The organism is Mucilaginibacter sp. 22184 (assembly GCF_052045695.1).
Classification (GTDB): domain Bacteria; phylum Bacteroidota; class Bacteroidia; order Sphingobacteriales; family Sphingobacteriaceae; genus Mucilaginibacter.
The window spans coordinates 115,343-173,013 of sequence record NZ_JBQEPI010000010.1 but is presented as its reverse complement, the minus strand read 5'-3'; the positions used below and the strand labels follow the sequence as shown (position 1 = coordinate 173,013).

The window sequence follows — 57,671 nt, the reverse complement described above, 5'->3', positions numbered from 1 at the left end:
ATTCACAAAAACAATGGCACTATACAGGTTCAGGGTAACTTTCGAAGATTATGATGATGTAATGAGAGAGATTGATGTAAAATCAAATCAAACCTTCGAGGATCTCCACCGCGCAATACACCAGTCAACCGGTTACAATCCCGAGTTTTCATCTTCCTTTTATATCAGTAATGACCAATGGACAAAAGGTGAAGAAATTACTTATTTACCTAATCAAAAAAGGATAGACCGTGGCGTATCATTAATGAGCAATGTAAAACTGCTGAGTTTTATTGATGATCCGCATCAAAAATTTTACTATACTTTTAATTTCGACCGTCCTTTTGATTTTCACGTCGAACTGATGAAGATCATTCTGGACGAAACACCCGGCACCACTTATCCTGCCGTTATAAAATCTGTTGGCGAAGCACCAAAACAATTCGGTAATGTATTTAACCCAACCATTATACCACCTACTAACGAAGATTTCGACTTCCTGAATGAGATGACCTTTAACCCCGAAGATGCAGAAGACTTTTCGGAAGTAACAGATACCGAGGTTGATGACCTGCCGGAAGAAAAACACGAAGCCGAGGAGGAGGAAGAAGATGAATTTGGGAACGAGTTTGCCGATGATGAAGGCTTTGATGAAGAAGACCGTCCGCATCGTGGTGGTGGTGATGATTATTAATAGCGATTTAATAAAATAATACTATACAGATACGTCATTGCGAGGAACGAGGCAATGTATGTTATTTTACAAATTTGTCATCCTGAGGAACGAAGGATCTGTTACCGAATAGATTCTTCGCTCCGCTCAGAATGACAATTTTTTTTATTGACAATTTATCTCATGCCATACCATCCTACCAAAACTCTTATTGTAGTTGCAGGCCCAACAGCCGTAGGTAAAACCGCCGCTGCTATTGAATTGGCCAGGCATTACAATACGGTGGTGGTATCTGCCGATTCCAGGCAGTTTTTCAGGGAAATGAGTATTGGCACAGCCAAACCCAACGAGCAGGAATTAACAGCTGTAAAGCATTATTTCATCGATTCGCATTCCATAACCGAGCCATTTTCTGTTGGCGATTTTGAAAAGCAAGGACTGGCTTTGTTGGATGAGCTGTTTAAAACGCATGACCGCGTGATCTTGGCCGGAGGTTCGGGTTTATATATTAAAGCGATATGTGAGGGCTTTGACGATCTGCCAACGGCCGATCCGGCTATCCGCGAAAGGCTCAATCAGGAATTGGAAGAACAAGGCATCACTCACCTACAACAGAAATTATTAGCGGCCGACCCCGATTACTACAATGAAGTTGACCTGGGCAACCCTCAACGTATTATCAGGGCGTTGGAAGTTTTTGAAAGTTCGGGCAAACCTTTTTCATCGTACAGGCAAGCTACCGTAAACAAACGACCATTCGATATCATCAAACTGGCGCTCAACCTGCCCCGCGAAATATTGTACGATCGTATTAATCAACGGGTTGATCTGATGATCCAACAGGGCTTGTTAGCAGAAGCAGAGGCATTACTCCCCTCCCGCCGGTTCAACGCCCTCAACACCGTAGGCTATACCGAACTGTTTGATTATTTTGATGGTAAAACCAGCCTGGAAAAAGCCGTTGAAATGATCAAACAAAATACCAGGCGATTCGCCAAAAGACAACTCACCTGGTTCCGTAAAGACAGCTCCATCCATTGGTTTCAGGCCAGTGATCCCGATTTGATCAGTCAAATGATCAATGTTGTAAATACGATATAAGCTTGAGAGAAACTACGATAGTAAACTTTGCAAATAAGCTCCGTAACCGCTCTTAATATACTTAGCTACCAATACCTTTAACTGAGCATCGTCAATAAACCCACGACGGTAAGCTACCTCTTCAATACAACCAATTTTGGTCGACTGGCGTTTTTCAATCACACGTACATACTCTGTAGCATCGCTTAAAGAATCGAAAGTGCCGGTATCCAGCCAGGCTGTACCTTTATCCATCACCCCTACGTGCAAATTACCCTGCTCCAGATAATATTTATTTACATCAGTAATTTCATATTCTCCACGTGGCGAAGGCTTAAGATCCTTAGCTATCTGGATAACACTGTTATCATAAAAATACAATCCCGGTACGGCGAACTTTGATTTGGGTTGAGTTGGTTTTTCTTCGATAGATAATGCTTTAAAATCCGCATCAAACTCAACTACACCATATCTTTCCGGGTCGGCCACATGATAGGCAAAAATGGCAGCACCATCCACATTGTTAAAGCTGCGTATCAATTCACTAAAACCTGTTCCATAAAATATGTTATCACCCAGAATCAGTGCTACTTTATCATTTCCAATGAATTTTTCGCCTATGACAAAGGCTTGTGCCAGGCCATTAGGCTTTTCCTGTATGGCGTATTCAAATTTACAGCCCAATTCAGCGCCATCACCCAGCAGGCGTTTAAAGCCTTCATTATCTTCGGGAGTAGTAATGATGAGTATTTCCTTGATATCGGCCTGCATTAAAACCGACAAAGGGTAATAGATCATGGGTTTATCATAAATAGGCATCAACTGTTTACTTATCGCCCTGGTAATTGGATAAAGCCTGGTACCTGACCCACCCGCTAAAATAATTCCTTTCATTAGACTGATTGTGTTATAGATTTTTAAAAGTAATTATTTTTTACGCATAACCTACACGTAGGTTGCCATATATAACATATTTTAACGGTAGAATATTATTATTCCCGTTTAATCACATTTAGTTTTAATACACTAATAACATATTGATCATATTTCTAGTACTTGTAAGAATTTCTTTAGATTTTATCTCTCTTTTCCGGTTTCATAAAATGGTGTTAAATTTCAGGTTTAAAATACATTAGATAGCGATAAAATGAGCATAATTTGCTAATATTGCAGTTTGATTGCCAAATACTACTATTTAGGTGGATTTAGCGGGTTTTCGTTTTAAAATGCATAAATATTATCTTACTCATCTGCAGGAATTAGAATCAGAGGCTATATACGTTATTCGTGAAGTTGTAGCCCAGTTTGATCGCCCTGCCATATTGTTCTCCGGCGGAAAAGATTCCATTGTGGTAACTCATCTGGCCCGTAAAGCTTTTTGGCCTGCCAAAATACCTATGCCCCTTATCCATATTGATACCGGGCATAACTTTCCAGAAACTATGGCATTCCGGGATAGCCTGGTGGCCGACCTGGGTGTACAGCTCATCGTTGGATCGGTACAGGAAGCTATTGATAAAGGGAGGGCCGTTGAAGAGAGCGGCATAAACGCGAGCAGAAATGAACTACAGATAGTTTCCTTACTGGATACCATCGAGAGCCACAAGATCGATGCGGCTATCGGCGGTGCAAGACGTGACGAGGAAAAAGCACGTTCAAAAGAGCGTTTCTTTTCGCACCGCGATGAGTTTGGCCAGTGGGATCCCAAAAACCAACGCCCCGAGCTTTGGAATATTTTCAATGGCCGCAAGCGCATGGGCGAGCATTTCAGGGTATTTCCGATCAGTAACTGGACAGAAATGGACATCTGGAATTACATCCTGCAGGAAAATATCGCTATCCCTTCCCTTTACTTTGCACATAACCGTGAAGCCGTTTACCGTGATGGTACCTGGCTGCCGGCATCCGAGTTTTTAGTATTGCGCGATGGCGAAAAAGTAGAGAACAAGTTGATGCGTTTCCGAACGTTAGGCGATATCACCATAACCGGTGGCATTGAATCGGATGCGGATACCCTGGAGAAAATTGTAGCAGAGGTTTCGGCCACCCGCAGCACCGAACGTGGTAACAGAAGCGATGATAAACGCTCTGATACATCAATGGAAGACAGAAAAAAACAAGGTTATTTTTAATTTTAGTATCAAGTAGCTAGTATCAAAATTTTTAAAAAGGCTTATTTCACTTTGTGAAACTGTCTTGATGCTTGATACTAACTACTCGATACTAACCACCACATAAAAAATGGAACTATTACGTTTTACAACAGCAGGCAGTGTAGATGATGGGAAAAGCACATTGATTGGCAGGTTATTATACGATTCAAAATCGATCTTTGAAGATCAGATGGCGGCCGTAAAACAATCGAGCGAACGGAAAGGCTTGCAGCATATCGATCTCTCTTTACTTACCGATGGTTTACGGTCTGAAAGAGAACAAGGCATTACTATCGACGTTGCCTACCGTTATTTTGCCACCCCAAAACGTAAATTTATTATTGCCGATACCCCGGGGCATATCCAATATACCCGCAATATGGTTACCGGCGCATCTACAGCTAATTTAGCCTTAGTGCTGATAGATGCCCGCAAAGGCGTTGTGGAGCAAACATGCAGGCACTCGTTCATCGCGTCGTTATTAAAGATCCCCCATATTATTGTATGTATCAATAAAATGGATCTGGTTGATTATTCTGAAGAAGCATTCAATAAAGTAGTTGAACAATACGAGGATTTTGCGGCCAAAATAGATGTTACCGACATCCGTTATGTACCTATCAGCGCACTGGAAGGAGACAACGTGGTGAACGATTCGGTAAACATGCCCTGGTATAAAGGCGAGAGCCTGCTGCATACGCTGGAAACTATCCACATAGGCAGCGATGAGAACCACTCCGATGCGCGTTTCCCTGTACAAACAGTAATACGCCCGCACGCGGCTGAATATCACGACTACCGTGGTTATGCCGGTCGTATTGCCGGCGGTATTTTCAAACCGGGCGACAAGATTACTGTTCTGCCATCGGGTTTAACATCAGCTATCAGATCTATCGATACTTACTCGGGCCCGGTTGAAGAGGCTTTTGCACCGATGTCCGTATCTATTACCCTGGAAGATGATATTGATATCAGTCGCGGGGATATGATTGTTAAGGACGACAGTGAACCCGAAGTAAGCCAGGATCTGGAGGTGATGCTTTGCTGGATGGCCGCTAAAGGCCCGCGTCCCGGTGCCAAATACCACTTAAAAACCACTACCCGTGAGGTAATGGCTATTATTAAAGAGGTAAGCTATAAACTGGACATCAATACAATGGAAAAGCTGGAAAATGCAGGTGATATCAAAATGAACGAGATGGCACGCGTACGCTTGCGTACCACCCAACCTGTTGTATTTGACGAGTATCGCAAAAATCGCATCACAGGCTCACTGATATTGGTTGACGAGGCCACTAACGAAACGGTAGCCGCGGGAACAATATTAGTTTAGCCCGCTATTTTATTGGGCGTTTTTTCCAAAAAGTGGGTTTACACTTTTTGGACACAAAAATATATAATTACTTTATTATCAATTATATAAACCCATGTTAACCCTAAAAAGTGTAAACCATGTAAACCCACTTTTTAACAAAATGGAGTAGTCATTCAAAAACAAAGTCCTGCTTTCTTTTGAGAAACCAGGACTTTGTTTTTATGCTGCCAATAAAAAGCTCCCCCTTCAGGGGGCTGGGGGGCACAGTCTTTCTAAACAAGTTATCAGACTGTCTCTCCAATAAGGTATCTGGATATTAAAAGTAGCTTTGATCTTCGCCTTATCCATTACCGAAAATGCTGGACGGGTGGCCCGTGTAGGATACTCGCTGGTGCGTATGGGATATGTTTTTACCTGGGTTCCGGACAGGTCAAATATTCCTTTGGCAAAATCATACCATGAGGTTACCCCTTCATTACTATAATGATAAATGCCAAAGCTTTCACTGCCCGATGTAATGATATCCAATATAACGACTGCCAGATCAATAGCATAAGTAGGCGTACCTATCTGGTCGGCAATGATCTTCAATTCGTCGCGCTCCGCCCCTAATTTGAGCATTGTTTTCACAAAATTATTACCATATTCCGAATACAACCAACTGGTGCGCAAGATAAAGTGCTGTGGTAATATACGGACAACATCCTGCTCGCCTTCTAATTTGGTAAGACCATATATGCTTATCGGGTCAGCTATATCTGTTTCAACAAGCGGATAGGGTTTATCACCCTTAAAAACAAAATCTGTTGAGGTATGAACCAATATGGCACCGTATTGCTTACAAGCCTGAGCCAGATTGGCTGCCCCGGTCCTGTTTATTTTGCGGGCCATATCCACATCATCCTCTGCTTTATCAACGGCTGTGTAAGCAGCACAGTTAATGACATAGGCCGGTCTGTATTGTTCAAATACTTTTGATATAGCATCTGTATCCAGGATATTAGCTTCTGTTTCAGGAGGAAAAATAATGGTACTTATACCTTTTTCGGCCGAAACCTTTTTGAGGCATTGTCCCAGTTGTCCGGACGCTCCGAAAACCACAATGTTTTGCATAGTTGTGTTTGTTTATTATTAAAATCCCAGATCAGTAAGCTCCTTTAAAAAGGGTAATTGGTTGTCTTTATCCGCAACTATCAATTCATCATTACCCAACTGCCAATTGATATTTAAAGCAGGATCGGCGTAGTTCAGGCCACCTTCGGCTTGTGTATTATAAAAGTTATCACATTTGTATTGAAAAATGGCGGTATCGCTTAATACAACAAAACCGTGAGCAAAGCCCTTCGGTATGAAAAACTGTTTATGATTATCTGCTGTTAATAATACGCTATGGTGCTGGCCATATGTTGACGAATTTTTACGCAGATCAACCGCTACATCTAATACCTCCCCTTGCGTTACCCTCACCAGCTTTGACTGCGCATGTTCTCCTTTTTGCAGATGCAGCCCACGCAGTACCCCTTTTATTGAGAATGATTCATTATCCTGAACAAATTGAATTTTCGATCCAATCGCATCAATAAATACTTTTTCATTAAAGGATTCGAAAAAATAGCCCCTATCATCATTAAAAATACGGGGGGTTAAAACAATAAGCCCTTCAATCGGGGTTGGGGTGATAGTCATATATTTATTAAATATTTTGTACCGATAACGACCGGATATACAAAGCTATTACATATTTTAAAGTTGTAATCTATTATTCAAAAATGAACAAGACTGCACGTTAAATAAACTTAGTACCGAATTTGGCTTTCACATCGGCCACTACCTGTTTTACATTCTGTTCCTGATCGCGCGGACAGATCAACAGCGTGTTGTTGGATTCTACCACGATAAAATCATGCAAGCCCTGTAATATCACCAGTTTCTCGCCCGGTACATTTACCATGCAGTTGGATGAATCATACATGATCACTTTTTCTGACGGGATCACCACGTTGCCTACATAATCTTTCTCGGCCAGGTCATAGATCGAGGCCCAGGTGCCCAGATCACTCCAGCCAAAGGCCGATGGCAGTACATACACATTATCCGCCTTTTCCATGATCCCGTAATCGATCGAGATATTGATGCATTGCTGATAAGCTTTGTGCACATAGCTCTTCTCGTCCCCGGTATTGTACACCGGACGTGCTTCCGCGAAGATCTCATGCATCTCTGGCAAATGACGACCAAAAGCATTCACTATGGCTTTGGCCGACCATACAAAGATACCCGCGTTCCATAGGAAGTCGCCGCTCTGGATAAACGTTTTGGCTATTTCCAGCGTGGGTTTTTCGGTAAACGTTTTTACTTTATGAAAATCCTGGTTAATGGCCTGGTCGGTATACTGGATATATCCGTAACCTGTATCCGGGCGCGATGGCTTAATCCCAAGGGTGATCAAACTATCGGTTGAGGCTGCGGTCTCCAGTGATTTTTCAATCGCTGTCACAAAAGCCTCCTCATCCAGGATCTGCTGATCTGAGGGGGCTACCACGATAACCGCCTCGGGGTTCAGGCTTTCAATCTTGAAACAGCCATAAGCCACGCAGGGGGCCGTGTTGCGCATCACCGGTTCGGTCAGGATTTGCCCATCGGCCATTTCCGGTAATTGTTGTTTCACCAGTTTGGTATAATTCTCGTTGGTCACCACGTAGATGTTTTCTTTGGGGCATACTTTCAGAAAACGTTCGTATGTATTTTGGATCAGGGTTTTGCCCGTGCCCAGGATATCTATAAATTGTTTGGGATGCGATGACCGGCTTATGGGCCAAAAACGGCTCCCGATGCCGCCTGCCATGATGATCGCATAATTGTTTTTATTCATATGGTAAAAAGGGGGATTAATAACATGTAATATATGTTGAGTACAAATATCAGGGTCAAAAGTACAGAATAAAAAAGCAGTTACGAATTTCGCAACTGCCTCTAAACTTAAACTTCTTCAGGTACAATAGATCACTTTTCCAAAACATTAGTACCTATTGACCTTACCTGGAATCCAATGGCCCTTAATTTATCGGCGTCAAGTAAATTCCTTCCGTCAAATATTTTAGCTGGTTTTAACATATTGTCATAGATCCTTTGCCAGTCGTAACCTTTAAATTCATCCCACTCTGTTAAAACAGCAATAGCATGCGAACCTTTGCAGGCTTCATAAGGATCTTTGAAAACGTTAACTCCTTTTTTATTCTCCTCCTGCTCCCGGCTACGCAAGTAATCCAGATCGGCATATACCTGGCTTTCGGGAACTTTTGGATCATAAACAGCAATATCTGCTTGTTCGTGTAATAAGTGATCGGCCACATAAATAGCCGCCGATTCGCGGGTATCGTTGGTGTCTTTTTTAAACGCCCAGCCCAAAAATGTTATTTTTTTGCCGTTAACCGTGTTGTACAGGTTTTTAATGATCTGGTTTGCAAATCGCCTTTTTTGGTGATCATTCATAATAATTACCTGCTCCCAATAATCAGCTACTTCCTGTAAGCCATAGCTACGAGCTATATAAACAAGATTTAGAATGTCTTTTTGGAAACAAGACCCACCAAACCCTACTGAGGCTTTTAAAAACTTGGAACCAATTCTGCTATCCGTTCCAATTGCACGCGCAACCTCATTAATATCTGCCTCTGTTTGTTCGCAAATTTCGGTAAGTGAATTAATTGATGATACCCGTTGTGCTAAAAACGCGTTTGCAGTTAGTTTTGATAATTCTGATGACCAAACGTTAGTAGTTAATATACGCTCCTTTGGTATCCAATTAGCATATACATCAACCAATGCCTGCACAGCCATTTTACCCTCAGGTGTACTGTCACCACCAATTAGTACACGATCTGGGGCATCCAGGTCCTCTATCGCTGTTCCCTCGGCAAGAAACTCTGGGTTTGACAGTATTTGAAACTGAACATTATTTCCTGTATGGGTAAGGATATCCTTTATGGCACTGGCAGTTCTAACAGGCAGGGTAGATTTTTCAACGATGATCTTGTTATCTTTTGCGACACTGGCAATTTGCCTGGCACAAAGCTCAATCCACTTCAAATCGGCAGCTTGTCCTTTACCTGCTCCATAAGTTTTAGTTGGTGTATTAACAGATATAAATATCATCTGCGCCTCATGAATGGCTTTATCAACTTCGGTAGAGAAAAATAAATTGCGACCTCTCGCTTCAGCTACAACCTCACTTAAACCTGGTTCATAAATAGGTATATTGTTGGTATCCTTATCATTCCAGGCAGCAATTCGTGCTTCATTAAGATCTACTACTGTAACTTGAATATGAGGACATTTTTTTGCAATTACTGCCATTGTTGGGCCGCCAACATACCCAGCGCCTATGCAACAAATCTTGGTTACCTCGGTCATATATTTACGAAATTATGTGTATTGATTGTTTATTTGATTGTAATAGTAATACTAACTCAAATAAATAACAAAACATTAATTATTTTTTGTCAAATAATCTTTATAAGCTAAAGCTATTCCTTCTTCTAATTCAATTTTATGTTTCCACCCCTTGCTGTGTAATTTTGTTACATCCATCAACTTACGCGGAGTTCCATCTGGTTTTGAGGTATCAAAAGATATATTACCTTCATAACCTACTATTTTTTTGATGAGGAGTGCCAAATCTTTAATAGAAAGATCCTCTCCTGTACCAATATTCACCAAACCTTGCTCGTCGTAATTCTGCATCAGGTAAAAGCAAGCCTCTGCCAGGTCGTCTGCAAATAAAAACTCTCGCTTTGGCGATCCTGTTCCCCAGATAACCACTTCGGGTAATTGTTGATTTTTGGCCTCGTCAAATCTGCGTATAAGAGCCGGTAATACATGTGAATTTTGCGGGTGATAATTATCATTATATCCGTAAAGATTTGTAGGCATTACCGATATAAAATTACATCCGTATTGATCTCTGTATGCATCGCACATTTTTATACCAGCAATTTTGGCAATTGCATAGGGCTCATTAGTTGGCTCAAGCAGCCCGGTAAGCAGATATTCTTCCTTTAATGGTTGGGGAGCAAGTTTAGGATAAATACAACTTGACCCTAGGAACATCAGTTTTTTTACTCCGTTTAGGTACGAATTATGGATAACATTGTTTTGTATCTGCAGGTTTTCGTACAAGAAATCGGCCCGGTAGGTATTATTAGCTACAATACCACCAACTTTGGCAGCTGCTAAAAACACATAGTCGGGTTTTTCGCTTGCAAAAAAAGCAGCAACCTCCTGTTGATCCCGTAAATCAAGATCAGCAGAATTGCGGGTAATAATATTGGAGAAACCTTCTTTGAGTAATTTGCGATGTATGGCCGACCCAACCATTCCTTTATGGCCGGCTATATATATTTTGGAAGCTTTATCCATTACAATTATTCAAACTGGTTTTTAATAACATAACCTGAATCTTTTAGTAATTTTTCTCTTTGGAAAAGTTCCACATCCGATGCAACCATTTCTTTTACTAAGCCTTGCAGGTCATATTTAGGCTTCCAGCCCAATTTGGTTTTTGATTTGGTTGGATCACCTATAAGCAGATCAACCTCGGTAGGTCTGAAATACTTCTCATCAACGGCAACCACTTCCTTACCAATTTCAATTTGAAAATCAGGGTTTGAGCAGCTTACCACATATCCTTTTTCATCCACGCCTTCTCCCTTAAATTCAACAGCAATACCTACTTCAGCAAATGCTAATCTTACAAATTCACGCACCCGGGTAGTTACACCTGTGGCTATAACATAATCTTCAGGAGCATCTTGTTGCAGGATCAGATACATAGCCTCCACGTAATCTTTAGCATGTCCCCAATCTCTTTGCGCATCAAGATTACCTAAGAATAATTTATCTTGTAACCCCATGGCTATTTTAGCTGTTGCGCGTGTAATTTTACGCGTTACGAATGTTTCGCCGCGCAAAGGGCTTTCATGGTTAAACAATATACCATTACATGCATAAATGCCGTAAGCTTCGCGATAGTTTACGGTGATCCAGTAGGCATACATTTTGGCAACTGCGTATGGCGAGCGCGGGTAAAAAGGAGTAGTTTCTGATTGCGGAACAGCTTGTACCAAACCATATAGCTCTGATGTAGATGCCTGATAGATTTTAGTTTTCTTTTCTAAACCTAAAATGCGGATCGCTTCTAATAAACGCAATGTGCCTATACCATCGGCATTAGCGGTATATTCTGGCGTATCAAAGCTTACCTTAACGTGTGACATGGCTCCTAAATTGTAGATTTCATCAGGCTGTACCTGTTGAATAATACGTATCAGGTTGGTTGAATCACTTAAATCACCATAATGCAAGATCAATTTAAGTTCAGAATCATGCGGATCCTGATATAAATGATCAATTCTGTCGGTATTAAACAATGAGCTACGACGTTTGATACCATGAACCTCATAGCCTTTTGATAGCAGCAATTCTGTTAAATAGGCTCCGTCCTGTCCGGTTATACCTGTAATAAGTGCAATTTTCTTCATAGAGTTAATATAGCAGTGGCTTAATTGTAAGCGTTAACAGCATTTATATTGAAAAGTTTTTAAATTTTACAATTAGTATATTTACCAATAAAAACATTGCAATATAACAACAAAATTACTATTTTATTGAAATATTTACAATTACAGGCATTTTAATTGTTTTGTAAGGCTATTCATTACATTATCGATATTCAGGTATTTTAAAGCGTAATCGCGGGCATTATTCCTTTTTGTTTCTATATCGCTTTCTGTATTTATCTTCTGAATGGCGTCGGCCAAAAGTTCGTCATTACCAGGTTCAACAACATAGCCCACATTATAATTATTAACAACATTGTATAATGACGTACCGCGGGCAGAAGTGATCAAGCTCACACCACCAACAGCCAATATGGTTGTAAGTTTTGACGGCATTACCAAATCGCTTGCTTCGCTCTTTTGTAATATCAGGTGCACATCCGCCATATTTAAGAACTCATTAAATACCTCTTTCTCCTGCACCGGTAAAAACTGAATATTTGTTAGTTTATTCTGGGTGGCTATCTCAACCAATTTCTCTTTGTATGGCCCCGATCCGCAAATAATAAATTTGATGTCTGGGGAATTTTGCAATAATCCGGCAACGTTTAGTATAATTTCAAGTCCTTGTTTTTCGCCTATGGCACCAGAGTAAAGGCAAACTGTATCGCTTTCCTTATACCCCCACTTCTCTTTTAATAAGTGCCTTGATGGTAAAGGGTAAAATAATGAGGTATCCACCCAATTAGGAAAAAACAAAACATCTTTATCAATTTTGGCTCTGATTTTATTGAGCATACCTTCAGAAATGCTGCTCACATAGTCGGCTTTTAATAATATTTTCTTCTCGACCTTAAATATCCAGTTAAATAACCTTTTACTTGAGATCATATTAAGGTCCTGCGCAGCCTCTATTTGAAGATCCTGAATATGATATAATAGTTTACCTCCATTAAATTTTCTAAGTAGCAAACCTAAATATGCCAAATGGAAGGGAGGGGCGATGGTAATGATAAGATCATATTTTTTCCTGTTTAAAATAAGCTGAAAAATCTTCCATAGCATCGAGCTCCAAAAGGAAAAATCCTGAATGATCCTTTTCTTACCTGTTGGATCGGCGGGTACGTAAGAAGGACAACGATAAATAGTTAGAGTAGAATTACTTTCCGGGTATGCAACAACTTCTTTTTTATACCACACGTTTTTATAAGGTGGTTGAACTTTCCAATATGGATAATAAGGAAAGGTAGTTACTACAGTACAATTATAACCTTCCCGGGCTAACCAATCCATCATCTCACCATTGTATCTTCCAATACCAGTAGGCTCGGGGGAAAAATTATGACTAATGAGAAGAATGTTTTTTTTATCCATATATTATTTTGAAACAGTGTAAAATTAGCAAAAGCCAGTGCAGTGCAACCAGCTATTACTGATAATGAGTATTTAATTTATGGTTAGATTTATGATTGCAAGCTGCTTTTAAAGGTTAAAAAAATACCAATATTTATTAAAATAATTGGCCCATTTGCTATGTTAAAACCCACATGTTAATTATTAAATAATATGGCTAAAAGCATTATTTTTTTCAATTCATAACCACTTTTGATAAAAATTTTAAAAAAAAATGATTTTTATTTTACAAAATAAACATTTTAGATGCATTTTTACACCATAAAAAAAAGAAAATTTAATTGACTTAATTTTTGTAATTGTTTAAAATCTTAACGCTTATTAATTCAATACTAAACTTCTTTCTTCAAGAAAAAAAAATCCTTATGGAGGATCTGGTTTCCATGAAAAATTATATTTTGTTGAGCTTACAGTTTAATACTACCGCCAACTCAAATAAATGACACAAACAATTTAACTCTAGCCCCCTATAGATAAATTTCATTATGCTATTCAACTCCTTACATTTTGTATACTTTTTCATAGTTGTAACAACATTATACTTTATAATTCCGCACAAATTAAGATGGTTTTTGCTACTAATAGCCAGCTGCTATTTTTACATGGCATTTTTACCCATTTACATCTTAATATTAGGGTTCACCATTGTTATAGACTACTTTGCAGGTATATACATTGAATTATCGTCAGGAAAAAAAAGGAAATTATTTCTGATATGTAGTTTGGTAGCCAATATAGGCGTACTGTGTATTTTTAAATACTACAATTTTTTAAATGATAATCTGTCCTTGTTGTTAAATGATCTTGGCTATGTAAACCACATTCCAAATCTTTCCATTTTACTACCTATCGGCCTTTCATTCCATACATTCCAGGCAATGAGTTACACCATTGAAGTATATCGGGGTAACCAAAAGGCCGAAAGAAATTTTGGCATTTATTCATTGTATGTAATGTTTTATCCGCAGCTAGTAGCAGGTCCTATAGAAAGACCGCAAAACATATTACATCAGTTTTATGAAAAGCACAAATTTAGTTATGATAATGTAACGAATGGCTTAAAACTTATGACCTGGGGATTTTTTAAAAAGATTGTTATCAGTGACCGTTTGGCCGACCTGGTTAACCAGGCATACAGCGATCCTCACCGTTACCAGGGTTTTCCGCTTATTTTATCAACCATCTTTTTTGCTTTTCAAATTTATTGCGATTTTTCAGGGTATTCAGATATAGCGATAGGAGCAGCCAGGGTGATGGGATTTGATTTAATGAGAAACTTTAACAAACCATATTCAGCAAAATCAATAGTTGAATTCTGGCAAAGATGGCATATCTCACTTTCTACCTGGTTCAGAGACTACCTTTATATTCCATTGGGCGGCAGCAGGGTAAAAATGAGCCGACGTTACCTTAATTTGTTAATTACCTTTTTAATTAGCGGTTTATGGCATGGGGCTAACTGGACGTATATTGTTTGGGGAGGTTTAAACGGGGTTTATCAGATCATTGATATTTCAACAAAAAAATTCAGAGGTAAAATAGAAAGTATCGTATCATCAGGACTTAAGCCAGCTTATTCGATCTTGTGCCAACTGGTTACCTTTCTGCTTATTTGTACAACATGGGTATTTTTCAGGGCCAGAAGCGTTCAGGATGGCTGGTATATAGTAAGCCATTTTATCACCTCTGTTCACGGAACTACCGCTTTATATCTATCAGCAAAAAACATGATGGATATTCTTTTTGCATTGATTGCCTTATTCATTTTGTTTGGAGTTGAATATTTGCAGAAAAATCTGTCTTTGGTTGATTTCATAAATAGGAAATCTCCGGCTATCCGATGGGGATTTTACTATGGCCTTGTACTGATCATATTTTTGCTCGGAAAATTTGAGGGCAATCAGCAATTTATTTATTTCCAGTTTTAGATTATGAAAAAATTTTTCATCAAAGCTATTCTCTTTAGCTTATTAATCATAGTATCTCTTGTTGCAATTGTAATGTTGGTTAGCCCCCTAGTACGGGCGCATAATGATTATGTAGCAGCAACAATTGATAAAGAAAACAGGCTTCATTCCCTGCCTTCCCCCAAAATTATTTTTGTTGGAGGATCAAACCTGGCGTTTGGTATAAACAGCAATACCATCAGCAAAAAATTCAATTATCCGGTTGTTAATATGAGCCTGCATGGGGGCTTAGGGTTGTCATATATGCTTAATGAAGCGTTAGATGGGGTCAAGAAATCAGACATTGTACTTTTATCAACAGAGTATTACCTTGATAAACCGGAGCTAAAATTGCTTACCCAATTAATGGATGCCAATCCAAACGCTAAAAAATACATTACACTTAAGCCCGAAGAACTGATACCTTTTTATATTAGTGATTTACAAAGATGTATCACCAGCTCTGTAAAAGTAATAGGAAAACAGTTTTCGGATAATATTTATATAAGAAATGGCTTTACTGTTGAAGGCGATCTTGTTTCCCATTTAAATAAAAAAAATGTTCCATTAGTTCCTCCAAGGTTAAGGGAAATAGATTATACGGATGATCTGCAATTAATAAACACTTTTATTGAGACTGCAGAAAGCAAAGGAGCTACAGTATATTACCTATTTCCAACCTATCAGCAATCTACTTTTACATTAAACAAAAAGGCGGTTAATGATTTTGCAACCCTATTCCATAAAAAGTTAAAATGCCCTATTTTAAATACGCCTGATACTTTTGTTTATAACGATAGCCTTTACTTCAATTCAGAATATCACCTGAATAAACAAGGGAGAGAAATAAGAACACAAAAATTAATAGAAATATTGGGCAAAAACATTTTAACAAAATAACCGTTTAAGATATAGTCTGTCACCTGACGTGTAATAACATCAATTTATCTTGCCTGCTTCAAGACAAATGAAGAACATAATAAATAAATATTTGTTATGGTAAAAAACTAAATTATTTGTCGATCCTAATTTACTTTGTGTACACTATGAAAAAGTTATTAAACTGCAGGGCTCTGTTGATACTGGTTATATTAATTCAATTTTGTTGGCTACCTGTAAGGGCCCTTGACATTTATGTAAGCAGTGCCGGAAATGATACCTGGGACGGGAAAAATGCTGTTCATAATAACAATTCCGGTCCATTAGCAACTTTACAAAGGGCTTTTTTTATCGCAATTAAGAGCGATCCCCAATTAGCAAATGGAGAAGCTATTAATATATTCATTATGGATAGCAAATATCTAATTGCAAGTCCTGTTAAGTTAACAGCTGTAAATCAATCTTATTTTATACATACATTAACCATTAAGCCCTATAAAATTCCAGCGGTAACGCTTACCGGCTCAATAGCGTTTAATGATATAAGCACATCAAAGCTTCCGCTAAATAATATAAAATTTGATGAGGTTTTTACCGATAATTCTCTTAAAAATTATGTACGCAGTCCCAAAACATCTTTTTTTACCTTAACAAACTTTGAGACCAAGAAGACAGGAACAGGAATATATGATAACAAGCAGTTGTTTTATTATGACCCGGAGCAAGTAAGTAAATCTATTGGGCTTGCTGATTTAAAAAGCGGGCATTTTGGAATAATTATTTATGCCAACTGGACATATTGCTACAGAAAGGTAGATAGCATCAATTTTAAAACACATGTATTATATACTACCGGGCTTAATAATAGTGATTACTCACCCTGGAAAAAAGGGGTAAGATTCAAACTAATTAGTCTTTCATCTGCTTCTGTAGCAAATGCGGATGCCTCTGTATTGTCGCAGTACTTTAATGTATCACCTAACAGCAGTCAGGTATATATTCCTGTTAATGACCGGATATTTGATATAACAGGTTCTGCTTTAAATAAAATAAAGAATATCCGTTTTGAAAATATAACCTTTGAGCATTTTGGTTACAGATATACAGACAGAAGCATAGATCCCAACCCCTCTGCTTTTACTGAAGATGCAGCTATAATGATAAATTTTACAGACAACGTTGCTTTTAATAAATGCACGTTTAAAGGGATAGGTAAAAATGCTATCTGGTATTATAAATCTAATAACAATGTATCCGTTACCAATTGCATTTTTAGTAATATGGGCGCCGGATCTGTTAAAGTTGGAAGCCCTGGCTCGGGCAATGACACCAAGATATTGAATAACAAAGTTAATATCGACAACAACAAAATCACCAACAGTGGTCTGGTTGTGCCAGCTGCTAATCCAATTTTTGTTGTTAACGGCAATAACATCAGCATTAGCAACAATAGCGTTAATAGAGCAGAATACTCTGCCATTGGAATAGGCTGGGGATATGGCACCATTCCAAATATCCTCAATAATGTAACGATAAGTAAAAATAGGGTTGAAAATATTGGAACCGGTTTATTAGATGACCTGGGGGGTATTTATACTTTAGGAATGATGGAAAATGTTGTTATATCAAATAACATAGTAAGAAATCTTAAGTTTAACAGCTATGGTTCCTGGGGAATATACATTGACCAGGGGTCTAAAAACATTACAGTAACCAACAATATTGTTGATCATTGCCAATCGGCTGGCTATATGCAAAACAGATGTCAGAACATAACCGTAACCAATAATATATTTGCAAATAATACAGGCGGTCAGGTTCAGTTTGGAAACTTTAAAGACAATATCTCTTTAAAATTTGCCAATAATGTTTTGTACCAGGAAAACAACAATCCCACAAATATAAATTGGAGTTCTTCTTTTATTCAAAGTGATTACAATACGTATTTAACTCAAAACAAATCAGGCGCTCAATTAAATAAACTTAGCAGAGCAGCTACCGCAACTACCGCTGCCGCTTCAAATGCCATAAGCACCGATAAAGATTTGCATTCAAAACGGCAACAAGTTTCATCCCGAATAAATATATCATCGTTAAACACCGACAGGGCAAATAGCTTCAAACAAATCGATACAACAAAAGTAGGTTTCCAATAATAAAACTGCAGCAAAGGGCTTATTCACTTGTTTATGGGGAGTTTTGAAAATCAAATTTTCAAAACTCCCCATTATGAACCCATCTAATTATTTCCAATTTCATAATAATCTTCAACTTCATTAATTGATGTCGATTTTTCCCTATTTTCGGCTGGCTAATAGGCTGGAGCGAGAATCATATCCTGACTTTATCAGGCTAAGAACCTCTATATCGTTTTAATCTAACTCAGTTTAATTAAAAAAAACAACAAATTATATGGGAAACCCAATACCTAAACTTCAATATATAAAAAGTTTTGACTGTTTAAGAGGATTTGCAATCGTATTGGTTATGCTTCTGCACGGCAATCACGTTTTTTTTAAAGGGGGCTGGATCGGGGTTGATCTATTTTTTGTACTCAGTGGGTATCTTATTACATCATTACTTCAAAACGAGTACTCCACATTTGGGAACATTTCATTTTCGAAATTTTATATACGAAGAGCATTAAGGCTTTTCCCTCCTCTATTAATTTGTATACTTATAGCCAATATCCTATGGGGCTATACCAAATTCGATCCGGGAGCTAACCGAATAGTAGCCACCTTTGCAGGCTTATTTTATTTTACCAATTTCCTGATACGTAGTGTACCCGGTAACATGGCTCATTTATGGTCTTTATCTGTCGAAGAACACTTCTATTTCTTTTGGCCTATATTCGCCCTGCTTTTTGTATTCAAAAGGCCTTTCCGTGGTCGAATTAATTTTATGGTGACCTTACTTGTTATCGTAACCATTCTCAGGATACTGGCTTTCCATCAAAACCATCATTTTCATCTGATAACAATTGATGCTTACAGGTTCACCGTTTGCAGGATCGACAGCATTTTATTGGGTTCTTTGTTGGCTTTTATACCAGCAGAGATTCAAAGTGAAGATATTAACACGAAAAACAAGACGAACATAACTTTACTGATCATATTCCTTTTTCTGGCCTTCGCTTTTATCTTGTTGAAAGTCGATAAAGACGATGTTTATCTGAATAACGGTGGATTTATACTCACCAATATACTATGTGTAGGTACCGTATGGCTTGCTATTAAGAAACAACATCATGCTATTTTCAGCAGCAAGGTGCTCTCCTGGATCGGAAAGCGATCTTACGGAATTTATGCCTACCATCTACCTATCTTTTTGGCCTCAGATTCACTCATAGATCCTAAAAGCATAGTTAGCATAGTAACTGTAAATGTAGCACGGATTGCTATTTCTTTTGGTTTAGCAGCCTTATCCTTCAAGTACGTTGAAACGCCGATTTTAAAACTTAAGAATCGTTACCAGGTAAAGAAAGCAGAATCAGTTCCCGCAACTAATTGAGTTAATTGAATACGATTATATAAACAGATTTACTTACCGTATCCTAAATATGTAGATCGGTTTGCGGGAATGCTATTGTTTGTAATTAAGCGTATCGCTTTATCAAATCAAAAAAATCATTCCATCCTGTTTCATAATCAGGCAGGTACGAATCAAAGCTTGTAGTATGGTTTATATTATCTAATAATGCCTTAGCCCAAGCATCTTCATCGGTAAGCGTTATCATTTGCAAGCCATTATAATCAGGCAAAACCTCTGATACAAAAGAAAGATCGGATGCTAATATCTTCTTTCCAAAAAATGCGGCTTCAATCAATGGCAAACCAAACGTTTCAATATAACTTGGAAACAGGATCAATTTTGACTTTTGATAGTACGCCATCGCCTCGTCATAAGAAACGTGCCCTGTAAACAAAAAATACTTTTCCAGGCCTCTTTGCTTAATGATTTGATATATGCCGCTTGTGTTTACATCAAGTGTAAAAATAATTTTCCAGGTACTAAGTAATCGTTCTTCTGCAGGGGCGATCTCTAAAAGCCGGCTTAAAACATTTACAATAAATAAGTGATTCTTGTAAGGATATTCGGTAGCTGGAAAATATATATAATTCAAATCGGACTGATGAGCGTCGCTATCTTTCAAAAAATGAATCCGGTTTTGAAACGAGGAAATATCAGGTTTGATGATATGAATCTGATCATCCTTAATATGAAAAGTATCCACTAAGGCTTGTTTAACCCATTTAACCTGTGCTATAAAAATTGAATTATCGTTATATGACCATTTCATTATTTTTCGGAAAATGGTTTTATATATCCACAGTTTGGTTTCGCTCTTTTTCCAGATATTCCATCGCTTGGGATAAACCGGAATTGGATTATGATAATATATTAATTGGTTTTTATTGTTGAAGAAAAACCCGATGCTTTGCAGAGACACAAAAAGTGAGACATTCAGATGCTTTTCTTTGATCCATTTTCGTAAACCAGACACTTCCCATTTTATTCGATCAACAATATTGTTAACGGGTAAATGTACTATCTGTATTGACTCCGGTATGTCCCTGGCCTCTAGCACAACCCCATCACATACAAATAAGTAAAAATCAAAATCTTTAAAATCGTTTTGTTTAAGGATCAATTGATTAAAAAACTGTAAAAGTATAGTACGCGCGCCTCCATTTTTAAGAGATACTGCATTTACAATAATATTTTTTTTTATTACGCTCCCCATCTGTTCCCTTTTATTAAAGCCGGATTACCCTTATAAATAACATTAGATTCGGTTGTACTGGTTACTACCCCACCTGCTGCAATGACCGTATTGCTACCTATAGTGACACCAGGGCCAACAAATGCAGAAGCCCCTACCCAACATCCATCATTTAAAATAATGGGCTGATTGCGGTAATCCATGCTTGGTTTTCGATAGTCATGATTTCCGGTACACAAAAACGCACGCTGGGATATGCATACGTCATTACCAATGGTAATTGGTACCAGGTTTAATAAATAAACTTCTTCCCCAATCCAAACATCATTGCCTATAGTCAGATGCCATGGCATGTGGATGTTGACCCGTGGTTTAATAACGATATTATTTCCCATTTTAGCACCAAATAGCTTGAGTAAAAATCTTTTAAAACTATAAGGATACGGAAGAGCGCTCAAAAAAAACATCACTTTGATAATATACCATATTGATTCTTTTAAAACCCCGGCCCCTCTAACATACCCGGCACTCGGATTGAACTCCCTTAACTTAACCTGATGTTGAGCGTTTTCTTCGAAATCCATGACGTAACTATTTGATTGAAATCGTCGACAGAATAATTGACGATCCTGTTAAAATAATATAGAAAAACAAAGAAGTACATTTCGGGCGAAAAGTAGTTTCCTTCTCTAAACAATTTATATATGAAATAAATTAGCAACGCTCTTGATATGATGCTGCTAAACAAATTTTTATTTGAATAATCCTTGATCAGGAAGAGCAGCACAAAAACAATTCCGGTTATACCAAGTTCTGATAGAATTCTTAAAAATAAAGAGTTAGCATCATCGGCGTTAAGATTGGCTAAATTACTTCCTTTATCAATAAAGGTTTCCTGGCCGGGAAGTTTTGAAATGTACAATTTATGACTCTCGGGGTGCGAGCCTAAACCGGCCCCAAAAACAGGGTTATTTTGAAAAACCTGTTCGGTAACAAACATATTAGATATTAAGGCGTATGTACTTAAATTAGCTCCCTCAACATCATTAGAAACATAGGATTGTGTGGTATCATCAACCCTTAATCTAAAATCATCAACAAATACATACGCAAGCGTTACTGATAGGTATATGATCAGAAAGATAAATAGATTACGAAAAGCAAATTTATTTTCCTGGTATAAAAATAAGGAAACAAATATGCCAAGGTAACCAACAGAAGAGAAGGTAAGTATCAGCGAAAAGAGTATCACGTAAAATTTAATAGAATTAACCTTTTTATTCTTCATCAATATAAAGAATGCCGGGAGCACAATACCCGCAAAGTGAGCCGGTTCGGCCATTATGCTATGTAACCTGTATGAACGCTCACCCAATAAGCCAAAGATCACTACAAACAATATTATTCCCAGAATACTAACCCAATAGGCGTATTGTAAATAGGTTTTAATTACCACTAAAAACCATCCGTTTTGCGAAAAGTACCTGATAAAATTGTAAAAATACAACGAAACGAAGGTTATACCTATTAGCTGAAAGTAGCCTTTTGTTGGACTGTTATATAAAAACACTATCGAAAATATGCACGATAGAAAAAGAAAGCCAAAAATATAACCAAAGTATTGAGGGAATTTTAAGTTCCCTTGCTGAAAAATAAGCAGTGCGAAATTTATTGGTAGAATAAAATAGAATAATTTAAGATCGACACCGTTGCCTCTGCCATATAATGCCAAAGCCTCGCTAAAAACACATAAAAGTGTACTATGCAATAAGTATTTATTCATAATTACGTACAGTTTTACGATAAAAATACTTTAACCTGGCTATTAAATCGTCAATAAAACAACTTAAAAACCTTACTCCTCCTGATGTATTTTTGGCTTTAAAAGTTTCTTTAAAGACCCTTGCACTTGCTGTACTGATACCACCATATCCCATTTTTGCATTGACTTTATCAAGGAATTTAGCTTTTAAATTATGTTTTGCACGTAAAAGCAATTCATAATCACCTGCTATTTTATAGCTGTCATTAAAAATCCCATATTTTTCAAAATACAATTTATGATGCAGTGCACCAACATGTGCCAAATTCATATATTTTTTAAAAACATTCCATGTCCACTCGCCACCTAAAGTTTTTAAAACTTCACCCTTATTATTCAGCAAGACATTTTTTGATGAAATAAAATCAATTCCTTCTAACTTGTTCTGAATAATAAATTCGTGGTATGATTGTAAACAATCAGGTAATAACTGATCATCAGAACCCACAAACATAATCCAGTTTCCCGAGGCTAATTTTAATCCTTTATTCCACGCATCATAAACTCCTTTATCAGGTTCTGAAACTGTATGCGCAATATGCGAGGAAAATTTTCCAACTTCACTTAGCGTTGAATCTTTAGAATTACCGTCTACTATGATTATTTCATAATTCTGGTATGTTTGGTCTACAACACTTTGCAAACAATGCCCAATTACATCTTCAGAGTTATACGTTGCTATTATAATTGAAAACTCTATCATAAACTATCCGGTTTTATACTGGGGTTGCTGATCCCTCTTATAAATTTTGCAGGATTTCCCCCCCAAATTTCAAACGAGGGTATGTTTTTTGTAACTACGGAGCCTGCTGCAATTATACTCTGCTCTCCAATTTCAACCCCTTTTAACACAATTGACCCCGTTCCTATAAACACACCTTTTCTAATAACTATTTTTGCCGAAACCACATTTTCCTGGTCAAGATGGGTTCTTCGTATAGCATAATCAAGGCAATGAAAGTCATTATCCAGTATCTGGCACCCTCCGCCTATTATAACATCGTCTTCGATGGTGATCTTTTCACGTGCATAAAGCAAAGCATTAGAAATGCCCACATTATTCCCTATTTCAATAACGGCATTTTGATTTACACATAAATAAGTGCTCGATGATAGCCCAACAGGATTACTCCATTTATTGGAGTTAATTAAAACATTTTTCCCAAAATAAATTTTGCCTTTAAAGCCCTTAATACCAATAAACCCAACAATAGTTGGAAAACCCGCATATTCTGCCTTAATTAAATTAAGAATCAAATAATTCCAGATGTATGATATATAGTATAAAAGCTTATTCACTTATGTAATTAGTTATATAGTTTTAAAAAATCATCCGTATTGAATATGTATTTTTCAATCAAAGGTAGTTTATCTTCTTCCCAGTCCCACCACTTAATTTTCAATAATGCCTTTATCTTATCCTCATCAAATCGGTATTTAACGACTTTTATCGGCGTTCCAACGGCAATTGCATATGGCGGAATATTTTTACTTACCACGGCACCAGCGCCAATAACAGCTCCATCTCCTATTGTAACACCTCCCAATATGGTAACATTGGCACCTATAAATACATCATTACCAATGTTTACGGGTAAATTTTCTGTAATCTTGTCCTCCTTACACAAAGTTATCCCGTTTTGTTTATAGGCGGAATAGAACATTGGGGCCGTTGATATACCATTTGTAGGATGGATACCCAAACCACAAACTAAATTAGGACCAATAGAGCAAAATTTACCAATAACTGTATCAGTGATATTGGAATTAGGTGCGATGTAGGTATAATCGCCTACTTCAACATTATATAACTTATATATTGAATATAATTTTACAGACTTACCAACCCGGGTATTTACTTTACTATTTCCATAGTAAAGAATATTTAAAAAAAATGAGAGCAGCTTCTTAATTCTGTTAACTATCATTTAACGAGTTTTTTTAAAGTTGAGTAAATATTGTATTTTTTTAAAAGCAGAATGAATTTAATTTTATAATGCGGAATTGTTTTAGCGTAAAAATTATCTACTTGTTTTTTATAATATAAATCTTCTTTAAGATCTGTTTTAGTTACTTCAATATAATCTGTCGGGGCTGAATAGAATCCCGATTCACTTTTTGAATTAGTACCGGTATCATCAAATCCATTATTAAGGGTTAACGATTTATAAGGAAACAATGAATATCCCCCTGCAAATAACCACGATGCATACCATTTAACCGCCCAGGTATATAATTTACCATCTCTGTTTAAAATCAATTGGTAATAATAATCGGCATGTCCCTGGATGTTAAAATCCTTGATCTTCTTTTTTGAATTCAGGCGCTCCAAGTGTACGTTGGTATCATGGTCATAGTGCTTCCACGCCCTCGCCCAGGTCCCCCAACCCCAGCAAGATAAAATATTTAAAAAAAAGGTTTCATTACCTTGATCTTTCGTTTTAACAGGGTATATATACCCACTCACATGCATTACTTTGCTCTCGGGCTCATAAAGGGTTAAAGCATCATTCATATATTTCAGAAATCCTACAGAAGTGATCAAATCATCCTCTAAAACTATGATCTTCCCATGCTTATTAACAACGTCAGTTACTCCTTTAACTATGGAATTAGCCAAACCATTATTACTTTGAGATTCTATTATAATTACTTCCTTACACCACTTCCTTGCTCGAATGATATTCCTTGTTTCGTCGATTTTTTTTAGTTGGGAATCTGTGGCATCCGCTTTGGGGCCATCCGCATATATGTATAACGTGCTTTTATCTGCCAATTCATTATTTGACAAAGCCTCGAGCGTTTTTTGCGTATGTACCGGTCTGTTATAAACAAATAATACGATGGGTGCTAAATTCATATCCTCTTCTTTATTAGCAATATAATTTTCCCTATTTCCTTCCTGCAGTCAAAAAATAAGTATGCGGTCAATAATCCAAGTAGCACCTGTTTCATCAACAAAACATCAAAATAAAGCGAAAGCCATATTAAAGTGGAAAACAATATCTTGGGCATCCAAAATCCCCATACTCTGGCTTTATTGAATTTAAGACTATAAACAAATGTGTAATAAACGGTGAAACTCAATACAAATAAGAAAAAAGAAATTGAGTAAAACTGCGCGATTGCTTTTAGTGAAATAAATGCACCTATTACAATTGCACTGATGAGGAAAAAGGCTCCTACCCACCCTGATATCATAAATTCGCGTTCCTTTTTATATAATATCAATAAAGATCCGCATGTTGATGATAACGTTTGGGTAAATATCAACAATCCAAAATAGGGTAACAGTACAGCTACCTGGAGCCAGTTTTTACCCCATAATAACAAAACTAACTGGTGCGGAAATAATATAAATATAATTACCAAAGGATAGCTCAGGAAGGTTATTACCCGCAATACAAAGTAATATTCAGATTCTATATCTCCTCCTTCGGTTTGTAGTTTTTTCATACTTGGGAAGAGTATGGTATTAAACAAACCTGTAATTAAACTCAATGGTAAAATTAATAAGGAATAAGCTCTATTATAAATACCTAGATCTGCAGCGCCATACATTTTACCAACAAGCATATTGTCGGTATTTCTTGACCAGTAGTTAATGGTATTAAAACCAATCACACTCCCAATTAATCTTTTAGTGTGTTTAAACCCTACTTTTATATAGCTTAAAGGAAATATTTTAAAGCCCAGTTTCACCTCCCTTTCATAATATATAGCAGTTATAATAGCGGTAAAAATTTGCGGTATTACCAAAGACCAATATGCGGCACCCAGATAAGCCAGTATAACAGTTATGATCACCGAGATCACCATACATATCAGCGTTACCTTACCAATAAAACCAAACTTCAATTGTTTAGCTAATAATGCTCCCTGAGCTAAACTTAAACCACGTATTAAAAACGTTGTTGATAATACGATTGTGGGCCAAAACAGCTGACTGTTTTTATAAAAAAGTGATATCGGGTAAGCCATGATCACGGTTATCAGGAATAATACCGATCCTAATATCCACGATAAATTTGTTAAAATGCGCTGATAAGTTCTTCCATAATCACTCCTGATCAGGGCATAAGAAAGTCCGCCATCAGAGAAGATTAAGATAAATCCGGTGAACACAGTTATTAATCCCATCAAGCCATAGTTTGCTGGAGTTAATATTCTTGAAACTATAATTGATGAAGCAAAATTTATTAACTGTGAGAGATAAGTATACCCCCCAGAAACCAATATATTTTTAAATAGATTTTTTTTAAAGCTCATTGTTTATACATAAAATTTATTATTCATGAGATATATTGTCTGATCTGAAAATAAATCTTACTATAATTTAATATTACTTGATAACTCTTTTTAGCGAACTTATTGCCCACCTCGCAGGAACGTAGAAAGGGTAAACAATTGAAAACAGCGTAGTTGCATTCTTAGCAAAGGAAATTTTATAAAAGGCCTTAAGATATTTAGCCGTCCCTTGTGATTTATACATTGTTAACCTTATCAGGTTTTTATGCATAAAATATAATTCCAATGCAAAACGCTGAAAATAGTTTACCGGAAGTTTTTTGTAATTGTCGAATATTTCATTCACTGACCCATCATCTCCGTAGCCCCAATCCTTTTTTTTCACAGGCTGTGTTACTTTAACCGGGAGGTTACTTAAATTGTATACAGTACCTTTTAAACACCAGATACTTGCAAAATAAATAAACTGATAAAGGTTATCTACTTTATGTTCTAAATAAACTTCTCGCAGTCCCTCCCTTTTCAGGGTTAATCCACTTAATTGGTGGCCTTTAAATGAATTGATTAGCAGCGTCTTAAAACCCGGCTCAAAGCACTTTATTTGATCCATTTTATCTCTTGGAGGGCCTAATATTTCATCATTTACTGAAACGGGTACAAAATTAGGGATAATTGCATACGTAGATTTATCCCGGCGAAGTATATCCATACATTCAGTAAGGTATTCATAGCTGATATAATCATCATCACCTAAAAACATTACATACTCATCCGTACACTTTTCCAATAAAAATAAAACATTGGTCTTAACACCCAGATTCTCCTTTTGCTCATAAGCAACGATATTTAAATCATGGGTTTTGCTAAAGTTTTCAATTACTTCCTGGGTGTCGTCCGGCGAACCGTTATTGGATATTATAATGGTAATTTCATCTGAAAACCCGGCCTTCTTAATGATATCAAATAAAATATTCAAATTTTTCAATAAGAACTCGCTACGGTTATACGTTGGAATTAAGATGCTTAACATTTGATAAATTATGTGATTGCAGACGCGATTATTTACTTAAATTGTTAATTGTTGCAAGGTAACTTGCAACAATTAACATAAATAAGCGGGTAAGTTAAGAATTGATATAATCCCTGATGACTTTAGCAATATAGTCGTAATGAGTTTCATTCAGACCGGGCCAAACACCTAACCAAAAAGATTGGTTCATGATAATATCGGTATTGGTTAGATCCCCTACTACTCTGTGCTCAACATTTGCATAGGCAGGCTGCCTCAATAAGTTACCTGCAAATAATAAACGTGTTCCTATTTTGTTTTCTTCAAGGTGCTGAACCAGCATATGCCTGTCGGCAGCATCCCCTTCTCTTAAAGTTAATAAAAAGCCAAACCAGGATGGATCGCTATGTTCTGTAGGCTCAGGAAGAATAAATATTTCTTCAAACTCCTTCATTCTGTCATAAAGCAGTTTGTAATTCTGACGGCGTTTTGCAACAAACTCATCAACCTTATTTAATTGCGAAACGCCAAAAGCGGCCTGCATATCTGTAACCTTTAAATTGAAACCGATATGAGAATAAGTATATTTATGATCGTATCCGTATGGTAATGAGCCTAATTGCTGCGAAAACCTACATCCGCAGGTATTATCTTTTCCAGGCTCGCAATAACAGTCTCTGCCCCAATCCCTAAAGCTTTCTGCTAGCTTAGCCAGTTCTGCATTATTAATTAAAACGGCACCGCCCTCGCCCATGGTAATATGATGCGCCGGATAAAATGAAAAAGTGGCAATATCTCCAAATGTTCCGGTTTTTTGGCCCCTGTAAGTAGCGCCTAAGGAGTCGCAATCATCTTCAACAACCCAAAGATTATATTTTTTAGCCACCCGCATTACCTCATCCAAATTGAATGGATTACCTAAGGAATGTGCGATCATTATAGCTTTCGTTTTTGGTGACACAGCCGATTCAATAAGTTCTGCCTTTACATTGTGGGTTGCCACATCAACATCAACAAAAACAGGGATTGCGCCAAATTGCACAATTGGGTTAACAGTGGTTGGAAAACCTGCGGCTACAGTGATTACTTCATCGCCAGGTTTAATTGCCCTATCGCCCAATTTAGGGGATGTTAAGGTATAAAAAGCCACTAAATTTGCAGAGGATCCTGAGTTTACTAAAAGTGCTTTGTTGGCTCCGAAATATTGAGCGAACTTATACTCAAAATCATTAGCAAAACGACCTGCCGTTAGCCATCCGTCAAGCGTAGCATCAACGCCTAATAATATATCCTCCTCATTTAAGACCTTACCTGTAACAGGTATATAATTTTGACCAGGAACTATAATCTGAGTAGTTTTCTTTCGAGCTATCTCTCTAAGACTTTTTTCAAGTTCGGGATCCGTTATATTTTTTAACATGGGTATTATTGCTATTTTTTACTGATTTTTTACTGTGATTAATTAGGTGCTTTCCATTTCAATAGGTTTAGCAAATGGCTCCATCTCTGTTATCGGTTTGCCAAACGCTATTTTTGGATACGTATTGGTATAAGGATCTATCATGATCTGGAGTAGAACAGGAGCATCTTTATTCGTATCATTCCACATCCACTTCACTGCATCCTCAATCTCCTCTTCCTTTGAAATGGTTATGCTGTTTATTTCGTATGCCTTTGCTACTTTTTCAAAATCCGGCGCGCTATATCCCCAATATGTTGACTGATACCTTGATTCAAAATAACTATCCTGAAACTGACGAATCATGCCCAGATTTTTGTTATTCATGATGATCACCTTTACCGGGAGTTTATTTCTTGATATAGTTTGCAACTCCTGTATGTTAATTTGCATACAACCATCGCCTATAATGGTTACTACCGGCTGCCTATCCAGGGCAAAACTTGCACCGATACCAGCGGGTAAAGCGTAACCCATGGCTCCCATACCAGCCGAGGTTAAAAATAACTGATCCTCAGCTAATTCAATTGACTGTGCTGTCCACATCTGGTGACTTCCGACATCCGCAATATAACATTTTGCCAAAGGTGAATTTTTTGACAAACTGTGCATAAACACATTAGGATTTATACCATTGGGCGCAAGCTCTTTTGTATCTGGCCATTGCGTCCTTAGTTCATTAATGTAATTATACCATAGTACAGGCTTAACAAACTCTTCTGTAATTGTAAATTCATTAAAGTTCTCCAGGAACTTCTTTGCATCTGCAACTACGGGTACACAGCCTTTAACCCGGTTGTTAATTTCACCCGGTTCGCAATCAATATGATAAATCTTACGATTTTCAAAAAATTTAGTGTCGGCGCCTGTTTGCCTGATATCAAGACGGCTACCTACTACAATAAGCAGATCGCATTCGCCAAAGGCAACATTCGCCCACCTGTTGCCATAACTACCAATAAAACCCACTCGTGACGGGTGTGTAAATTCTATGGCATCAACCGCTAAAAGGGTGGTTATAACAGGAACATTTGTTTTTTCAATAAATGCTTTCATCGCATCTATTGCAAATGCCGATCTTACTCCCCTGCCTACCAAAAGCAACGGACGCTGAGCATTATGAATATCAGCAACAATTTCTTCTAAAACTTCAGCTGAGGGTGTTAGCGGCACAATTGGATCTAAATTAGGTGCAGGAACAGTGATTGCTGATCTTTGAACATCCATGGGAATGTCAATCAAAACCGGACCGGGGCGCCCTTCTACAGCTATTGCAAATGCCTCTTCCAAAATCAAAGGCAAATCGTCCTGGTGTTCAACCTTATAACATGCTTTAGTAATGGGCTTCACCATCGAAATAATATCCGTTTCCTGGAAACCCAATTGTCTGATATTCCTATCACCCTTTTGTTCATGGCGATTAACCTGCCCGGTTATAAAAACCGCCGGAGTTGAATCAAAGTAACAACTTCCAATTCCTGTGATCAGGTTTGTGGCACCAGGACCACTGGTAGCTAAGGCAACACCGGGTATTCCTGTAACGCGTCCATAAGCATCGGCAGCGAATGCCGCAGCCTGTTCGTGGTGCATTGTTACAATATTAATAGCTGTTTTTTGATTTAGTGAATCAAGCAGGTGGGTTATCATCCCGCCTGAGAGCTCAAAAACATATTTAACCCCCTTTTGCTCCAAAAATTTGGCTATGTAATCAGATGCTTTCATTGTAAATGTTTTTATAACTCGTTACTGTTCGGTAAAAGCCTTCTTTTGCGGAAACTTTTGGTTCCCAACCAAGGTCTTTTAACTTATTAATGTCTGGTACAATACGGCTAACCTGTGATGGTAAGTATGAACCATTACTTTTGTTTTCCATAATAACCTTTAAAGGTTCGCCCTCAAATAGCGATACCATAATATTTGCAAGTTCACTTACACTATGTTCATTATATGGGTTACCTACGTTATAGGCCTCTCCATTTTTGCCGTTAAGTAATACTTTAAAATAGGCTATTATGGCATCAGTTATATAGCAATAGGCTCTTTTAGCTGTCCCATCACTTTTAATAACTATATTTTCCCCTTTTAAAACGTCGGCAACAAAATCAACAAACACCCGACCATCGTTAAGATCCATTCCTGGCCCATAAGTGTGAAATGGTCGAATTATTTTGGTGTTTACCTGGTATTGATGAGAATAGCTTGCACACATATTTTCACCCATTCGCTTACTTTCTGCATAGCATGATCTTACTACTAATGGATTTAGATAGCCATAGTGATCTTCATTTACCGGCATTTGGTCATTTGTTAATGATCCGTATACTTCACTTGAACTAAAAAACAAAAAAGACTCTACTTTGTGATCTTTAGCCAAATTTAGCAGATTACTGGTTCCCAGCACATTTGCATTCAGTGTACCAACCGGATCGGTGCCGTAATACTTAGGGCTTGCCTGGCTGGCCGCATGTATAATAAAGTCAACATTTGTATCCAGCCGGATTTCTTCTACAACATCCTGCTCAATAAATATCAGGTTGCTATTTGATAGATAGTCTGCAAACCTTTTTTTGGCCCTCTCAATATTCCGTACCAGGCCAATTACTTTAACTTTTTTATCCACGAAACGATCACCAACATACAGAAGAGTTTCCACCAAATACGCGGGCAAAAATCCATTGGCACCTGTAATTAATACAGTTTTACCAGCAAATCGCGACCAATTTATATCTGCCTTATATATGTTTTCTAAATCTTCGTTGATGATACTGTTGGTTGTCATTAATTTAAATTTAAAAAACCTGTTATTTGTTTTTCGGTATATTTATCCATACCTGCCTTATCTTCAAAAAAGCTTTTATACCAATCAATTGTATATTCAACTGCCTTTTTTGCATTTAATTGCGGTTTCCAACCGAGTTGGTCTATAGCTTTGCTGATATCCAGCTTTAATAAACCCGCCTCATGTGGTTGATTAGACAACTGCGGTACTTCATATTCGCCTTTACCCCATATTTCAATGGCGAGTTCAACCATCGCTTTTACGGGCAAGGCATCCTCTCCGTAAGGGCCAAAATTGTACGGTTCGGCATATTTAATGGCATCAGCCAATAACTTTTCGCCTAATAATAAATATCCAACCAATGGCTCTAATACATGCTGCCAGGGTCTTACAGAGACAGGGTTTCTGACAGTTATCTTTTTATTATTCCCCAGCGCTCTTGCAATGTCTGGTATTAAACGATCTTTTGACCAATCGCCTCCACCTATAACATTACCAGCCCGGCCTACCGCAATAGCCTTCTGGTGTTCGTGATAATTATTAATATTAAAAAACGATTTTTGATAAGAATTTATTACCAGTTCGGCACAGGCCTTACTTGCACTGTATGGATCGTATCCTCCTAACCTGTCATTCTCGCGATAAGGATATACCCATTCATTATTATGATATACTTTATCCGTTGTTATTAGAATGATGTTACATGGCTTATTTAAGGCCCTTACACCTTCTAACAGGTTAGCCGTACCAATTGCATTGATCTCAAAAGTTTCTGCCGGGAATTCATATGATAACCTAACCAGGGGCTGCGCTGCAAGATGAAAAATAAAATCAGGCTCGAACTCTTTAATACTACTTACCAACTTCTCTTTATCCCTTAAATCTGCTATTACAGATTCACATAGTTTATCGCCTTGTATTAAATTATATAAATTTTCCTCATTTTCGGGAGCCAGGGCGTAGCCCTTTACATCAGCTCCCAATATAGTTAATGTTTTGAGCAACCACGACCCTTTAAAACCGGTATGCCCGGTTAAAAAGATCTTTTTCCCTTTATATGCCGAAACTAATTTATTATACATAACTACCAAATTTTCCAGGGGGCGCTATTTGTATCCCACATTGTGTTTAGATCCTGTTTATCTTTCAATGTATCCATTGGTCTCCAAAAACCTGTATGTTTATAGGCATTCATCTGACCGGCATTTGCGATTTGTTCCATTGGTTGTTGCTCCCAAACCGTACTGTCGCCTTCTTTTATATAATTAAATACATCGGGCTGGCAAACAAAAAATCCCCCATTGATCCAGGCTCCATCCCCTTTTGGTTTCTCCATAAATGAATGCACTGTAGAGTCTTCGAGGATGTTTAAAGCACCAAATCTTCCTGATGGCTGAACTGATGTCACCGTACATGATTTGCCGTGTTCTTCATGGTATTTCACCAAAGCCTTAACGTCTACATCACAAACACCATCACCATATGTAAGCATAAACGGAGAGTCGCCGACAAAAGGTTGTATTCTTTTAATCCTTCCGCCCGTCATTGACTCATTACCAGTATCAACCAATGTAATTTTCCAGGGTTCAGCCTGCGAATCATGAACTTTGATTGAATTATCAGATAAATCAATAGTAACGTCTGATTTGTGAAGAAAGTAATTAGCAAAATACTCTTTAATGACGTAGCCTTTATAACCAAGGCAAACAATAAAATCATTAAATCCATGACTCGAATAGATTTTCATGATATGCCATAGAATTGGCATTCCCCCTATTTCAACCATGGGTTTAGGTTTCAGGACAGTTTCTTCAGATAATCTGGTGCCTAAGCCACCGGCTAATAATACAACTTTCATGTATCGATTTTTATTTGTTTAATTTGTAACCAAAACTTTTACGTTACTACTTACCGGATAGCTGCAACAAAGCAAATATTCATCTTCAGACAGTTCGTCTTTCTTCGATGCTCCAATCATTTTCGCTTCACCCGATAGTAATTTAGCTTTGCATACCAGGCAGTTCCCGGTTTGACAGGAATAAGTAAGATCCAATAAAGAATCAAGTCCTGCTTCAAGAATGCTTTTGCCTTTTACCACTTCAACGTTATAAGTAGTATCCTCAAAAACAACCTCTACATTCTGTGTTGTTATTGATTCAAATTCCTTAGGATCCTTTACTATTTCAAAGTCTTCTGTATAAATATTTTCTTCCGGTATTTGCAAAACAGACAACTGGGCCTTTACAGATTCCTTAAGTCCAACAGGGCCACATATATAATGTATTGTTTTATCCTTTGGCTTCTCCTGTTTCATGATTGATAAAACCTTTTTGGGGTTTATCCTCCCTTCAATAATCTCAGGATTATTGGCGCTTATAACAAGCTGTGAATGAAAATGAAATACTGAAAGATTTTTAAATGTTGCCTGGAGCATTTCAATCTGATCAGAGAAAATCACGCTTTCAGAGTTCTTGTTACCATATACCAATGTAATATGATCACAAACCTTATTATACAGTGCAAATTTAGCTATTGATAAAAGCGGTGTTATACCACTGCCAGCTCCCCATAATACTAAATGCGTCTCGGGCAAATCTGGTATTTTACTCAAAGTAAAGTCTCCCAATGGTTCCATTACCTCTACGATGTCACCAACTGCTACCCGATCATTAATATGGTTTGATATTATTCCTCCGGGCACCCTTTTCACTGTAACTTCAATATTAGGGTCAACACCTGGGGCAGAAGAAAAAGAATAAGGGCGTATATATCTACGGCCGTTTATTCTAAAAATTAATGTTAAATACTGGCCAGAAAGATATTTAATTTTCTTTAGGCCCGGTTGTTTAAAACAAATAGTAACAGTATCAATTGTTTCCTTTCTGACTTCTACAACTTTTAATGTGTAAGTAATCATAATTAAACCTAAAATATTGTTAAATTTCTATTCATTACATTCACAATTATAATTAAAATATTCTTAACAATCAGACAAATTCACTGAAAATTTGTTCACAAAAAAATGATTTTTCTGAAATAATTTTAATTTAATTCACATATCACTTTTTAAATAGCTTGCTAAACCAACTGGTTTCTACTTCCTCGCTATAATTTCCGTAGCCATAACCATATCCGTAGCCATAGCCTTGATAACCGCCATCATTAGCTTTAATATCGTTTACAACTAAATATGGCTTTCTGATTTTACCGGTACTCTTTAACTCGTTTACAATACCCAGTTGCGATTTAAATGTATAGTTCTGTCTAACAATGTACATCACAGAGTCTGCATACTTTTCAACGATCAGGGCATCAGAAACTAACCCGATAGGCGCCGTATCCATAATTATATAATCAAACTGCTCTTTCAATTCGGTCATCATTGCATCCACCTTTTCATTAAGAAGTAATTCAGAAGGGTTAGGCGGAATAGGCCCCGAAGATATCAGATAGCAGTTTTCATGCATCCACAATGGTTTAATTATGCTACTCACATCGGTTTGCTCACCTATAATATAATTGGTAAAGCCCAATTGATTATCCATACCAACGCTACTCGATAGTTTTGGTTTCCGCAAATCCAGCTCCATAAATAATACCTTCTTTCCCATTAATGCTAATGATAAACCCAGATTCAAACTAATGAATGATTTACCTTCCCCACTCATGCTGGAGGTTATAATTATTACATTAGGCTTATTAGAAGCTAACAAAAACTGCAAGTTGGTACGCAAACTCCGGAACTGCTCAGAAATTACCGATCTGGAACTGGCAGCCACCACAATGGAATCGCCCGAGGTATTATGACTAATTTCGGCTAAAATTGAAATATCACTTTCTTTTAAAATATCTGCCTTTGAAATGATCTTAACGTTGAGCAGCTCCTGAATGCTGATGATTAAGAACGGAATAAGCAATCCGATCACAAAGCCTATAATATAAATATTATTTCTGTTAGGCTCTGACGGAGCAAACTCGCTTTTAGCATTATCAATAATCCTGGTTGTTGAAATTGTTGATGTTTTGGAAATAGCGGTCTCTTCTCTTTTTTGTAACAGATATAAGTATAATTGCTGCTTAACCGTCTGTTGTCTTGAGTAATCTAAAAATATCCGCTCTTTTCCTGGAACAGTTTTGATCTGCCCTTTGAAATTATTATTCTGAGCTACCAATTGCTGCTTATTAAGTTCCAGGCCTTTTTTATAGGTATAGAAACTCTTTAAAAGATTTGCCCTTGCATTATCAATCTGGAGGTCCAGATTCTTTATATAGGGGTTATCATTAGTATAAGATAAGCTTTGCTTGTCCCGATCAATAAGAAGTGTATTGTAAGCCTGGAGAGAGTAAGCAAAAACCGGATCCTGGATACTTAATGAACTTGGTAAGCTTTTCTTTAAATCGGAGCTTTTAATATAGATTTCAACCTGATCTAAAACCCCCAATTGAGCATTTACAGTATTCAATTTATCAACATAATCTACAGAGCTCGATATCAACGCTTGTGATTGACCATCAATATCAGCTATGTTATTATTTATTTTAAACTTCTCCAACTGACCTTCAACACCGCCCAATTCTTTTCCAACAATATTAAGCCTGTCATTTATAAAAACTAATGTGCTGTCTGCTATGCTTATTTTATTTTCCAGGTTTTCTTTTAGATATAAATTCATCAATGTTTGAAGTATAACCTCTCCTTTTTTAGGATTAGGATACTTTAATGATAAATCTATGGTTGTAACCTTTTTATCTGATAATTCTGCTTTGAAGTTTTTAGATAAGCTTTCAATTTTCGAATCCTTTGAAACAATATTTACTTTATACTTAGCTCCGGGTATAAGTTTATTCTTATTTTCACTAAATACCAGGTCATACTGACTGAGTTTGATAACGGTACCAAATGATACCTCGTTCATATCAATATCCTCATCACTGTTTATTATTCTAAATTTATTATTCTTAAGAATAACCAGTTCAAATTCCCGGCTTATGATTGTATCCTTTTTGCTGATAACGGTCAAATCAAACGGAGCTTCATCATATAATTCCTTCTTACTTAACGTTCCCTGTTTATAAATAATTTGATTAAGCTTTAGTTGATCCACTACTTGCTTCATCAAGCTTCGTGATTGTAAAATCTGTATTTCATTATCGGCATTACTTTTTGTATCAAGCAATGAAGACAGGTCAACCATTCCATTTGAACCACTTGAAGAAGACAGCGAATTGGATTTATTATCTTCAACAAGAACTTTACTGAATATTTTATAGGATGGCGCTGTATATTTTAGATAAAAAAAAGCAGTAAATAAACAAAGTGCTATACTTATTAAAAACAAATACCATCTACGTCTGACTTTGGCTATTATTGATTTTAAATCAACACCTTCTTTTGAAGATAAATTTTGGTTACTAGAAGCTTGATTCATATTTATTACTTAATCCGGGTAATGATGATAGCGATGAAAGAAAGGAACGAGCCTATAATTGTTATAGTTCTTAATGATGCGGCATCAGAGGCGGCTATCTTTGTTTTAGCCGGTTCAACATACAGGTAGTCATTTTGTTTGAGGTAGTAATAGGGCGAATTTAATACCGCGCTCTTGGATAAATCCAGGCGATGCGCTTCTTTCGATCCATCCTGATTCATCCTTATCAATAAAACGTTTTCCCGTTTTCCATATATTGTTAAATCTCCTGCCATACCCAAGGCATCAAGTATAGTTACCTTTTCATTAGGAACAATGTAAGTTGCGGGTCTGGCAACCTCACCGGCAATCGTTATTTTAAAATTTGTAATTCTCACCGATACAGAAGGATCTTTAAAGAACGCTTTTGTTTTCGTCTCGATCGCTTCGCGCGCCTGCGATGTTGTTAATCCTACCACTTTTATTTTACCAAGTATCGGTAAATCTATAACACCATCTTTGTTAACCAGATATCCATTTGAGGTTTGAATAGCTGCACTATTACTACTACCAACAGGGGCGCTACCGGCAAGAGCCAGGTTACCCGCATTAATTATCTGAGTAGCGTTAGGATCTAATGTCAGGATAGTTACGTTAAGTATATCATCAATCTGAATCAATGGTTCTACATAATTAACTTTAGATATATTAACGGTTCTGGCCGTATCTGAAAGATCATCGAAATACTTAATTTGCTTTTTAGAAGCGCATGAAAACATTGTCAAGAGACCTATAATTAAAAATGACCCTAAAACTATTTTATACATGTTGAACATTTATTTTGAAATTGGGTTATAAAGACCATTGATTAAAGTTTCGAAAAAATTAAACATATATATTTTGAAAGCGACAATCAATGTATTTAATTTTGCAATTATTTCAACAAACATAGATTTTTTTTATAAAATAAGAAAATTTTGTTTGAATATATTAAATAATCATTAGTTAAGAACTATTAACAATGCCGTAGTAGCCCGTACTTTTATATTAATAAATCTACTTGGCGCGCTCAGATTACTTACATAACCGTCTGTTTTAAATACACCATTATCATCCACAAAAGCCCCATTAATATTAGTACCGGACGGGGAGGTACTCGACAGTGATGGCCCATTTAACTGATAGATTGTTGTTGTATTTATAACGTCCTTATTATTTATAGTAACCGACACATCGTTTTTGTCGTCTTTGTTAATTAGCAGTAATCCTTTTTTACCATCTTTTCTTGTAAATGAAAAAATGTCAATGTTTGCATTTGTACTTTGCAGCTCTGTCTTTAAAAATTGCCTAACTGCGGCTTGATGAAACAGTAACATTGCATAATACAACGGCCTGGCTACGTTTTTCTTATTAACCGTATTTATAGGCGAATAAACGTATACACTTTCTCCTCCCGTATGAAAATTAACGCCAGCAATACCTTGTTGTGCCAAATAAAATAAAAATTCAGATCCCCATAATGATGATCCAAAGGCGTTGCTAATTCCAGGCTGTCCGCCGCGATAAACCGAACTACATTCAGAAAACCGAAACGGCACTTTGTTATGTACGTTTACACCTAACTTAAGATATTCAATGATATCATGTAAAAACTGATCAAAAGTCATCAGTTTATTCATAGTGACACTTGCATTGCCTGCTGGTCCCATTCTATAATAATGGAATGAAAACAGGTTTACATTATTATTAGTGTTATTTAAAAATTGCCTCGCCCAGTTTCCGTCATTTGATTCCGGACCTGAAATTACTATTCCTGGAACGGAGCTCCTTAAAGTATTTGAAAAATTAGTGAATTCACTTTGAAAATCGTTAAAGCTATAACCGGGTTTCCTTAAATTATTTAAACCGAAATATTCCGGTTCATTTCCTATGGCAAAACTATGTATCAGGTTGCCCGATTTACTTAATACATAATTTGCTTCCTCCACATCGCTTGATATGTTTAACTTGCCCAAGTTAAGGCCCCAGATTGTTTTCCATCCAACCTGTCTGTTGAACGCAAGAACGCGGTCAACATCATTGGCATAAACAGTATCCTTGGTACCTGTCTTCCTGTTATTTTTTGACCAATAAACTTTATCGACAAAAGCCCCTCCAATTCTGATTAATCCACCTCCAAGGTTTTTAAATAGATTAATAAAAGAGGTATTTGATGTATTAAAGTAAGTTGTATCTGTTAATATCAATTTCTCAAAACTAAAACCTAAAAAATCATCAGGAACTACCGGGCTAATAACATCACTGTATAATTTAAGACTAACCGGAATAACTGGAAGCGGGCTGACTGAATCAGGTAAATTAACATGATTAGGTACAGTAACTTCATAAACGTGATCGGGTATCTTATCTTCCTTTTTACAAGAAAAAATAACTAATAACAAGATCAACAAGGTAAAGTTTAGGGGTATTAATTTCTTCATAAAATTTTTTTCACAAAATACTACTTTTTTGTTAAGTATTTGTTTCGCTCATCTTATGCTTGCCCCATTGTCCCACCAAAGTTCATCGGAAAACCTGAAGGTTCCTGTTGAACTTTAATACGTCCGTTAATTGATTCAAATTTTTCCAGATTGTCTTCCAATGCAGTTAATAAACGTTTAGCATGCTCCGGCGTTAAGATAACACGCGACTTTACTTTTGCCTTTGGTATCCCGGGCATTACTCTTATAAAGTCAAGCACAAATTCTGAGCTGGAGTGAGTAATTATTGCCAAATTTGAATAAATTCCTTCTGCTATCTCTTCAGAAAGTTCAATATTCAGTTGATTTTCATTTTGTTCTTCCATTTCATTAAAATAATAAAGCCATTCATCCATCGAAAGGCTCTCCAATAATAATAAATATTGTTCAACCTAACGTACAAATGCTTTATTGTAAGCAACGAAACTCTAAAACCATCATGTTTAGGTTTTGTTTTACTTTTTTTCAAAATTTTCGATTAGCGGATATCGTATTGATCATAAAACAAAAAGCCCCCCGGTTTACGGGGGGCTTTGATCAATATAGCTGATTAAATTACGCTTCGATTTCCTCGGCTTTTGAAGCCATTAAGCGATCAAACTCTTCCTGCGAACCTACACGGATGTTTTCGTATTCGCGTAAGCCAGTACCAGAAGGAATCAAGTGACCAACAATGACGTTTTCTTTCAGGCCAAGCATTAGGTCTTTTTTACCTGCTATGGCAGCTTCATTCAGTACTTTGGTAGTTTCCTGGAATGATGCAGCTGAGATAAACGATTTGGTGCCTAATGACGCCCTGGTGATACCTTGCAGTATCGGGCTTGAAGTTGCCGCGATAGCATCACGCACTTCAACTAACCTTAAGTCACGACGTTTTAAGACAGAGTTCTCATCACGTAACCTTCTTAATGATACAATCTGACCAGCTTTTAACGTAGTTGAATCACCTGGCTCAACTACTACCTTTTTGTCAAATATATCATCATTTTCGGTCATGAAATCCCAGCTGTCAACAGCTTCACGCTCTAAGAAACGGGTATCACCCGCGTCTTCGATCGATACTTTCTGCATCATCTGGTGAACAATAACCTCAAAGTGCTTATCGTTGATCTTCACACCCTGTAAACGGTAAACCTCTTGTATACCATTTACCAGGTATTCCTGCACCGCAGCCGGGCCTTTAATAGCCAGGATATCAGCAGGTGATATAGATCCATCAGATAACGGCATACCTGCTTTCACAAAGTCGTTATCCTGTACAAGGATGTGTTTTGACAATGGAACCAGGTATTTTTTAACCTGGCCGTCTTTTGATTCGATAGTGATCTCGCGATTACCACGTTTCACACCACCCAAAGTTACCACACCGTCAATCTCTGTTACTACAGCAGGGTTTGATGGGTTACGTGCTTCAAATAACTCGGTTACACGTGGTAAACCACCGGTGATGTCACGGGTTTTACCAGTTGAACGAGGGATCTTAGCAATAACCTGTCCTGTTTGTAGCTTTTCACCTTCTTCAACAGCGATGTGCGCTCCTACCGGAATGTTATACCCTTTAATGATGTTACCTTTTGTATCGGTAATTTGAATAACAGGGTTTTTTGTTTTATCCCTGGTATCGATAATTACCTTTTCACGGTGACCTGTTTGTTCGTCAGATTCTTCACGGAAAGTGATACCATCCAATACAGCCTCAAACTGGGTTAAACCTGCAAATTCAGATATAATCACCGCGTTGTATGGATCCCATGAACAGATACGGTCGCCACGGGTTATTTTGCTGCCATCTTTTACATACAGGTATGAACCGTATGGAATGTTATTGGTAACAATTACCTTGTTGCTTCCTTCTTCAATGATACGGAACTCACCTGAACGGCCTAATACTACATCTACTTTACCCTCTTCGGCAGTAGTGTATTCAACAGTACGCACGTTTTCAAATTCAATGATACCATCAAACTTAGCGTTGATTTGTGACTCCGCAGCAATGTTTGACGCGGTACCACCCACGTGAAAAGTACGTAGTGTTAACTGTGTACCCGGCTCACCGATTGATTGTGCAGCAATTACACCTACAGCTTCGCCTTTTTGTACACGTTTACCGCTGGCCAGGTTACGGCCGTAGCAAAGTGCACAAACTCCGCGTTTACTTTCGCAAGTTAATACCGAACGTATTTCGACACCCTCCAATGGAGAGTTTTCGATTTTTTTAGCTACCTCTTCTGTAATATCCTGACCAGCTGATGCCAACAGTTCGTTGGTGATAGGGTCATGTACATCATGTAAAGCGGTACGACCTAAGATACGGTCATATAATGGCTCAACAATATCCTCGTTGTCTTTCAGTGCAGTTGTGTAGATACCTCTTAAAGTGCCACAATCAACTTCACCTACAATCATATCCTGGGCAACGTCATGCAACCTACGGGTTAAGTAACCAGCATCCGCTGTTTTTAACGCCGTATCCGCCAAACCTTTGCGAGCACCGTGAGTAGAGATGAAGTACTCCAATACCGACAAACCTTCTTTAAAGTTTGAAAGGATCGGGTTTTCGATAATCTCACCACCTGAACCTGATTTCTGAGGTTTCGCCATCAAACCACGCATACCTGCAAGCTGACGGATCTGCTCTTTAGAACCACGGGCTCCTGAGTCAAGCATCATGTAAACAGAGTTAAAGCCCTGGTTATCGGTGCTCAGGATGTCCATTACATTCGCGGTTAAGCGGTTGTTGATACGTGTCCAGATATCGATGATCTGATTGTAACGCTCGTTATTGGTAATGAAACCCATGTTATAGTTACTCATTACCTCTTCAACTTGTTTAGAAGCTGTTTCTATAAGCGTAACTTTTTCGGCGGGGATATTAATATCCTTCAGGTTAAATGATAAACCACCCTGGAATGCCATCTTAAAGCCTAACTCCTTAATATCATCAAGGAATTGTGCTGCACGAGCCATACCAGTAATTTTCACTACTTCACCAATGATATCACGAAGTGATTTTTTGGTAAGCAGTTCATTAATATAACCTACTTCTACCGGTACATGCTGATTAAACAATACACGACCAACAGTAGTATCAATGATTTTACTTACAATACTGCCATCTTTTTCTTTCACCAAAGCTTTCACTTTGATAAAGGCGTGCAGATCAAGTTTTTTCTCATTATAAGCGATAATTACTTCCTCTGCAGAGTAGAAGGTTAAACCTTCGCCTTTTACCACACGGGTTGCATCTGTTTTACGGCCTTTGGTTATGTAGTACAAACCAAGCACCATGTCCTGTGATGGTACAGTAATAGGTGTACCGTTGGCAGGGTTAAGGATGTTGTGTGATGCCAGCATTAGAATTTGGGCTTCCAAAATTGCCGCATTACCTAGTGGTACGTGAACGGCCATCTGGTCACCGTCAAAATCCGCGTTGAATGCTGTACAAGTTAATGGGTGCAATTGGATCGCTTTACCTTCAACCAGTTTTGGCTGGAACGACTGGATACCTAATCTGTGCAGCGTAGGCGCACGGTTTAGTAATACAGGGTGTCCTTTCAATACGTTTTCTAAAATGTCCCAAACTAACGGATCTTTACGGTCAACTATCTTTTTGGCAGATTTTACTGTTTTAACCACACCACGCTCAATCATTTTACGGATGATAAATGGTTTAAACAGCTCGGCAGCCATATCTTTTGGTAAACCGCACTCGTGTAGTTTAAGGTTTGGACCTACAACAATTACCGAACGGGCAGAGTAATCCACACGTTTACCTAATAAGTTTTGACGGAAACGGCCTTGTTTACCTTTCAGGATGTCTGAAAGTGATTTCAGGGCACGGTTACCTTCGGTTTTTACTGCGTTTACTTTACGTGAGTTATCGAACAACGAGTCAACAGCTTCCTGCAACATACGTTTTTCGTTACGTAATATAACTTCCGGTGCTTTGATCTCGATCAAACGTTTTAAACGATTGTTACGGATAATTACACGACGGTAAAGGTCATTCAAATCCGAAGTAGCGAAACGGCCGCCTTCCAGTGGTACCAATGGACGCAATTCAGGCGGGATAACCGGAACGATCTTAACGATCATCCATTCAGGGTTATTCTCGATACGAGTTTTAGCATCACGGAAAGCCTCAACAACCTGTAAACGTTTTAAAGCTTCGTTTTTACGTTGTTGTGAAGTTTCGTTTGCAGCCTGGTGACGTAGGCTGAATGATAACTCATCCAAGTCAAGGCGCTTTAATAACTCTTCAAGAGCCTCGGCACCCATTTTAGCCACAAATTTTTGTGGATCTTTATCATCCAGGTATTGGTTTTCTTTTGGAAGGGTATCCAACACGTCAAGATATTCCTCTTCAGTTAGGAAATCCATTTTGTTGATACCATCGGCTTCTTTGATACCTGGTTGGATAACTACATAACGCTCGTAGTATATGATCAGGTCGAGCCTTTTTGTTGGCAAACCTAACAGGTAACCAATTTTGTTTGGTAATGAACGGAAGTACCAGATATGAGCAACAGGAACTACAAGGTTAATGTGGCCCATGCGCTCACGACGTACTTTCTTTTCGGTTACTTCAACACCGCAACGGTCGCACACGATACCTTTGTAACGGATACGTTTGTATTTACCGCAATGGCACTCATAATCTTTAACCGGACCAAAAATACGTTCGCAGAATAAACCATCGCGCTCAGGTTTATAGGTCCTGTAGTTGATGGTTTCTGGTTTTAAAACTTCACCGCTTGAACGTTCAAGGATGGACTCAGGAGAGGCCAGGCTGATCGTAATTGTGGTGAAATTACTTTTGATTTTATTATCCTTTTTGTAAGACATAGTCTCCTTGTTTTTTAATGATTGAATTAGTGAGTTAGTGAATTAGTGAGTTAACCAGGTTTGTTAAATCACTCTTCTACTATGTTTGAATTAGCGAGTCAGCGAATTGATGATTTGTTTAATCACTAATTCACTAACTCGCTAAATCACTAATTATTCTAACGTGATATCTAAACCTAAACCTCTTAACTCATGAACCAATACGTTGAATGATTCAGGAACTGATGGTGTTGGCAGGTTTTCACCTTTAACAATAGCCTCGTAAGTTTTGGCACGGCCGATAACATCATCCGATTTAACGGTTAATATTTCCTGCAGTATGTTTGATGCACCGAATGCTTCGAGTGCCCAAACCTCCATCTCACCAAAACGCTGACCACCAAACTGAGCTTTACCACCCAATGGTTGTTGTGTAATTAATGAGTATGGCCCAATAGAACGTGCGTGCATCTTATCATCAACCATGTGACCCAGTTTCAGCATGTATATAATACCTACTGTAGTTTGCTGGTCAAAACGATCACCTGTTAAGCCATTGTATAAATAGGTACGGCCTGATTCTGGTAAGTTTGCCTTTTTAACCCACTCTTCCACTTCTTCATGGCTTGCACCATCAAAAATCGGGGTAGCGAATTTAATACCAAGCTCTTTACCGGCCCAGCCCAATACTGTTTCATAGATCTGACCCAGGTTCATACGTGAAGGTACACCCAGTGGGTTCAACACAATATCAACCGGTGTTCCATCCTCAAGGAAAGGCATATCCTCGTCACGTACAATACGTGCAACGATACCTTTGTTACCGTGACGACCAGCCATTTTATCACCTACTTTAAGCTTACGCTTTTTAGCGATGTAAACTTTAGCCATTTGTACGATACCTGATGGAAGCTCGTCACCCACACTGATCGCGAATTTATCACGACGGTAAGCACCTAATTCCTCATTAACTTTGATGTTGTAGTTATGAAGCAGAAGCTTGATCTGATCGTTTTTGTCATCATCAGTTGTCCATTTAGTTGGGTTAATGTTTTCGTAACTAAGCTCAACTAAAATTTTCTGAGTGAATTTTACACCTTTAGGCACTAAAAGCTCTTTGTAAATATTATAAACACCTTGTGATGTTTTACCATTCACGATCTCAAATAACTTTTCGATCAACGTGTTTTTAAGTTCTTTTACAGCTCTTTCGTGTTTAGTATCCAGTTTTTCCAACTGTGCTTTTTCTTCGGCCTTTGAGGTCTTTTTAGCACGGCTGAATAATTTGGTATCAATAACAACACCTGCAATAGATGGTGGAGTTTTCAGTGATGCGTCTTTAACGTCACCTGCTTTATCACCAAATATGGCACGTAACAGTTTTTCTTCCGGTGATGGATCCGATTCACCTTTTGGAGTGATCTTGCCAATAAGGATGTCGCCTTCTTTAACCTCGGCACCTACACGGATAATACCGTCTTCGTCAAGATCTTTAGTAGCTTCTTCTGATACGTTAGGGATATCTGGTGTCAATTCCTCTTCACCACGTTTGGTATCACGTACTTCCAATTCAAACTCTTCAACGTGAAGTGAAGTGAAAATATCCTGTGAAACCACACGCTCAGATATTACGATCGCATCCTCAAAGTTATATCCCTGCCAAGGCATGAACGCCACTTTTAAGTTACGGCCTAATGCAAGCTCACCATTCTGAGTAGCATAACCTTCGCAAAGAACCTCTCCTTTTGATACTCTTTGGCCTTTTTTAACAATCGGCTTCAGGTTCATGGTGGTGCTTTGGTTGGTTTTCTTGAATTTGGTTAAACGATAGCTTTTTGAATCGCCATCAAATGAAACCAAACGGTCAAGCTCATCACGGTCATATTTAATACGGATCTCGTTGGCATCAACATACTCCACTACACCGTCGCCTTCGGCGTTGATCAGTGTACGTGAATCCTTTGCCACACGTCCTTCCAGTCCGGTTCCAACAATTGGCGCTTCAGGGCGTAACAATGGTACGGCCTGGCGTTGCATGTTCGATCCCATCAATGCACGGTTAGCATCATCATGTTCCAGGAACGGGATCAATGAAGCCGCGATAGAAGTGATCTGGTTTGGAGCGATGTCCATCAAATCGAGTCTTTCCGGCTCAATAATCGGGAAGTCACCTTCAAAACGTGCTTTGACTTTTGGTAATGCAAACACACCTTTATCATCATAATGGGCATTAGCCTGACCAATAGTTTTACCGTCCTCATCTTCTGCAGATAAATAGATAACCGGTTCATCAACCTGTACCTTACCTTCAACCACACGTTTGTATGGAGTTTCGATAAAGCCTAAGTTGTTGATCTTGGCATGTACGCAAAGTGATGATATCAAACCAATGTTCGGTCCTTCCGGAGTTTCAATGGTACACAACCTACCGTAGTGGGTGTAATGTACGTCACGAACCTCGAAACCAGCACGCTCACGTGACAGACCACCGGGCCCAAGGGCTGACAGACGACGCTTGTGCGTGATCTCTGCCAGTGGATTGGTTTGGTCCATGAACTGTGATAACTGGTTTGTTCCGAAGAACGAGTTGATCACTGATGATAATGTACGTGCGTTGATCAGGTCGGTTGGGGTAAACACCTCGTTATCACGGATGTTCATACGCTCACGAATAGTACGTGCCATACGTGCCAAACCTACACCAAACTGAGCATATAACTGCTCACCCACTGTACGAACACGACGGTTTGACAAGTGGTCAATATCATCCACCTCAGCCTTAGAGTTGATCAGTTTGATCAAATACTTAACAATGGCAATGATATCCTGCTTGGTTAATACCTTTGTTTCGTCAGAGGTATTCAGTTTCAACTTACGGTTGATGCGGTAGCGGCCCACATCACCCAAATCATATCTTTTATCAGAGAAGAATAAACGATCGATGATACCACGAGCTGTTTCTTCATCAGGTGGTTCAGCGTTACGTAACTGACGGTAGATATGCTCAACCGCTTCTTTCTCCGAGTTCGAAGTATCTTTCTGTAAGGTATTGTATATAATAGTATAATCACCGCTGGTGGCCGCATCTTCCTTGTTCAGGATGATGGTTTTAACACCGGCATCAATGATCATATCAATGTGATCGTCTTCCAATACGGTTTCACGCTCAAGGATGATCTCATTACGGTCGATAGAAACCACTTCACCGGTATCCTCATCCACGAAATCTTCAACCCATTTTTTAAGCACCCTTGCAGCAAGCTTACGGCCGATATATTTTTTCAGACCAGATTTGCTTACTTTAATTTCATCGGCCAGTTCAAACAACTCTAATATATCTTTATCAGAGTCGTAACCGATGGCACGAAGTAATGTGGTAACCGGGAATTTCTTTTTACGGTCAATGTATGCATACATCACGTTATTAACATCAGTAGCAAACTCAATCCATGAACCTTTGAAAGGTATAACACGGGCCGAGTATAATTTTGTACCGTTGGTGTGGCGGCTTTGGCCAAAGAACACACCTGGCGAACGGTGTAATTGAGATACAATTACGCGCTCGGCACCATTTATAACAAATGTACCTTTAGGGGTCATGTATGGGATAGTTCCCAGATACACGTCCTGTACAATAGTTTCAAAATCTTCGTGCTCCTCATCATTACATGAAAGACGAAGCTTGGCTTTTAGGGGTACACTGTAAGTTAATCCGCGTTCGATACACTCTTGAATATCGTAACGTGGCGGATCAATAAAGTAATCAAGAAATTCTAAAACAAAGATGTTTCTTGAATCCGATATCGGAAAATTTTCAGCAAACACTTTAAACAAACCTTCTTTATAACGGTTGTCTGAGGTGGTTTCCAATTGAAAAAATTCCTGGAAAGATTGTAACTGCACATCCAGGAAATCAGGGTAATCAAGTACCTTTCTGCTGGTTGCAAAGTTTACTCTTTGATTATTGTTGTTTGCCAAGGTATTATAATTTTAGTTTATTAATAAACCTGTATTTAGAAGTGAGATATGAGACGTAAGTATTGAGACTAAAAAATTTCACAGGCTGCATCCTGCAAAAATCTCAAATCCCAAATCTAATATCTCAAGTCTATTGTATATAAACAGCAATAGACCCCGACCAAAATAGGTCGGAGTCTGATGCTATATTTGAGTGGGTTAAATTATTTAACCTCAACTACTGCTCCGGCTTCTTCTAATTGTTTTTTCAGAGATTCAGCTTCTTCTTTAGATACACCAGCTTTTAATTCTTTAGGTGCACCGTCAACTAAGTCTTTAGCTTCTTTCAAACCAAGACCGGTTAAGTCTTTCACTAATTTAACAACTGCTAATTTTTGACCACCTGCTTCTTTCAGGATAACGTCAAATGCAGTTTGTTCTGCAGCAGCAGCAGGGGCATCATCGCCACCAGCAGGAGCAGCAGCAACAGCTACAGCTGCAGCAGCAGGCTCAATACCATACTCATCTTTTAAGATTTGAGCTAATTCGTTTACTTCTTTTACTGTTAAGTTTACCAACTGTTCAGCAAACGCTTTTAAATCCGCCATTTTATTTAAATTTTACTTTTAATGCTTTTTGTTTGTTAATATCGAACTTTAATAAGGTGTTCGTTAACCTCTTTCCTGTAATGTTTTTACAAGGCCTGCAATCGTATTTCCGCCTGATTGTAATGCAGAAATAACGTTTTTGGCAGGTGATTGTAGTAATCCTATTATCTCGCCAATCAGTTGTTCTTTTGATTTCAACTTGATCAATGTATCGATCTGGTTGTCGCCAATAAACACTGCTGAGTCAATATATGCTGCTTTTAAAAGTGGTTTGTCACCTGCTTTTCTCAATTGTTTGATCAGCTTTGCCGGAGCAGTTGCTGATTTTGAGAAAAGGATTGATGATGATCCTTTTAATACATCATATATCGGGCTAAAGTCGCCGCCTGCAGCTTCCATAGCTTTTTTGATCAAGCTATTTTTTGCTACCTGCATTTTGATGTCGCTGTCGAAACATTTGCGACGAATGTCATTGATCTTTGCAACCGTCAAATCAGAGGTATCGGTGATATAAAAGTTACCGTACTCTTTCATTTGCTCAGTAAGGGCAAGAACAAGATCGTATTTTTCTTCTTTATTCATGATTAAATCCCCGCTACTGTTTTGGTTTCAATTTCAATTCCTGGCGACATAGTTGAAGAGATATGGATACTCTTGAAATATGTTCCTTTAGCTGCAGATGGTTTTAATTTTGAGATGGTTTGCAATACTTCTAATGCATTCTCATAAATTTTATCCGCAGAGAAAGATGCTTTTCCTATTGAGGCATGGATGATACCTGTTTTATCAACTTTGAAGTCGATCTTACCACCTTTTACGTCAGTTACAGCTTTTCCAACTTCTGGAGTTACTGTTCCTGATTTAGGGTTAGGCATAAGGTTACGTGGGCCTAATATACGCCCCAAACGACCTACTTTAGCCATAACACTTGGCATAGTGATGATAATATCAACATCAGTCCATCCACCTTCAATCTTGGCAATATAATCATCCAAACCTACGTAATCTGCACCTGCGTCTTTTGCTTCTTGTTCCTTGTCAGGAGTACAAAGCACCAGTACACGTACAGTTTTACCGGTTCCATGAGGTAATGTTGCAATACCACGTACCATTTGATTGGCTTTACGCGGATCAACACCTAAACGAACGTCTATATCAACTGATGAATCAAATTTGGTTAAGGTTAATTCCTTTACCAAAGATGACGCATCCTGTAATGAATACGATTTGTTAGCCTCAATTTTGGAGAGTGCCACTTTCTGATTTTTTGTTAATCTAGCCACTGTCTTAAACTGATTTTAATATAAATTAATTAATTCCAGGGAGCCGTACCTGATACGGTTATTCCCATACTACGGGCAGTACCTGCCACCATTTTCATGGCTGATTCAACTGTGAATGCGTTTAGATCCACCATTTTATCTTTAGCAATAGTTTCAACCTGTTCCCAATTTACATTGGCAACTTTTTTACGGTTGGGCTCTGCTGAACCACTTTTTAATCCTGTTGCTTCCAATAACTGGATTGCAACCGGAGGGGTTTTAATGATAAAATCGAAAGATTTATCAACGTAAACAGTAATCAAAACAGGCAACACTTTACCAGGCTTGTCCTGGGTACGTGCATTAAACTGCTTGCAAAACTCCATGATATTCACGCCCTTTGCACCTAAAGCAGGTCCAATTGGAGGTGATGGGTTTGCAGCGCCGCCTTTTACCTGCAGCTTTACCATCGCACCGATTTCTTTTGCCATTTTAATTTACTTTAATTATAACTCAATGTTAGTAAGTGGAAGCTAAGTAACATTTAAGATTTTTATAGTTGTCGGTTTGGAGTAATGAGTATGGTTTTTTTAACCCTAACTTAATATCTAAACTTCTTTCTTTTAATATTCATTAAGTAAGTTTATCATGTTGAGTCTGCCTTTCCAAATCAGAGCTCATGATTAAAAACTTACTATTCTTTTTCTACCTGCATGTAATTCAATTCAAGCGGCGTACGGCGCCCGAATATCTTTACCATTACTTTCAGTTTCTTTTTCTCTTCGTTAACCTCTTCTATCACGCCGCTAAAGCCATTGAACGGTCCGTCCATAACTTTCACATTTTCGCCAATGTAATAAGGCACGTTCATTGTTTCGCCCTGCGCACTCATTTCGTCAACCTTACCTAAAATACGGTTAACTTCGGCCTGGCGTAATGGGATGGCGTTTCCGGCTTTATCGCCTAAAAAACCAATCACGCTATTTATATTTTTGATGATGTGTTCAGTTTCACCGTCAAGTACGGCTTCCATCAGCACATAACCCGGAAAATAGTTACGCTCTTTAGCTATCTTCTTTCCGTCGCGCATCTGGTAATACTTTTCAGTTGGTATTAATACCTGAGGTACCAAATGCGTAATGCCCAAACGACTAATTTCGGCATCTATATATTGTTTTACCTTTTTTTCTTTACCACTGATGGCTCTAACTACATACCACTTCAATTGATCACTCATCGTTGTCCTTTGATATTATGTTAGTGAATGATAAAATATACCAAGCAAATAATTAATAATCTGGTCCATACCTACAATAACCAAAGCTATAATGATTGCAGCAACCAGTACTAAAATAGCACTGCTTTGCAATTCGCGCCAGGTTGGCCAAGTTACCTTTTGAGTTAACTCGATGTATGATTCTTTAATATATTCAGCTACGCCTGCCATTTTTTATTGTTTGCTTATGCACGGGAACAAGGATTCGAACCCTGATCAAAGGTTTTGGAGACCTCTATTCTACCGTTGAACTATTCCCGTGTATATTTTATAATAAGAAAACATAAGTTTGCTTTTTACAGTCAAACTTATGTTTCCAATTAACCTTTTTTGAAATTTTATTTTAAAATTTCAGTTACCTGGCCAGCACCTACTGTTCTGCCACCTTCACGGATAGCGAAACGTAAGCCTTTTTCCATAGCGATAGCGTTGATCAATTTTACAGTGATGGTAACGTTATCACCAGGCATAACCATTTCCACACCTTCGGCCAGTGAAATCTCACCAGTTACGTCAGTTGTACGGAAATAGAACTGCGGGCGGTATTTGTTGAAGAATGGAGTGTGACGGCCACCTTCTGCTTTTGATAATACGTAAACTTCTGCTTTGAAGTCAGTGTGGGGGGTTACTGAACCTGGTTTGCAAATAACCATACCACGACGGATATCAGTTTTTTCAATACCACGTAACAATAAACCTACGTTGTCACCAGCTTCACCACGGTCAAGGATCTTGCGGAACATCTCAACACCTGTTACGGTTGATTTCAAGTTCTCAGCACCCATACCCAGGATGTCAACAGGCTCACCAGAGTTGATTACACCACGCTCAATACGACCGGTAGCAACAGTACCACGACCAGTGATTGAGAATACGTCTTCAACCGGCATTAAGAAAGGAAGATCAGTTAAACGTGGAGGGATAGGGATGTAGTTATCTACAGCGTCCATCAATTCCATGATTTTGCCAACCCAGGTAGGATCTCCGTTAAGACCACCTAATGCAGAACCTTGAATAACTGGAATATCATCACCTGGATATTCGTAGAATGATAATAATTCACGAATTTCCATTTCTACTAATTCTAATAATTCCGGATCATCAACCATGTCAACCTTGTTCATAAATACAACAAGTGCAGGTACACCTACCTGACGTGCTAACAGGATGTGCTCGCGGGTTTGTGGCATCGGACCGTCAGTAGCAGCAACAACAATGATTGCACCATCCATCTGAGCAGCACCAGTAACCATGTTTTTCACATAATCCGCGTGACCTGGACAGTCAACGTGTGCATAGTGACGGTTAGCAGTTGAATACTCAACGTGTGCTGTATTGATGGTGATACCACGCTCTTTTTCTTCAGGAGCTGAGTCAATTGAATCAAATGAACGAGCTTCTGATAAACCTGCATCAGCTAATACTTTAGTGATAGCTGCAGTAAGGGTTGTTTTGCCGTGGTCAACGTGACCGATTGTACCGATGTTTAAGTGCGGTTTACTGCGGTCAAACTTTTCTTTTGCCATGATTTATAATTATTTTGTAGGTTAATTTATACTTAAAAATGTATTCTGTTTTACTCTTTATTTTATTGAGCCAACAATGGGATTTGAACCCATGACCTCTTCCTTACCAAGGAAGTGCTCTACCCCTGAGCTACGTCGGCTTATTTTAATTATTGAATTAATGATTTAGTGAATTATTGAATTTTAAAACTCCTACCAAATCACTCATTCAGCAATTCAATAACTCATTAATTAATTCTCCGAGCGGAAGACGAGGTTCGAACTCGCGACCTATAGCTTGGAAGGCTATCGCTCTACCAACTGAGCTACTTCCGCAATTAAATGAGTGAATTATCGAGTTAGTGACCGGATGATTTAAAAATCATTCTGTAATCACTAATTCAACAATCCACTCATTAAGGTGTGGGGGGAGAAGGATTCGAACCTTCGTAGCCGAAGCAACGGATTTACAGTCCGTCCCATTTGACCGCTCTGGTATCCCCCCATTAGTTAATTCCGGATTTAAAATGTCCAAAGTTGAAGCTAAACACTTCAATCCGAAAAAAACTGAGCCTCCTATCGGGATCGAACCAATGACCTACTGATTACAAGTCAGTCGCTCTACCAGCTGAGCTAAGGAGGCTTATGTTTATTTACCTTTTCTTATTTTATAACCTTAAACAGGCTTCAAAATTAAGAGCGGCAAAACTAATAAGCTTTTTTATATTTTAAAGAACAATCCCAACTTTTTTTTCAGTGCTTAGCACCTCTCTGAAAGGGATTGCAAATCTACAAAAAATTAAACCCGTACAAAATTTTTTATCAAAAAAAATCGACGAGTGGAAAACTCGTCGATTTTCGCTTAAAAAAGGGCTTTTTTATATTATAAATCGTCCTCGGCCGCCATCAGGATAGCCTTTTTGGCTGCGGTGTCGGCAATGGTTTTCTTCTGTTTATGCTTTTCTATCTGCTTGCGGAGACTTTCGATAGCCAGATCGGTAGCTTCTTCAAAGCTTTTGCATTTCTCTTTTGCAAAAATCTGGTTCCCCGGAAGCAACAATTTTATCTCTGTTATTTTATTTGCCTCATCTTCTACATTTTCCAGTTTTAAATAAACTTCCCCGCTAATTATCTGATCATAAAACGTATCCAGCTTATCAGCCTTTTTCTGAATAAAATCTAATAATTTCCTGTCTGCGGTAAAATGAATTGATTGCACTGTAATTTTCATGTTTCCTCCTTGAATTACGCCTTTGGATGGGCTTGTTTGTAAATAGACTTTAATCTTTCAACTGAATTGTGTGTATAAATTTGAGTCGCGCTTAAATTGGCATGACCCAAAAGTTCTTTTATTGAATTTAAATCGGCTCCGTTATTAAGCAAGCTTGTTGCAAACGTATGCCTGAGTACGTGAGGGCTCTTTTTATCCTGGGTTGATATGTTGGAGAGGTATTTATGCACTATTAAATATATTAGTTTCGGATAAGCATCTGCGCCTTTATTTGTAACGATTAATGTTAGCGAATTGTTATCAAAATTTTGATTTTTCTTTAACTCCAGGTATTTACCCAGCAGGGTGCGCAGTTCCGTATTTACCGGTATAATGCGTTCTTTGTTTCGTTTACCTAAAACCTTTAGCGTGCCCTCATAATCATTAATATCCTGATCCTTAAGCCCCAGCAGCTCGGCAAGGCGCATACCGGTGCCAAACAACATTTCAACAACCAGCTTATCCCGCTGGCCTATAAAATCGTTTGTAAATATTTCGTTATCATCCAGCATTTGGGTTAAGCGGGCGTCCTCAACAACTACCGGAAGGTTCTTGGGTATTTTTTGCGACCGTATTTTGGATGTTGGATTATCGGTAATGATGCCTTCCTGCAATAAAAATTTAAAGTACTTACGCAGCGTAGCCATTTTGCGGTTTACAGAGCGGGCTATGATTTTTTGGCCCATAAGCTCAACCATCCAGTTACGGATGTCCTGATAGCTTACCTGATTAGGATGGGTAACAATTAATTCGGAAACAGTACCGGTTTCCCCTGCATTGTTCAAAAAGCGCATGAACTGATCCAGGTCTGATCGATAAGCGGATACTGTGTGCGGAGAGTATCGCTTTTCGAACTGAATATATCGGATAAAACGCTCTAAAAACATAAAAAACTATTTGAACATCCAGAGATTGAATGTACAAATAGTTTTAATATAGTGTTAAGAAATTTGAAAAATTCTTTTACAAGAATTAAACAGTTTCTTGATTCATACCTTGCTTGTAGATTGCATGTTTAACAACATGACGACGAGTTACAGATTTTTTCTCGAATGCCTGACGGCTGCGAAGTTCTCTCAACACACCTGTTTTCTCAAATTTCTTTTTGAAGCGTTTCAATGCTTTATCTAATGATTCGCCTTCTTTTACGTTGATAATGATCATAATTCCTAAAATACCTCCTTTCAAGGAGGGTCAAAGGTAAGCACAATTATTTGAAAATCAAACAGGACGCCTATTTTTTTATCACTCCTCTGTTGCACTTTTGGTTTGTAACAAACAAAGGCTGCCAATGGCAGCCTTTGTTTGTTGTTTTTAATAGAGTTTAAGCTATTTATCCCAGTACATCCTGGTGTTCATAACATCAGCTCCCTGACGTGCCACTACAGCGTTGTAATTGGTCTGATTTTGATTAATCTCCGTTTGAGGATATTGCTGCCTGCGCGGAATATTCTGACCCGGGCTTAATGATCCTGGTACAGGGTCAAGTAATTTTGGCAAACCTGTTCTGCGGTACTCGGCCCATGATTCCCAACCATCGCCTAAAAAGCCTGCTATCCATTTTTGTAAGTGGATCTGCTCTAAAGCGGTACTTGCAGAGAACTTCACAGCCGTTTGTGCCACATAAGTATTAGCATCAGTTGTAGCTACACCATTTTGATCTAATGAGGCCAGCACCCCTTGATTATAAAAATCAGCTGCTGAACCATCCCCACCAGATATCCAGCCTAAATGAGCAGCCTCGGCCTGGGTAAATAATACTTGCGCATATGATGTCCATACGGTTGGTGAACTCTGGTTAGAAACCGCCAGCCCAATCAATGATATGTTACCTGGTTTAGTACGGGTACCTTTACTATAGGCGCCCAATGCATCACCAAATGTACCGTAAGGCAAGCCGGCATACGTGTTAGACACCGTTGGCGCTGCGTAAACCGGTAATCTTGGATCATTAAGACCGCTAAGTGTATTTACCAATAAACTGCTTACCGCATAATCATAACGACCGTTACGGTAGTTGGTATAATATGGGTTTTCATTTGTTGAAGCACCCAGATAAGCGTAAGCTGCATTATCATCATTTGAGGTCATTAACCCCCCGGTTACAGCTTTAGCATATTCTGCTTTTCCTGTGGTCGGATCAGCTTTTGAAAGCCTTAAGGCCATAATAGCGTGTAAAGAATTTGCCCAGTGTTTCCATTTGGTATTATCACCATTAAATAAGATATCGCCGGTTAGTGCAGCACCACCGTCAAATTGATTTTGAGCTTCATCCAACTCCTTCATCAAAGCAGTATATATATCCTTTTGCGCATCAAACGCCGGAGTAACATTAGATATTCCACTTAAAGCCTGTGAATACGGGATATCCCCCCATCTATCAGTTATAGTCAGATAAATAAAAGCGGTAAGGATACGGGCAGAAGCTATCTGATTATTATTAGAACCAAATTTAGTTGTTGCTGACAATCCTTTTTTTGACGGATCGGTATTAGTAGCAATAATGGTTTTTAAATCCTGTAAAGGGCCGGTATAATACGTTGCATAGTCATATTGTTTTAATGCAAACAATGATTCGTTAGTATAAAACGTTTCTGACATATACTGCGAATACAACTCACCGCAAAAGGAGTTGATATTGGTTGTGGCACCAGCACCGTTAATACCGCCTAAAAACTGTATGGCGTTGGTTAACATATAACCCGTTTGAACATTTGGCGATTGATTGGGACTGACGTTTACATCGCCCCCCACTTTACATGAAGCCAGGATAATTACACCAGCCCCAATAATATATTTACTTATATTGAATAGTCTTTTCATGATTTTTTGATCTTATCTTATTAGAAAGTTAATTTAAGGTTAAAACCTAAGTTTCTTGTGTTGGGTAACTGCCCACCTTCATAAAAGGATGTTTGCAGTTGTGATGGATCAACACCTTTAACTTTGGAATAGATCATCCATGGATTTTGTGAGGTTATACCAAAATAAGCGGATTGGAATG

49 protein-coding genes and 5 tRNA genes (1 of these 54 cut by a window edge) are annotated in these 57,671 nt (G+C 38.1%); 8 read left to right on the top strand and 46 right to left on the bottom strand.

All coding sequences use genetic code 11. The features are described from left to right. Window positions 1–13 precede the first annotated feature (13 nt). On the top strand, window positions 14–673 hold the full coding sequence (locus tag ACTJKG_RS22160; protein WP_172336404.1) for an IS1096 element passenger TnpR family protein: 660 nt from the start codon (window positions 14–16) through the stop codon (window positions 671–673). A gap of 162 nt (window positions 674–835) precedes the next feature. Next, window positions 836–1,753, top strand: coding sequence for a tRNA (adenosine(37)-N6)-dimethylallyltransferase MiaA (miaA, locus tag ACTJKG_RS22155; protein WP_440740436.1), 918 nt, complete (start codon window positions 836–838; stop codon window positions 1,751–1,753). A 12-nt stretch (window positions 1,754–1,765) separates the two neighbouring features. On the opposite strand, the gene rfbA is transcribed toward miaA, so the two are convergent. Then, entirely contained in the window at window positions 1,766–2,626 is an 861-nt protein-coding gene (rfbA, locus tag ACTJKG_RS22150; protein WP_172336406.1) for a glucose-1-phosphate thymidylyltransferase RfbA, read from the bottom strand. A 332-nt stretch (window positions 2,627–2,958) separates the two neighbouring features. On the opposite strand from rfbA, the gene cysD reads away from it, so the two are divergent. Together cysD and cysN are read left to right on the top strand one after the other, a co-directional pair. Next, window positions 2,959–3,864, top strand: a complete 906-nt coding sequence (gene cysD, locus ACTJKG_RS22145; RefSeq protein ID WP_172336407.1) for a sulfate adenylyltransferase subunit CysD — start codon at window positions 2,959–2,961, stop codon at window positions 3,862–3,864. 109 nt (window positions 3,865–3,973) lie between these two features. Further along, a complete protein-coding gene (gene cysN, locus ACTJKG_RS22140; RefSeq protein ID WP_172336408.1) occupies window positions 3,974–5,218 on the top strand; it encodes a sulfate adenylyltransferase subunit CysN in 1,245 nt (414 codons plus the stop codon). 228 nt (window positions 5,219–5,446) lie between these two features. Here cysN and rfbD read toward each other — a convergent pair whose 3' ends face one another. From rfbD to ACTJKG_RS22105, 7 genes are all read right to left on the bottom strand, one after another. Beyond that, entirely contained in the window at window positions 5,447–6,313 is an 867-nt protein-coding gene (gene rfbD / locus ACTJKG_RS22135; protein WP_172336409.1) for a dTDP-4-dehydrorhamnose reductase, read from the bottom strand. An 18-nt stretch (window positions 6,314–6,331) separates the two neighbouring features. Next, on the bottom strand, window positions 6,332–6,886 hold the full coding sequence (gene rfbC, locus ACTJKG_RS22130; protein WP_172336410.1) for a dTDP-4-dehydrorhamnose 3,5-epimerase: 555 nt from the start codon (window positions 6,884–6,886) through the stop codon (window positions 6,332–6,334). A gap of 100 nt (window positions 6,887–6,986) precedes the next feature. Then, complete coding sequence (locus ACTJKG_RS22125) at window positions 6,987–8,072, bottom strand: mannose-1-phosphate guanylyltransferase (RefSeq protein ID WP_172333528.1); 1,086 nt, start codon at window positions 8,070–8,072, stop codon at window positions 6,987–6,989. Between the two features lie 131 nt (window positions 8,073–8,203). Next, complete coding sequence (locus ACTJKG_RS22120) at window positions 8,204–9,613, bottom strand: UDP-glucose 6-dehydrogenase (protein ID WP_172336412.1); 1,410 nt, start codon at window positions 9,611–9,613, stop codon at window positions 8,204–8,206. 75 nt (window positions 9,614–9,688) lie between these two features. Then, on the bottom strand, window positions 9,689–10,618 hold the full coding sequence (gene fcl, locus ACTJKG_RS22115; RefSeq protein ID WP_172336413.1) for a GDP-L-fucose synthase: 930 nt from the start codon (window positions 10,616–10,618) through the stop codon (window positions 9,689–9,691). Between the two features lie 5 nt (window positions 10,619–10,623). Further along, window positions 10,624–11,739 carry a GDP-mannose 4,6-dehydratase gene (gene gmd / locus ACTJKG_RS22110; protein ID WP_440740435.1) on the bottom strand — a complete coding sequence of 372 codons (1,116 nt, stop codon included), beginning with the start codon at window positions 11,737–11,739 and terminating at the stop codon, window positions 10,624–10,626. A gap of 141 nt (window positions 11,740–11,880) precedes the next feature. After that, the gene (locus ACTJKG_RS22105) at window positions 11,881–13,131 is read right to left on the bottom strand and encodes a WcaI family glycosyltransferase (protein WP_440740434.1); all 1,251 of its coding nucleotides are present in this window, start codon (window positions 13,129–13,131) and stop codon (window positions 11,881–11,883) included. A 641-nt stretch (window positions 13,132–13,772) separates the two neighbouring features. On the opposite strand from ACTJKG_RS22105, the gene ACTJKG_RS22100 reads away from it, so the two are divergent. The 4 genes from ACTJKG_RS22100 to ACTJKG_RS22085 all read left to right on the top strand — a co-directional run bounded on the left by ACTJKG_RS22100 (window position 13,773) and on the right by ACTJKG_RS22085 (window position 19,508). Then, window positions 13,773–15,098 (top strand): MBOAT family O-acyltransferase, encoded by a 1,326-nt coding sequence (locus tag ACTJKG_RS22100; protein ID WP_440740433.1) that lies wholly within the window; start codon window positions 13,773–13,775, stop codon window positions 15,096–15,098. A 3-nt stretch (window positions 15,099–15,101) separates the two neighbouring features. Beyond that, window positions 15,102–16,016, top strand: coding sequence for a hypothetical protein (locus tag ACTJKG_RS22095; RefSeq protein WP_440740432.1), 915 nt, complete (start codon window positions 15,102–15,104; stop codon window positions 16,014–16,016). A 146-nt stretch (window positions 16,017–16,162) separates the two neighbouring features. After that, complete coding sequence (locus ACTJKG_RS22090; protein WP_440740431.1) at window positions 16,163–18,151, top strand: right-handed parallel beta-helix repeat-containing protein; 1,989 nt, start codon at window positions 16,163–16,165, stop codon at window positions 18,149–18,151. A 256-nt stretch (window positions 18,152–18,407) separates the two neighbouring features. Beyond that, the gene (locus ACTJKG_RS22085; protein WP_440740430.1) at window positions 18,408–19,508 is read left to right on the top strand and encodes an acyltransferase family protein; all 1,101 of its coding nucleotides are present in this window, start codon (window positions 18,408–18,410) and stop codon (window positions 19,506–19,508) included. Window positions 19,509–19,593: 85 nt separating this feature from the next. On the opposite strand, the gene ACTJKG_RS22080 is transcribed toward ACTJKG_RS22085, so the two are convergent. The 38 genes from ACTJKG_RS22080 to ACTJKG_RS21895 all read right to left on the bottom strand — a co-directional run. Next, on the bottom strand, window positions 19,594–20,742 hold the full coding sequence (locus ACTJKG_RS22080; protein ID WP_440740429.1) for a glycosyltransferase: 1,149 nt from the start codon (window positions 20,740–20,742) through the stop codon (window positions 19,594–19,596). After that, the gene (locus ACTJKG_RS22075) at window positions 20,730–21,305 is read right to left on the bottom strand and encodes a WcaF family extracellular polysaccharide biosynthesis acetyltransferase (protein ID WP_172336421.1); all 576 of its coding nucleotides are present in this window, start codon (window positions 21,303–21,305) and stop codon (window positions 20,730–20,732) included. Before ACTJKG_RS22075 ends, ACTJKG_RS22080 begins: the two co-directional genes overlap by 13 nt. Further along, the gene (locus ACTJKG_RS22070; protein WP_172336422.1) at window positions 21,266–22,504 is read right to left on the bottom strand and encodes an O-antigen ligase family protein; all 1,239 of its coding nucleotides are present in this window, start codon (window positions 22,502–22,504) and stop codon (window positions 21,266–21,268) included. The genes ACTJKG_RS22075 and ACTJKG_RS22070 overlap by 40 nt, the downstream gene beginning before the upstream one ends. Next, window positions 22,497–23,246 (bottom strand): glycosyltransferase family 2 protein, encoded by a 750-nt coding sequence (locus tag ACTJKG_RS22065; protein ID WP_172336423.1) that lies wholly within the window; start codon window positions 23,244–23,246, stop codon window positions 22,497–22,499. Before ACTJKG_RS22065 ends, ACTJKG_RS22070 begins: the two co-directional genes overlap by 8 nt. Beyond that, a complete protein-coding gene (locus tag ACTJKG_RS22060; protein WP_440740428.1) occupies window positions 23,243–23,842 on the bottom strand; it encodes an acyltransferase in 600 nt (199 codons plus the stop codon). Before ACTJKG_RS22060 ends, ACTJKG_RS22065 begins: the two co-directional genes overlap by 4 nt. 8 nt (window positions 23,843–23,850) lie before the next feature. Further along, the gene (locus ACTJKG_RS22055; protein WP_440740427.1) at window positions 23,851–24,471 is read right to left on the bottom strand and encodes a CatB-related O-acetyltransferase; all 621 of its coding nucleotides are present in this window, start codon (window positions 24,469–24,471) and stop codon (window positions 23,851–23,853) included. Next, entirely contained in the window at window positions 24,468–25,334 is an 867-nt protein-coding gene (locus ACTJKG_RS22050) for a sugar transferase (protein ID WP_253952263.1), read from the bottom strand. Before ACTJKG_RS22050 ends, ACTJKG_RS22055 begins: the two co-directional genes overlap by 4 nt. A 65-nt stretch (window positions 25,335–25,399) precedes the next feature. Then, entirely contained in the window at window positions 25,400–26,812 is a 1,413-nt protein-coding gene (locus ACTJKG_RS22045; protein WP_440740426.1) for an oligosaccharide flippase family protein, read from the bottom strand. A 73-nt stretch (window positions 26,813–26,885) separates the two neighbouring features. Further along, window positions 26,886–27,821 (bottom strand): glycosyltransferase family 2 protein, encoded by a 936-nt coding sequence (locus tag ACTJKG_RS22040; RefSeq protein WP_172336428.1) that lies wholly within the window; start codon window positions 27,819–27,821, stop codon window positions 26,886–26,888. Between the two features lie 94 nt (window positions 27,822–27,915). After that, on the bottom strand, window positions 27,916–29,220 hold the full coding sequence (gene rfbH / locus ACTJKG_RS22035; protein ID WP_172336429.1) for a lipopolysaccharide biosynthesis protein RfbH: 1,305 nt from the start codon (window positions 29,218–29,220) through the stop codon (window positions 27,916–27,918). Between the two features lie 42 nt (window positions 29,221–29,262). Beyond that, window positions 29,263–30,981: a thiamine pyrophosphate-binding protein gene (locus tag ACTJKG_RS22030; RefSeq protein WP_440740425.1), complete on the bottom strand. Its 1,719-nt coding sequence runs from the start codon at window positions 30,979–30,981 to the stop codon at window positions 29,263–29,265. Continuing rightward, window positions 30,968–32,038 (bottom strand): NAD-dependent epimerase/dehydratase family protein, encoded by a 1,071-nt coding sequence (locus ACTJKG_RS22025; protein ID WP_172336431.1) that lies wholly within the window; start codon window positions 32,036–32,038, stop codon window positions 30,968–30,970. Before ACTJKG_RS22025 ends, ACTJKG_RS22030 begins: the two co-directional genes overlap by 14 nt. After that, window positions 32,038–33,120, bottom strand: a complete 1,083-nt coding sequence (gene rfbG / locus ACTJKG_RS22020) for a CDP-glucose 4,6-dehydratase (RefSeq protein WP_172336432.1) — start codon at window positions 33,118–33,120, stop codon at window positions 32,038–32,040. The genes ACTJKG_RS22025 and rfbG overlap by 1 nt, the downstream gene beginning before the upstream one ends. Before the next feature lie 2 nt (window positions 33,121–33,122). After that, window positions 33,123–33,896 carry a glucose-1-phosphate cytidylyltransferase gene (gene rfbF / locus ACTJKG_RS22015; RefSeq protein WP_172336433.1) on the bottom strand — a complete coding sequence of 258 codons (774 nt, stop codon included), beginning with the start codon at window positions 33,894–33,896 and terminating at the stop codon, window positions 33,123–33,125. An 18-nt stretch (window positions 33,897–33,914) separates the two neighbouring features. Next, window positions 33,915–34,955 carry a ferredoxin--NADP reductase gene (locus tag ACTJKG_RS22010; RefSeq protein WP_172336434.1) on the bottom strand — a complete coding sequence of 347 codons (1,041 nt, stop codon included), beginning with the start codon at window positions 34,953–34,955 and terminating at the stop codon, window positions 33,915–33,917. 142 nt (window positions 34,956–35,097) lie between these two features. After that, window positions 35,098–37,467, bottom strand: a complete 2,370-nt coding sequence (locus ACTJKG_RS22005) for a GumC family protein (protein ID WP_440740424.1) — start codon at window positions 37,465–37,467, stop codon at window positions 35,098–35,100. 5 nt (window positions 37,468–37,472) lie between these two features. Next, entirely contained in the window at window positions 37,473–38,273 is an 801-nt protein-coding gene (locus ACTJKG_RS22000) for a polysaccharide biosynthesis/export family protein (protein ID WP_172336436.1), read from the bottom strand. Between the two features lie 174 nt (window positions 38,274–38,447). Next, window positions 38,448–39,926: a hypothetical protein gene (locus tag ACTJKG_RS21995; protein ID WP_440740423.1), complete on the bottom strand. Its 1,479-nt coding sequence runs from the start codon at window positions 39,924–39,926 to the stop codon at window positions 38,448–38,450. 53 nt (window positions 39,927–39,979) lie between these two features. Continuing rightward, window positions 39,980–40,291 carry a DUF3467 domain-containing protein gene (locus ACTJKG_RS21990; RefSeq protein WP_076374980.1) on the bottom strand — a complete coding sequence of 104 codons (312 nt, stop codon included), beginning with the start codon at window positions 40,289–40,291 and terminating at the stop codon, window positions 39,980–39,982. Window positions 40,292–40,520: 229 nt separating this feature from the next. After that, window positions 40,521–44,810, bottom strand: a complete 4,290-nt coding sequence (gene rpoC / locus ACTJKG_RS21985; RefSeq protein WP_172336438.1) for a DNA-directed RNA polymerase subunit beta' — start codon at window positions 44,808–44,810, stop codon at window positions 40,521–40,523. A gap of 153 nt (window positions 44,811–44,963) precedes the next feature. Continuing rightward, window positions 44,964–48,767 (bottom strand): DNA-directed RNA polymerase subunit beta, encoded by a 3,804-nt coding sequence (gene rpoB, locus ACTJKG_RS21980; RefSeq protein ID WP_172336439.1) that lies wholly within the window; start codon window positions 48,765–48,767, stop codon window positions 44,964–44,966. A 203-nt stretch (window positions 48,768–48,970) separates the two neighbouring features. After that, window positions 48,971–49,354 (bottom strand): 50S ribosomal protein L7/L12, encoded by a 384-nt coding sequence (gene rplL / locus ACTJKG_RS21975; protein ID WP_172336440.1) that lies wholly within the window; start codon window positions 49,352–49,354, stop codon window positions 48,971–48,973. A gap of 63 nt (window positions 49,355–49,417) precedes the next feature. Next, window positions 49,418–49,936, bottom strand: a complete 519-nt coding sequence (rplJ, locus tag ACTJKG_RS21970) for a 50S ribosomal protein L10 (RefSeq protein ID WP_172336441.1) — start codon at window positions 49,934–49,936, stop codon at window positions 49,418–49,420. Window positions 49,937–49,938: 2 nt separating this feature from the next. Next, window positions 49,939–50,637 carry a 50S ribosomal protein L1 gene (gene rplA / locus ACTJKG_RS21965; protein WP_166090112.1) on the bottom strand — a complete coding sequence of 233 codons (699 nt, stop codon included), beginning with the start codon at window positions 50,635–50,637 and terminating at the stop codon, window positions 49,939–49,941. A gap of 29 nt (window positions 50,638–50,666) precedes the next feature. Then, on the bottom strand, window positions 50,667–51,107 hold the full coding sequence (gene rplK, locus ACTJKG_RS21960) for a 50S ribosomal protein L11 (RefSeq protein ID WP_076374896.1): 441 nt from the start codon (window positions 51,105–51,107) through the stop codon (window positions 50,667–50,669). A gap of 203 nt (window positions 51,108–51,310) precedes the next feature. After that, on the bottom strand, window positions 51,311–51,853 hold the full coding sequence (gene nusG, locus ACTJKG_RS21955; protein WP_076374894.1) for a transcription termination/antitermination protein NusG: 543 nt from the start codon (window positions 51,851–51,853) through the stop codon (window positions 51,311–51,313). Between the two features lie 15 nt (window positions 51,854–51,868). Further along, window positions 51,869–52,063, bottom strand: a complete 195-nt coding sequence (secE, locus tag ACTJKG_RS21950; RefSeq protein WP_076374892.1) for a preprotein translocase subunit SecE — start codon at window positions 52,061–52,063, stop codon at window positions 51,869–51,871. A gap of 19 nt (window positions 52,064–52,082) precedes the next feature. Then, window positions 52,083–52,153, bottom strand: a tRNA-Trp gene (locus ACTJKG_RS21945). Window positions 52,154–52,230: 77 nt separating this feature from the next. Continuing rightward, the gene (gene tuf / locus ACTJKG_RS21940; RefSeq protein ID WP_172336442.1) at window positions 52,231–53,418 is read right to left on the bottom strand and encodes an elongation factor Tu; all 1,188 of its coding nucleotides are present in this window, start codon (window positions 53,416–53,418) and stop codon (window positions 52,231–52,233) included. Window positions 53,419–53,486: 68 nt separating this feature from the next. Then, window positions 53,487–53,558: transfer RNA gene (locus tag ACTJKG_RS21935), tRNA-Thr, on the bottom strand. A 102-nt stretch (window positions 53,559–53,660) separates the two neighbouring features. After that, a tRNA-Gly gene (locus tag ACTJKG_RS21930) sits at window positions 53,661–53,733 on the bottom strand. Between the two features lie 88 nt (window positions 53,734–53,821). Beyond that, window positions 53,822–53,902: transfer RNA gene (locus tag ACTJKG_RS21925), tRNA-Tyr, on the bottom strand. A gap of 65 nt (window positions 53,903–53,967) precedes the next feature. Continuing rightward, a tRNA-Thr gene (locus tag ACTJKG_RS21920) sits at window positions 53,968–54,040 on the bottom strand. Window positions 54,041–54,280: 240 nt separating this feature from the next. Continuing rightward, window positions 54,281–54,628, bottom strand: coding sequence for a ribosome hibernation-promoting factor, HPF/YfiA family (hpf, locus tag ACTJKG_RS21915; protein WP_090473142.1), 348 nt, complete (start codon window positions 54,626–54,628; stop codon window positions 54,281–54,283). Window positions 54,629–54,642: 14 nt separating this feature from the next. Beyond that, window positions 54,643–55,554: a tyrosine-type recombinase/integrase gene (locus ACTJKG_RS21910; protein ID WP_440740422.1), complete on the bottom strand. Its 912-nt coding sequence runs from the start codon at window positions 55,552–55,554 to the stop codon at window positions 54,643–54,645. Window positions 55,555–55,639: 85 nt separating this feature from the next. Further along, window positions 55,640–55,831: a 30S ribosomal protein S21 gene (gene rpsU, locus ACTJKG_RS21905; protein ID WP_166090118.1), complete on the bottom strand. Its 192-nt coding sequence runs from the start codon at window positions 55,829–55,831 to the stop codon at window positions 55,640–55,642. 165 nt (window positions 55,832–55,996) lie between these two features. Continuing rightward, window positions 55,997–57,490, bottom strand: coding sequence for a SusD/RagB family nutrient-binding outer membrane lipoprotein (locus ACTJKG_RS21900; RefSeq protein WP_172336444.1), 1,494 nt, complete (start codon window positions 57,488–57,490; stop codon window positions 55,997–55,999). Between the two features lie 20 nt (window positions 57,491–57,510). Then, on the bottom strand, window positions 57,511–57,671 hold the final stretch of the coding sequence (locus ACTJKG_RS21895) for a SusC/RagA family TonB-linked outer membrane protein (RefSeq protein WP_172336445.1). Its footprint extends 3,025 nt past the window's final position; the window shows 161 of its 3,186 coding nt (coding positions 3,026–3,186); the start codon falls outside the window, past its right edge; its stop codon occupies window positions 57,511–57,513.

Coding starts and splice junctions, on each gene's coding strand:
- ACTJKG_RS22160 (WP_172336404.1), top strand. CDS start 14: ATGGCACTATACAGGTTCAGGGTAACTTTCGAAGATTATGATGATGTA.
- miaA (WP_440740436.1), top strand. CDS start 836: ATGCCATACCATCCTACCAAAACTCTTATTGTAGTTGCAGGCCCAACA.
- rfbA (WP_172336406.1), bottom strand. CDS start 2,626: ATGAAAGGAATTATTTTAGCGGGTGGGTCAGGTACCAGGCTTTATCCA.
- cysD (WP_172336407.1), top strand. CDS start 2,959: ATGCATAAATATTATCTTACTCATCTGCAGGAATTAGAATCAGAGGCT.
- cysN (WP_172336408.1), top strand. CDS start 3,974: ATGGAACTATTACGTTTTACAACAGCAGGCAGTGTAGATGATGGGAAA.
- rfbD (WP_172336409.1), bottom strand. CDS start 6,313: ATGCAAAACATTGTGGTTTTCGGAGCGTCCGGACAACTGGGACAATGC.
- rfbC (WP_172336410.1), bottom strand. CDS start 6,886: ATGACTATCACCCCAACCCCGATTGAAGGGCTTATTGTTTTAACCCCC.
- ACTJKG_RS22125 (WP_172333528.1), bottom strand. CDS start 8,072: ATGAATAAAAACAATTATGCGATCATCATGGCAGGCGGCATCGGGAGC.
- ACTJKG_RS22120 (WP_172336412.1), bottom strand. CDS start 9,613: ATGACCGAGGTAACCAAGATTTGTTGCATAGGCGCTGGGTATGTTGGC.
- fcl (WP_172336413.1), bottom strand. CDS start 10,618: ATGGATAAAGCTTCCAAAATATATATAGCCGGCCATAAAGGAATGGTT.
- gmd (WP_440740435.1), bottom strand. CDS start 11,739: ATGAAGAAAATTGCACTTATTACAGGTATAACCGGACAGGACGGAGCC.
- ACTJKG_RS22105 (WP_440740434.1), bottom strand. CDS start 13,131: ATGGATAAAAAAAACATTCTTCTCATTAGTCATAATTTTTCCCCCGAG.
- ACTJKG_RS22100 (WP_440740433.1), top strand. CDS start 13,773: ATGGCATTTTTACCCATTTACATCTTAATATTAGGGTTCACCATTGTT.
- ACTJKG_RS22095 (WP_440740432.1), top strand. CDS start 15,102: ATGAAAAAATTTTTCATCAAAGCTATTCTCTTTAGCTTATTAATCATA.
- ACTJKG_RS22090 (WP_440740431.1), top strand. CDS start 16,163: ATGAAAAAGTTATTAAACTGCAGGGCTCTGTTGATACTGGTTATATTA.
- ACTJKG_RS22085 (WP_440740430.1), top strand. CDS start 18,408: ATGGGAAACCCAATACCTAAACTTCAATATATAAAAAGTTTTGACTGT.
- ACTJKG_RS22080 (WP_440740429.1), bottom strand. CDS start 20,742: ATGGGGAGCGTAATAAAAAAAAATATTATTGTAAATGCAGTATCTCTT.
- ACTJKG_RS22075 (WP_172336421.1), bottom strand. CDS start 21,305: ATGGATTTCGAAGAAAACGCTCAACATCAGGTTAAGTTAAGGGAGTTC.
- ACTJKG_RS22070 (WP_172336422.1), bottom strand. CDS start 22,504: ATGAATAAATACTTATTGCATAGTACACTTTTATGTGTTTTTAGCGAG.
- ACTJKG_RS22065 (WP_172336423.1), bottom strand. CDS start 23,246: ATGATAGAGTTTTCAATTATAATAGCAACGTATAACTCTGAAGATGTA.
- ACTJKG_RS22055 (WP_440740427.1), bottom strand. CDS start 24,471: ATGATAGTTAACAGAATTAAGAAGCTGCTCTCATTTTTTTTAAATATT.
- ACTJKG_RS22045 (WP_440740426.1), bottom strand. CDS start 26,812: ATGAGCTTTAAAAAAAATCTATTTAAAAATATATTGGTTTCTGGGGGG.
- ACTJKG_RS22040 (WP_172336428.1), bottom strand. CDS start 27,821: ATGTTAAGCATCTTAATTCCAACGTATAACCGTAGCGAGTTCTTATTG.
- rfbH (WP_172336429.1), bottom strand. CDS start 29,220: ATGTTAAAAAATATAACGGATCCCGAACTTGAAAAAAGTCTTAGAGAG.
- ACTJKG_RS22030 (WP_440740425.1), bottom strand. CDS start 30,981: ATGAAAGCATCTGATTACATAGCCAAATTTTTGGAGCAAAAGGGGGTT.
- ACTJKG_RS22025 (WP_172336431.1), bottom strand. CDS start 32,038: ATGACAACCAACAGTATCATCAACGAAGATTTAGAAAACATATATAAG.
- rfbG (WP_172336432.1), bottom strand. CDS start 33,120: ATGTATAATAAATTAGTTTCGGCATATAAAGGGAAAAAGATCTTTTTA.
- rfbF (WP_172336433.1), bottom strand. CDS start 33,896: ATGAAAGTTGTATTATTAGCCGGTGGCTTAGGCACCAGATTATCTGAA.
- ACTJKG_RS22010 (WP_172336434.1), bottom strand. CDS start 34,955: ATGATTACTTACACATTAAAAGTTGTAGAAGTCAGAAAGGAAACAATT.
- ACTJKG_RS22005 (WP_440740424.1), bottom strand. CDS start 37,467: ATGAATCAAGCTTCTAGTAACCAAAATTTATCTTCAAAAGAAGGTGTT.
- ACTJKG_RS22000 (WP_172336436.1), bottom strand. CDS start 38,273: ATGTATAAAATAGTTTTAGGGTCATTTTTAATTATAGGTCTCTTGACA.
- ACTJKG_RS21995 (WP_440740423.1), bottom strand. CDS start 39,926: ATGAAGAAATTAATACCCCTAAACTTTACCTTGTTGATCTTGTTATTA.
- ACTJKG_RS21990 (WP_076374980.1), bottom strand. CDS start 40,291: ATGGAAGAACAAAATGAAAATCAACTGAATATTGAACTTTCTGAAGAG.
- rpoC (WP_172336438.1), bottom strand. CDS start 44,810: ATGTCTTACAAAAAGGATAATAAAATCAAAAGTAATTTCACCACAATT.
- rplL (WP_172336440.1), bottom strand. CDS start 49,354: ATGGCGGATTTAAAAGCGTTTGCTGAACAGTTGGTAAACTTAACAGTA.
- rplJ (WP_172336441.1), bottom strand. CDS start 49,936: ATGAATAAAGAAGAAAAATACGATCTTGTTCTTGCCCTTACTGAGCAA.
- rplK (WP_076374896.1), bottom strand. CDS start 51,107: ATGGCAAAAGAAATCGGTGCGATGGTAAAGCTGCAGGTAAAAGGCGGC.
- nusG (WP_076374894.1), bottom strand. CDS start 51,853: ATGAGTGATCAATTGAAGTGGTATGTAGTTAGAGCCATCAGTGGTAAA.
- secE (WP_076374892.1), bottom strand. CDS start 52,063: ATGGCAGGCGTAGCTGAATATATTAAAGAATCATACATCGAGTTAACT.
- tuf (WP_172336442.1), bottom strand. CDS start 53,418: ATGGCAAAAGAAAAGTTTGACCGCAGTAAACCGCACTTAAACATCGGT.
- hpf (WP_090473142.1), bottom strand. CDS start 54,628: ATGAAAATTACAGTGCAATCAATTCATTTTACCGCAGACAGGAAATTA.
- ACTJKG_RS21910 (WP_440740422.1), bottom strand. CDS start 55,554: ATGTTTTTAGAGCGTTTTATCCGATATATTCAGTTCGAAAAGCGATAC.
- rpsU (WP_166090118.1), bottom strand. CDS start 55,831: ATGATCATTATCAACGTAAAAGAAGGCGAATCATTAGATAAAGCATTG.
- ACTJKG_RS21900 (WP_172336444.1), bottom strand. CDS start 57,490: ATGAAAAGACTATTCAATATAAGTAAATATATTATTGGGGCTGGTGTA.